The following is a 56,176-nucleotide window of genomic DNA, read 5'->3' as shown; positions in this document are numbered from 1 at the left end:
CTCTACTGCGAGATCGGCCGCATCATGTCGCACATCCTCAATGTGACGACGCAGGCAATGGACGTCGGCGCGCTGACGCCGCCGCTGTGGGGCTTCGTCGAGCGCGAGAAGCTGATGGTGTTCTATGAGCGCGCCTCCGGCTCGCGCATGCACGCCGCCTATTTCCGCCCCGGCGGCGTCCACCAGGACCTGCCGCGCCAGCTTGTCGAGGACATCGGCAAGTGGATCGACCCGTTCCTGAAATCGATCGACGACCTCGATCGTCTGCTGACCGGCAACCGCATCTTCAAGCAGCGCAATGTCGACATCGGCACGGTCTCGCTGGCCGATGCCTGGGCCTGGGGTTTTTCGGGCGTCATGGTGCGCGGTTCGGGCGTGGCCTGGGACCTGCGCAAGTCGCAGCCCTATGAATGCTATTCGGAAATGGACTTCGACATTCCGATCGGCAAGAACGGCGACTGCTACGACCGTTACCTCGTGCGCATGGAAGAAATGCGCCAGTCGGCGCGGATCATGCGGCAATGCGTCGATCTCTTGCTCGGCAAAGAAAGCACCGGCCCAGTGTCGAACCTCGACGGCAAGGTCGTGCCGCCCAAGCGCGCGGCGATGAAGCGCTCGATGGAAGCGCTGATCCATCACTTCAAGCTCTACACCGAGGGCTATCGCGTGCCGGCCGGCGAGGTCTATGCGGCCGTCGAGGCGCCGAAGGGCGAGTTCGGTGTCTATCTCGTTTCCGACGGCACCAACAAGCCGTACCGTTGCAAGCTGCGCGCGCCCGGTTTCGCGCATCTTCAGGCCATGGATTTCCTCTGCCGCGGCCACATGCTGGCCGACGTCACCGCCGTTCTCGGCTCCCTCGACATCGTGTTTGGTGAGGTCGATCGCTAAATGTCAGTCCGCCGTCTCGCAGAAGCCAGCGTCCAGCCAGCATCCTTCGCCTTCAACCGGGCGAATGCGGCAGCGGCGAAGCAATGGATCAAGAAGTACCCGAAGGGCCGCGAGCAGTCGGCGATCATTCCGCTGCTGATGCTCGCGCAGGAGCAGGAAGGCTGGGTCACCAAGGCGGCGATCGAGACGATTTCGGACATGCTCGGCATGCCCAGGATTCGCGGGCTCGAGGTCGCGACCTTCTACACTCAGTACCAGCTAAATCCCGTTGGCACCCGCGCGCACATCCAGGTCTGCGGCACCACGCCGTGCATGCTGCGCGGCTCGGAAGCGCTGATGGATGTGTGCCGTTCAAAGATTCATCACGACCAGTTCCACACCAACGACAAGGGCACCTTGTCGTGGGAAGAGGTCGAGTGCCTCGGCGCCTGCGTCAACGCGCCGATGGTGATGATCTTCAAGGATACGTTCGAGGACCTGACGCCGGAACGGCTGGCCGAAATCATCGATCTCTACGATGCGGGCAAGGGCGCTTCGGTGGCGCCGGGGCCGCAGAACGGACGCACCGGCTCGGAGCCCGCCTCCGGCCTGACGACGCTGAAGAACGAAAAGGCGATCCTCAAGTCGACCCGCGACCGGGAGGCCAGGGAAGCAGCCAAGGCCGCCAAGGCGGCACCCGACGCGATCATCGCCGCGCCCGTTCCGGCGCCCGCTGCCGCTCCCGTCGCACCATCCAATGCCAGCAAGCCAAAGACCGACGCGCCTGAGACCAGCCCGGCGTTGAAGACACCCTCAAAGACCAAGGTGGCGCCGGCGGCGGAGAAGGCGGCGAGCGTTTCGGCGCCGCTGCATTCGGCCGCCAATGCCAATAAGGCAGCGCCGGAAGTCGAGAAGGTCTCAAAACAGCGCAGTGGTCCGAAGGCCAAGGCCGAGCCGGCGGCTGCTTTCAAGGCGCCGGAAGTCAAGATACCAGCCGCCAAGCCAGCAAAACCGTCGCTGGAAGACAAGAACCGCCCGGCCGGGATCGACAGGCCGGCCGCGGTCGACGATCTCAAGCTGATCTCCGGCGTCGGCCCGAAGATCGAGGGTGTCCTGCATACGCTGGGCATCTTCACCTTCGCGCAGGTCGCTTCGTGGAAGAAGGCCGAGCGCGAGTGGGTGGACGGCTATCTCTCCTTCCAGGGCCGTATCGAGCGCGACGACTGGGTCAAGCAGGCCAAGGCGCTCGCCAAGGGCGGCGTTGCCGAATACATCCGCGTCTTCGGCAAGAAGCCGGTCTGAGGGACGAAAAATGCTTCAGGATAAAGACCGCATCTTCACCAACATCTACGGCCTCTTCGACAAGTCGCTGGCCGGCGCAATGGCGCGCGGCGCCTGGGACAACACGCCCGGCATCGTCGCCAAGGGCCGCGAATGGATCGTCAACGAGATGAAGGCGTCCGGCCTGCGCGGTCGCGGCGGCGCCGGCTTCCCGACGGGCCTCAAATGGTCGTTCATGCCCAAGCAGAGCGATGGCCGGCCAAGCTACCTCGTCATCAATGCAGACGAATCCGAGCCCGGCACCTGCAAGGACCGCGACATCCTGCGCAACGATCCGCACACGCTGGTCGAAGGTGCGCTGCTCGCCGGCTTCGCCATGGGCGCGGTTGCCGCCTACATCTATGTGCGTGGCGAGTTCATCCGCGAGCGCGAGGCGCTGCAGCGCGCCATTGACGAGGCCTATGAGGCCAAGCTGATCGGCAAGGGCAACACGTCCGGCTATGATTTCGACGTCTACATGCATCACGGCGCCGGCGCCTATATCTGCGGCGAAGAGACGGCGCTGCTGGAAAGCCTGGAAGGCAAGAAGGGCCAACCCAGGCTGAAGCCGCCATTCCCGGCCAATGTCGGCCTCTATGGCTGCCCGACCACGGTCAACAATGTCGAATCGATCGCGGTTGCGCCGACCATCCTGCGCCGTGGGGCGGCCTGGTTCTCGTCCTTCGGCCGGCCCAACAATGTCGGCACCAAGCTGTTCTGCGTCTCCGGCCACGTCAACAATCCCTGCACCGTCGAGGAGGCGATGTCGATCCCGTTCCGCGAGCTGATCGAGACGCATTGCGGCGGCATTCGCGGCGGCTGGGACAATCTGCTGGCGGTCATCCCGGGCGGCGCCTCGGTGCCGCTGGTGCCGGCCGAGCAGATCATCGACGCGCCGATGGATTTCGACGCGCTGCGCGACCTCAAATCCGGCCTGGGCACGGCCGCCGTCATTGTCATGGACAAGTCGACCGATATCGTGAAGGCGATCGCGCGGCTGTCCTACTTCTACAAGCATGAGAGCTGCGGCCAATGCACGCCGTGCCGTGAAGGCACCGGCTGGATGTGGCGGGTGATGGAGCGGCTGGTGCGCGGCGAGGCGCAGAAGCGCGAGATCGACATGCTGCTCGACGTCACCAAGCAGGTAGAGGGCCACACGATCTGCGCGCTGGGCGACGCGGCGGCATGGCCGATCCAGGGCCTGATGCGGCATTTCCGCGGCGAGGTGGAGCGGCGCATCGACGAGTTTTCGCGCAACGCGCACCGCGCCGAACCGGTGATGGTGGCAGCGGAATAGACGATTTTTGAATGCGGGAATGACGGGACGGGGCGAACGAGGAAACGACCGGGAGAACTCTATGGCGCCGTATTCGACACCCTACCCATTGATGCCCAATTTGGACCAGATCGAGAAGATGAACCAGGACCTGACCAGGATGATGCCGAAGGAGATGGCCAGCGCCATCAACCTTTTCGTGCACCCTGTCGCGGGTGCGGCGGCGATGTCGGCGCTTGGCATGGGGTTTGCCAATCATGCGTTCGGCGTCTGGCTGGGCGCGCTTTCGGGCGCCGCCGAGGCATCACAGCGCCTCATGCAGCCGCTGATCGAGGATTTCGAGGCACGCGTCGAGCAATTCGAGGACGCGAGTTCGTCGTCCATCAGGGCGCGGGCGACGGCTAAGACCATGATTGCCGAGGCGCAGTCCTTCGCGCAGGAGGTCACCGACATCGCCGCCAAGGAAGCCGCGACCACGGCGCCGGCGGTGAATGTCGCTCCGGCGGCCGGCGAGACCGCCGATGTGCTGCTGCCCGAGGATTTCAGGCAGCCCAAGGCGATCGACAAGCCGGCGAAACCGTCCGACCTCAAGGCGATATCGGGCATCGGCCCGAAGCTGGAAAAGGTGCTGAACGGGCTCGGCATCTGGACCTATGCACAGATCGCCGCCTGGTCGCCGCAGGAGATCGCCTGGGTCGACGACTATCTGTCGTTCAACGGCCGAATCGGCCGTGACGACTGGACTGCGCAGGCGGCTGTACTGGCCGCGAAGAAGTGAATGAAATGCCGGGCGCCGCGTCTGCCGCGCTCGGGAAATGAGATTGCGGGAAATCCGCAGGGGTTTGAAGCGAATGGCAAAGCTCAAGGTCGACGGGAAAGAGATCACTGTACCCGACCACTACACGCTGCTGCAGGCGGCGGAAGACGCGGGCGCGGAAGTGCCGCGCTTCTGCTTCCATGAGCGGCTGTCGATCGCCGGCAATTGCCGTATGTGCCTGATCGAGGTGAAGGGCGGGCCGCCCAAGCCGCAGGCGTCCTGCGCCATGGGCGTGCGCGATTTGCGCCCCGGACCCAATGGCGAGCCGCCGGAAATCTTCACCAACACGCCGATGGTCAAGAAGGCCCGGGAAGGCGTGATGGAGTTCCTGCTGATCAACCATCCGCTGGATTGCCCGATCTGCGACCAGGGCGGCGAATGCGACCTGCAGGACCAGGCCATGGCCTTCGGCGTCGATTCCTCGCGCTATCATGAGAACAAGCGCGCCGTCGAAGACAAGTATATCGGGCCGCTGGTCAAGACGGTGATGAACCGCTGCATCCATTGCACACGCTGCGTCCGCTTCACCACGGAAGTCGCCGGCATTTCCGAACTCGGCCTGATCGGCCGCGGCGAGGACGCCGAGATTACCACCTATCTCGAACAGGCGATGACCTCGGAACTGCAGGGCAATGTCATCGATCTGTGCCCGGTCGGCGCGCTGACCTCCAAGCCCTTCGCCTTCCAGGCGCGGCCGTGGGAACTGACCAAGACCGAATCCATCGACGTGATGGATGCGGTCGGCTCGGCGATCCGCATCGACAGCCGTGGCCGCGAAGTGATGCGCATCCTGCCGCGCGTCAACGAGCAGGTGAACGAGGAGTGGATTTCCGACAAGACCCGCTTCATCTGGGACGGATTGCGCACGCAGCGCCTCGACCGCCCCTATGTGCGCAAGGATGGCAGACTGGTTGCGGCAAGCTGGGCCGAAGCCTTCGCGACGATCAAGGATGCGGTGTCGAAGACGACGCCCGAGAAGATCGGCGCCATTGCAGGCGATCTCGCTGCCGTCGAGGAAATCTACGCACTCAAGTTGCTGATGGCTTCGCTTGGTTCCAAGAATGTCGACTGCCGCCAGGATGGCGCCGCGCTTGATCCGGCGCTCGGACGTGCCAGCTACATTTTCAACCCGACCATCGAAGGCATCGAGCAGGCCGATGCGGTGCTGATCATCGGCGCCAATCCGCGTTTCGAAGCCTCGGTGCTCAATGCCCGCATCCGCAAGCGCTGGCGGGTCGGCAATCTGCCGGTCGGCGTCATCGGCGATATCGGCGACACGCGCTACGAGTATGAATTGCTCGGCGCCGGGCCGGATTCGCTGAAGGATCTGGCCGACGGCAATGGCAAGTTCTTCCAGACGCTGAAGAAGGCGACGCATCCGCTGATCATTGTCGGCCAGGGCGCGCTGGCGCGGGCCGACGGCGCGGCCGTGCTCGGCCAGGCGGCGAAGCTCGCCGCTGCCGTCAATGCCGCTCGCGCCGACTGGAACGGCTTTGCCGTGCTGCACAATGCGGCGGCGCGCGTCGGCGGCCTCGATCTCGGTTTCGTGCCGGGTGAGGGCGGCAAGGACGTCGCCGGCATGCTGGGCGAAACGGACGTGCTGTTCCTGCTCGGCGCCGACGAGATCGACATGGGCAAGACCGGCGGCGCCTTCGTCGTCTATATCGGCACGCATGGCGACCACGGCGCGCACCGCGCCAATGTCATCCTGCCAGCGGCCGCCTACACGGAAAAGTCGGGCACCTACGTCAACACCGAAGGGCGTGTGCAGCAGACCAACCGCGCCGGCTTCGCGCCTGGCGATGCGCGCGAGGACTGGGCGATCCTCAGGGCCCTGTCCGACGTGCTGGACAAGAAACTGCCATTCGATTCGCTGCCGCAGTTGCGCGCCAAACTCTATGGCGAGTACCCGCATCTGGCTCGCATCGATCAGGTCGCGGCCGGCAGTGCCGGGGACATCGCCGGCGTGGCGAAGCTCGGCGGACGGCTGAACAAGGGCACCTTCACCTCGCCGGTCAAGGATTTCTACCTGACCAACCCGATCGCGCGGGCATCGGCCGTGATGGCGGAATGCTCGGCATTGGCCAAGAGCGGCTTCAAGCAGGCGGCGGAATAAGCATGGACACCTTCTTCTCCTTCTACGTGCTGCCGGCGCTGCTGATCCTTCTGAAGTCGGTCGTGCTGATCGTGGTGCTGCTGATCTTCGTGGCCTACATCCTCTACGCCGACCGCAAGATCTGGGCGGCGGTGCAGTTGCGCCGCGGCCCGAACGTCGTCGGCCCCTGGGGCACGCTGCAAGCCTTCGCCGATCTGTTGAAATTCGTCTTCAAGGAGCCGGTCATCCCGTCCGGCGCCAACAAGGGCGTGTTCCTTTTGGCGCCGCTGGTGTCGGCCGTGCTGGCGATCTCGGCCTGGGCGGTCATTCCGGTCAACCAGGGCTGGGCGATCGCCAACGTCAATGTCGGCGTCCTCTATGTCTTCGCCATCTCCTCGCTCGAGGTCTACGGCGTGATCATGGGCGGCTGGGCGTCCAACTCGAAATATCCGTTCCTCGGCGCGCTGCGTTCGGCGGCGCAGATGGTGTCCTACGAAGTCTCGATCGGCTTCGTCATCGTCACCGTGCTGCTCACCGCAGGCTCGCTCAACCTCAGCGACATCGTGGTGTCGCAGCAGGGTGGGCTTGGCACCAGGCTTGGCCTGCCCAACACCTTCCTCGACTGGAACTGGCTGGCGCTGTTCCCGATGTTCATCATCTTCTTCATCTCGGCGCTGGCCGAAACGAACCGGCCGCCTTTCGACCTGGTCGAAGCCGAATCGGAGCTGGTCGCCGGCCACATGGTCGAATATTCGTCGACGCCGTTCCTGCTGTTCTTCCTCGGCGAGTATGTCGCCATCGTCCTGATGTGCGCGCTGGCCACCATCCTGTTCCTTGGCGGCTGGCTGCCGCCCTTCGACTTCGCGCCCTTCACCTGGGTGCCGGGCGTCATCTGGTTCGTGCTGAAGGTCTGCTTCGTGTTCTTCGGCATATCGATGGTGAAGGCATTCGTGCCGCGCTATCGCTACGACCAGCTGATGCGGCTGGGCTGGAAAGTGTTCCTGCCGATCTCGCTGTTCATGGTGGTCGCCACCGCAGCCTTCCTCAAGATCACGGGGTTTGCGTGATGTCCGTTTTGTCCCAAGCCGCAAAATCGCTGCTGCTGCAGGATTTCGTCAGCGCGTTCTTCCTGTCGATGCGCCAGTTCTTCGCGCCGAAGGAGACGATCAACTACCCGCACGAGAAGGGGCCGGTCAGCCCGCGCTTCCGGGGCGAGCATGCGCTGCGCCGCTATCCCAATGGCGAGGAACGCTGCATCGCCTGCAAATTGTGCGAGGCCATCTGCCCGGCGCAGGCCATCACCATCGAGGCCGGCCCGCGTCGCAATGACGGCACGCGCCGCACGGTGCGTTACGACATCGACATGGTGAAGTGCATCTACTGTGGCTTCTGCCAGGAAGCCTGCCCGGTCGATGCCATCGTCGAGGGGCCGAATTTCGAATTCGCGACAGAAACGCGCGAGGAGCTCTACTACGACAAGGACAAGCTGTTGGCGAATGGCGACCGGTGGGAGCGCGAACTCGCGCGCAACATCTCATTGGATGCGCCGTACCGCTGATATTTGACGCATGGACGAGGCGAGGGCCCTCGTCTAAGGACACAACGAAACTTGCCGGCCGGAGGCGGTCGCAAAAATCAAACAGGACGAACGTGCTGTTTGGGATAGGAACCCGGGGGAACCCCAATGCTGAGTGGACTAGAGGCGGCCTTTTTCTACCTCTTCGCCTTTGTCGCCGTGGCGTCGGCGTTCATGGTCATTTCATCGCGCAACCCCGTGCATTCGGTGCTGTTCCTGATCCTGACCTTCTTCAACGCCGCCGGCCTGTTCATGCTGACCGGCGCCGAGTTCCTGGCGATGATCCTGCTCGTCGTCTATGTCGGCGCGGTCATGGTGCTGTTCCTGTTCGTCGTCATGATGCTCGACGTCGACTTCGCTGAAATGAAAGAGGGCGCGCTGCAATACGCGCCGATCGGCGCGCTGGTCGGGCTGATCCTGGCGGCGGAGCTGATTGTCGTGCTTGGCGGCTACACATTCGCGCCGAAGCTGGCCGCGACGGTGTCGAAGCCCATTCCCGATCTCGCCACGCGCTCGAACACGGCCGCGCTCGGCGACATCCTCTATACCGACTACCTCTACTACTTCCAGATTTCGGGCCTCATCCTGCTGGTTGCCATGATCGGCGCCATCGTGCTGACGCTGCGCCATAAGGAAGGGATCAAGCGGCAGTCGATCGCAGCCCAGGTCGGCCGCACGCCGGCCACCGGCATGGAAATCCGCAAGGTCAAGTCGGGCGAAGGAGTCTGAGATGGTCGTCGGCATCGCACATTATCTGACCGTATCGGCTGTTCTGTTCACGCTCGGCGTGTTCGGCATCTTCCTGAACCGCAAGAACGTCATCGTCATCCTGATGTCGGTCGAGCTGATCCTGCTTGCGGTCAACATCAACTTCGTCGCTTTTTCGGCGGCGCTCGGCGATCTGGTCGGCCAGGTGTTCGCGCTGTTCGTGCTGACGGTCGCGGCGGCTGAAGCGGCTATCGGACTTGCCATTCTCGTCGTCTTCTTCCGCAACCGCGGCTCGATCGCGGTCGAAGACGTGAACATGATGAAGGGTTGACGGAACCACCATGTATCAGGCCATCGTCTTCCTTCCCCTGCTCGGCTTCCTGATCGTCGGCCTGTTCGGCACGTCGCTCGGTGCCAAGGCATCCGAATACATCACCTCAGGCTTCCTGGTGATTTCGGCGGTACTGTCGTGGGTCGCCTTCTTCACCGTCGGCTTCGGCCACGGCGAGGTGTTCACCGTGCCGGTGCTGCGCTGGATCCAGTCGGGCGGTCTCGAAGCGTCGTGGGCGCTGCGCATCGACACGCTGACGGTTGTGATGCTGGTGGTGGTCAACACGGTGTCGGCGCTGGTCCACATCTACTCGATCGGCTACATGCACCACGATCCGAACCGGCCGCGCTTCTTCGCCTATTTGTCGCTGTTCACCTTCGCTATGCTGATGCTGGTGACCGCCGACAACCTGGTGCAGATGTTCTTCGGCTGGGAAGGCGTGGGTCTCGCGTCCTACCTGCTGATCGGTTTCTGGTACAAGAAGCCGTCAGCCAATGCCGCGGCCATCAAGGCCTTCGTCGTCAACCGCGTCGGCGATTTCGGCTTCGCGCTCGGCATTTTCGGCTTGTTCGTGCTGTTCGGCTCGGTCAATCTCGGCACCATCTTCGCCAATGCGGCGACGTTCGTTCCGGCCGAGGGCGCGCCGCAAGGTGCTGCCGTGCTGACCTTCCTCGGCCATGCGCTGGACAAGCAGTCGGCCATGACCGTCGTCTGCCTGCTGCTGTTCATGGGTGCCATGGGCAAGTCGGCGCAGGTGCCGCTGCACACCTGGCTGCCGGACGCCATGGAAGGCCCGACGCCGGTCTCGGCACTGATCCATGCCGCAACCATGGTGACCGCCGGCGTGTTCATGCTGGCGCGGCTGTCGCCGCTGTTCGAATTGTCACATTCGGCGCTGACGGTCGTGACCTTCATCGGCGCCTTTACCGCCTTTTTCGCCGCGACGGTCGGTCTCGTCCAGAACGACATCAAGCGCGTCATCGCCTATTCGACCTGCTCGCAGCTCGGCTACATGTTCGTGGCGCTCGGCGTCGGCGCCTATGGTGCGGCGATCTTCCATTTGTTCACGCATGCTTTCTTCAAGGCGCTGCTGTTCCTCGGCTCGGGATCGGTCATCCATGCCGTCTCCGACGAGCAGGACATGCGCAAGATGGGCGGCCTGAGGTCGTTGATCCCGACCACCTACTGGATGATGGTGATCGGCACGCTGGCGCTGACCGGCGTTGGCATTCCCGTGACTGTCATCGGCACCGCAGGCTTCTTCTCCAAGGACGCCATCATCGAAAGCGCCTTTGCCAGCCACAATTCGGTTGCCGGCCTCGCCTTCGTGCTGCTGGTCATCGCCGCCTGCTTCACCTCCTTCTACTCCTGGCGGTTGATCTTCATGACCTTCCACGGCAAGCCGCGGGCGAGCCATGAGGTGATGCACCATGTGCATGAATCGCCGCCGGTGATGCTGGTGCCGCTGTTCGTGCTGGCCGCCGGCGCGCTGTTCGCCGGCATCATCTTCCACAATTCCTTCATCGGCGAAGGCTATGCCGAGTTCTGGAAGACGTCGTTGTTCACCCTGCCGGACAATCACATCCTGCACGAAATCCACGAACTGCCGCTGTGGGTCGAACTGTCGCCCTTCATCGCCATGCTGATCGGCTTCGCGGTGGCCTGGAAGTTCTACATCCGCTCACCGGAATTGCCCCCGAGCGTCGCCGCGAACCATCGCTTGCTCTACGCTTTCCTGCTCAACAAGTGGTATTTCGACGAGCTCTACGACTTCCTGTTCGTGCGGCCCGCCAAGCGTCTCGGCCATTTCCTGTGGAAGACCGGTGACGGCACCGTCATCGACGGTCTCGGGCCGGATGGCATTTCGGCGCGCGTCGTTGATGTCACCAACCGCGTCGTCAAGCTGCAGACCGGCTACCTGTACCATTATGCCTTCGCCATGCTGATCGGCGTTGCCGCACTCGTCACCTGGATGATGCTCTGATGACCGCTTGGCCAATCCTCTCGCTGGTCACCTTCCTGCCGCTGGTTGGTGCGCTGCTGATCCTGTTCATCAGGGATGACAGCGAAAACGCGCGCCGCAACATCCGCGCCATCGCGCTGTTGACGACGACGTTCACCTTCATCATCTCGCTGTTCATCTGGACCGGCTTCGACAATTCGCAGGCCGGCTTCCAGTTCGTCGAAAAATTCGCCTGGCTCGACTCCGGCATTTCCTACCATATGGGCGTCGACGGCATTTCCATGCTGTTCGTCATCCTGACGACGTTCCTGATGCCGCTCTGCATCCTGGCGTCGTGGGAGGCGATCGACAAGCGCGTCAAGGCCTACATGGTCGCCTTCCTGCTGCTCGAGACGCTGATGATCGGCGTGTTCTGCGCGCTGGATATCGTGCTGTTCTACGTCTTCTTCGAAGCCGGCCTGATCCCGATGTTCATCATCATCGGCGTGTGGGGCGGCAAGCGGCGCGTCTATGCCTCGTTCAAGTTCTTCCTCTATACGCTCGCCGGTTCGGTGCTGATGCTGCTCGCCATCATGGCGATGTTCTTCCAGTCCGGCACGACCGACATTCCGACGCTGCTGACGCACAGCTTCCCGGCCAACATGCAGACCTGGCTATGGCTCGCCTTCTTCGCATCCTTCGCGGTGAAGATGCCGATGTGGCCGGTGCACACCTGGCTGCCCGACGCGCACGTCGAGGCGCCGACGGCGGGCTCGGTGATTCTGGCCGCAATTCTGCTTAAGATGGGTGGGTACGGCTTCCTGCGCTTCTCCTTGCCGATGTTCCCTCTGGCGTCGGAAATGTTCGCGCCGCTGGTGTTCACGCTGTCGGTTGTCGCCATCATCTACACCTCGCTGGTGGCGCTGATGCAGGAGGACATGAAGAAGCTGATCGCCTATTCCTCCGTCGCCCATATGGGCTTCGTCACCATGGGCATCTTCGCCATGAACCAGGAAGGCGTGCAGGGCGCGATCTTCCAGATGCTCAGCCACGGCCTCGTGTCGGGCGCGCTGTTCCTGTGCGTCGGCGTCATCTACGACCGCATGCACACGCGTGAGATCGCCGCCTATGGCGGCCTGGTCAACAACATGCCGAAATATGCAACCGTGTTCATGGTCTTCACCATGGCCAATGTCGGACTGCCCGGCACCAGTGGCTTCGTCGGCGAGTTCCTGACCATGCTCGGCGTGTTCCGGGTCAACACCTGGGTGGCGTTCTTCGCCGCCACCGGCGTCATCCTGTCGGCGGCCTACGCGCTCTGGCTCTACCGCAGGGTGATCTTCGGCGCGCTGACCAAGGACAGCCTGAAAGGGCTGCTCGACCTGTCGCTGCGCGAGAAGGTGATCATCTACCCGCTGGTCGCGCTGGTCATCTTCTTCGGCGTTTATCCTGCTCCCGTCTTCGACGCGACGGCCCAGTCGGTCAAATCGCTCGTCACCAATGTCACCGCATCCATCGGCGCCGCGCAGACCGCGGCGGCGAACTGACCCAGGGGGTTTGCGAACCATGACGCCGGACCTTCTCTCCAGCCTGTCGCTCTCGACGCCCGAGCTGATCCTTGCCTTTGGCGCGCTCGCGCTGCTGATGGTAGGAGCCTATTCGCGCGCCAACACCGCCAATACCGTGACCGGGCTTGCCGTCGCGGTGCTGGTGATCGCCGGCGCCTGGCTGATCCTTTCCACGGGGCAGGGCAGCGCCTATGGCAACGCCTTCATCCAGGATCCCTTCTCCCGTTTCATGAAGGTGCTGGCGCTGGTTGGCTCGGCGGTGACGCTCGTCATGTCGATGCGCTTCGCCAAGGCGGAGCGTTTCGACAAGTTCGAATATCCGGTGCTGATCCTGCTGTGCACGCTCGGCATGATGCTGATGATTTCGGCCAACGGCATGATCGGGCTCTATCTCGGCCTCGAACTGCAATCGTTGGCGATCTACGTGCTGGCGGCGATCAACCGCGACAATCTGCGTTCGACCGAGGCGGGGCTGAAATACTTCGTCCTCGGCGCGCTGTCGTCGGGCATGCTGCTCTACGGCATCAGCCTGGTCTACGGCTACACCGGCAACACCGGCTTCCAGGAAATTGCCTCGGCGCTCGGCAGCGGCGAGCGGCAGCTCGGCCTCGTTTTCGGCCTGGTCTTCGTGCTGGCCGGCCTCGCCTTCAAGATCTCGGCGGTGCCGTTCCATATGTGGACGCCCGACGTCTATGAAGGCGCGCCGACGCCGGTGACGGCCTTCCTGGCGGCGGCCCCCAAGATGGCGGCGATGGCGCTGATCGTGCGCGTCACCATGGGCGCGTTCAAGCCGATCGCTTCCGACTGGCAGCAGATCATCGTCTTCATCTCGATCGCCTCGATGGCGCTCGGTGCCTTTGCCGCCATCGGCCAGACCAACATCAAGCGCCTGATGGCCTATTCCTCGATCGGCCATATGGGCTACGCGCTGGTCGGCCTTGCCGCCAACAGCCAGGCCGGCGTGCGCGGTGTCGCCATCTATATGCTGATCTATCTGATGATGACGCTCGGCACCTTCGCCTTCATCCTCGCCATGCGGCGCAAGGAGGGCAATGTCGAGCAGATCAGCGACCTGGCCGGGCTCTCCTCGACCAACCCGATCATGGCGACCATCCTCACCATCCTGATGTTCTCGCTGGCCGGCATTCCGCCGCTCGCCGGCTTCTGGGGGAAGTGGTACGTCTTCCTCGCTGCCATCAACGCCAACCTCTACGCGCTGGCGATCATCGGCGTGCTGGCCTCGGTGGTGGGCGCCTATTACTATCTGCGCATCATCAAGATCATGTGGTTCGACGAACCGGTCGGCGGCTTCGTGCCGATGGCCAGCGAATTGCGTGTCGTGCTTGGCGTCTGCGGCGCCTTCGTGCTGTTCTATGTGCTGATCGGCGGACCGATCGGCACCTATGCCGAAGCCGCCGCCAAGACATTTTTCTGACGGGATGGCATTTCGGCTGGCCCCAACCTCGGCGTCGGAAGGGTTCCGGCTCGAGGCCCATGACAGCGTCGGCTCCACCAACACGGTGGCGCTGGATCACGCCCGGGCAGGTGACCCGGGCAGGCTGTGGGTCGTTTCCAAGAAGCAGGAAAGCGGGCGTGGCCGGCGCGGCCGCGCCTGGGTGTCGCCCGATGGCAATCTGGCGGCGACCTTGCTCGTCATTACCGGTGGTGAACTACGCCTTGCCGCGACGCTGGGTTTCGTCGCCGGCCTGTCGCTTGCCGACGCACTCGACGCCGTGGTTCCGAAGGGTCGCATCGCCGTGGGACTCGATGGCGCGGGCCAGGGACAAAAACGTTTCGAGTTGAAATGGCCGAACGATGTGCTTGCTTCGGGCGCGAAGCTCGCCGGCATTCTGCTGGAGTCGGCGATACTGGAGGGTGGCCGCTTCGCGGTGGCGGTCGGCATCGGCGTCAATGTCGTGGCGCACCCCGGGGATTTGCCTTATCCCGCGACATCGCTGCAAGCTTTGGGCGCGACATGCGATGCGGAAACGCTGTTCCTGGCGCTATCCGATGCCTGGAGCGAGAATGCCCGGCTGTGGGATGAAGGCCGCGGCCTCGCCGCCGTCAGGCGGCGCTGGCTGGCGCGCGCGGCGGGGCTTGGCGGCGAGGTAGCCGTCAGAATTGACGGTAATGTGGTGCGTGGGGTGTTCGAGACCATTGACGAGGACTGCCGTTTCGTGATCCGCGACGATGAGGGGTCGGTGCTGACGATCGCGGCTGGCGACGTGCATTTCGGCGCGGTCGCGTCGGCTCAAGTATAGTTTGTTTCTGCGCAATTCCGGACGGAAAACCGTTAGACACTTTTCCTGGAATTGCTTTAACGGCTTGGCCTGAGGGCCAGGAAGGGAAAAATCATGGCGAAAGCGGAAAACGCCGAACTCGTCTTCGTGCCGCTCGGCGGCGTCGGCGAGATCGGCATGAACTTCGCCCTCTACGGCTACGGCCCGCCGAGCGCGCGCGAATGGATCGTCATCGATGTCGGCGTCACCTTTCCCGATGCGGCGCATCCGGGCGTCGACCTGATCCTGCCCGACACGCGCTTCATCGAGGAAAACCTCGCCAATCTGCGCGGCATCATCATCACCCACGCGCATGAGGACCATTATGGCGCGCTGCTCGACATCTGGCCGAGGCTGAGGGCCCCGGTGTGGATGACGCCGTTCAGCGCCGGGCTGCTGGAAGCCAAGCGGCAGGGCGAGCAGGGGGCGCCGAAGATTCCGCTGACGATCTACCGGGCCGGCGAGAAATTCACCGTCGGCCCCTTCGAGATCGAAGCCATCCCGGTGGCGCACTCGATCCCCGAGCCGATGTCGCTGGCCATCACCACGCCGGCCGGCACCGTCATCCACACCGGCGACTGGAAGATCGATCCGGAACCGACGATCGGGCCGAAGACCGACGAGGCGCGCTTCCGTGCCTATGGCGACAGGGGCGTGCTGGCGCTGATCTGCGATTCGACCAATGCGCTGCGGGAAGGGGAATCGCCGTCGGAAGTGGCGGTTGGCGAGGGGCTCAAGGGCGTCATCCAGAGTGCCGTCGGCCGGGTCGCCGTGACGACCTTCTCCTCCAATGTCGGGCGTATCGTCTCCATCGCCAAGGCGGCGCGCGATGCCGGCCGCCAGTGCCTGGTGCTCGGCCGCTCGCTGAAGCGCGTCATCGATGTGGCGGACGAGCTTGGCTATATGGACGGCCTGCCGGAATTCATTGCCGAGGAGGATTTCGGCTTCATCCCGCGCGAAAACCTGGTCATCATCTGCACCGGCAGCCAGGGCGAGCCGCTGGCGGCGCTGGCGAAACTGTCGCGCGACGAGATGAAATCGGTGTCGCTGACGGCGGGCGATACGGTGGTGTTCTCCTCGCGCACCATCCCTGGCAATGAGAAGGCGATCCTCGAGATCAAGAACCGCCTGATCGACCTCGGCATCAAGATCATCGAGGACGGCGACGCGCTGGTGCATGTCTCCGGCCATCCCCGGCGCAGCGAGTTGCGCAAGATGTATGAATGGGTGCGCCCGCGGATCGGCGTTCCCGTGCATGGCGAGGCGGCGCATCTGGTGGCGCAGGGCTCGCTGATGTCGACCTCCGGCATCGGCCAGGTGGCGCAGGTGCGCGACGGCGACATGCTGCGGCTCGCTCCCGGCCCCGCCACCATTATCGACCAGGTGCCGTTCGGCCGCATCTACAAGGACGGCAATCTGATCGGCACCGACCAGGCAATGGGCATTCGCGACCGGCGCAAACTGTCCTTTGCCGGCCATGTCGCGGTCAATGTCGTGCTCGACGACAAATACGAACTGGCCGGCGATCCGGATCTGGTCGCCATCGGCGTCGCCGAGGCCGACGCCAGCGGCGAGACGCTGGAGGATTTGATGATCGATGCGGCCGTGGGTGCGGTGGATTCGATTCCCCGCCAGCGGCGCAAGGATCTCGACCTGGTTCAGGAAGCGGTGCGGCGCGCCGTGCGTGGCGCCGCCAATGAAGCCTGGGGCAAGAAGCCGCTGGTGACGGTGTTTGTCACCAGATGAGGGGTGTAGGGCAGTAGAGCAGTAGGCATGCGATCACTCTAATCCGTCTTCCCCTGTTGCCGTACTGCCTTATTGCCATACTGCCCTGATACGGAGCATTCCATGCTTGGACGCCTCAACCATGTCGCGCTTGCGGTGCCGGATCTGGCCGCCGCCGTTGCCGCCTACCGCAACACGCTTGGCGCCGAAGTGACGGAGCCGCACGCTTTGCCGGAGCATGGCGTCACGGTGGTGTTCGTCAATGTCGGCAACACCAAGATCGAATTGCTGGAACCGCTGGGCGAGGGCTCGCCCATCGCCACGTTCCTGGTGAAGAACCCGTCAGGCGGCATGCATCATCTCTGCTACGAGGTCGACGACATCCTGGTCGCGCGCGACCAGCTCAAGGCCGCCGGCGCGCGCGTGCTGGGCGACGGCAATCCGAAAACCGGCGCGCATGGCAAGCCGGTGCTGTTCCTGCATCCGAAGGATTTCTTCGGCACGCTGATCGAACTGGAGCAATCATGAGCTGGGTTTCGTTCACCGCCCTGTTTTTCGCGACCTGGTGGGTGGTGCTGTTCGCCGTACTGCCGTTCAGCGTCAGGACGCAGGACGACGATCATGACGTGACGCTGGGCACGGTTCCAAGCGCGCCGCGCGGGCCGCACATGCTGCGCGCGGTGATCCGCACCACCATCGCCACGGCGATCCTCATGGGCATTTTCTATGGGCTGACGCACGGGCTCGGCTACAGCCTCAACGACATCCCGCATATCGTGCCGGATTTCGGCCAGACCCCGGCGAAATAGATCGCCCGGCAAGAGTGCCGCGACGACGCCGATGCGCCACTGGCGCGAGATGCCGCCATATTTCACAGCTGACCGCTTGCTGACGCTGGGTCATGAGACCTTGCAGCACGCCGCGCTAGCCAGATCATTGCACAAAAAAAATGCAAGGCACGAGGCCTTGCAATTAAACGCGTCCGATCTGTTTCCGGTTTCCGGCGGCAGCGAGTAACCGCGCCTAGATCGCATCCTCCCAAGACTTTGACCGCGTAGGAGAGCAGATTTTTCTCCGCCCTCTCGGTTATCGCGAGACACTAGCCTAAGCCGAATGAAAATGTCACGAAGAATTTTGCCTCGAAACAGGCATTTTCGTGCTGCACTGCACAATAGTATGGCATGCTTTGCTTGGGAAACGACCAGCAAGGCTCGACGGAGCCTTTGCGGCATGTTCCGGATTGACGCGCGCAAAGAATTGATGGCCAAAACCGAAGAGGTTCGGCACGCCCAACGCCGGCACGGCCTGGTCCGGAAACCGGAGGATTCCGGGCCGTAGCGCGCTGGTGTGCCGTCATGCCCGGGTTTCCATTCCGTCATGAAATGGCTATGAAGCCGGGGCAAGCAAGCCTGCGTCGCGCCGATTCTGGCGTGGCCGTTCTCATTCACGGACCAGTCCATGCGTTTGTCGCGCTATTTCCTGCCTATCCTCAAAGAAAATCCGCGTGAGGCCGAGATCGTCTCGCACCGGCTGATGCTGCGTGCCGGCATGATCCGCCAGCAGGGGCAGGGCAGTTTTTCCTGGCTGCCGCTCGGCAAGCGGGTGTTGGACAAGGTCTGCCAGATCATCCGCGAGGAGCAGAACCGCGCCGGCGCGCTGGAGATCCTGATGCCGACCATCCAGTCGGCCGATCTGTGGCGCGAAAGCGGCCGCTACAATGACTATGGCAAGGAGATGCTGCGCATCAAGGACCGCCAGGACCGCGACATGCTCTACGGCCCGACCAACGAGGAAATGGTCACCGAGATTTTCCGCGCCTATGTGAAGTCCTACAAGGATTTGCCGCTCAACCTCTACCACATCCAGTGGAAATTCCGCGACGAGGTGCGGCCGCGCTTCGGCGTCATGCGTTCGCGCGAGTTCCTGATGAAGGACGCCTATTCCTTCGACCTCGACTTCGAGGGCGCGAGGGCTGCCTATAACAGGATGTTCGTCTCCTACCTCAGGACGTTTACGCGCATGGGCCTGCAGGCGATTCCGATGCGCGCCGACACCGGGCCGATCGGCGGCGACCTCAGCCATGAATTCATCATCCTGGCGGATACCGGCGAAAGCCAGGTTTTCTGCCATCGCGACTATCTTTCGCTTGCCGTGCCAGGCGCCGACACCGATTTCGCCAATGACGGCGAGATATCAGACATCGTCAAGACGTGGACGACGCCCTACGCCGCCACCGACGAGATGCATGACGAAGCCGCCTGGAAAAAGGTCCCCGAGAGCGACAAGGTTTCGGCACGCGGCATCGAGGTCGGCCACATCTTCCATTTCGGCGAAAAGTATTCCAAGCCGATGGGCGCCAAGGTGACCGGCCCGGACGGCAAGGACCATTTCGCTTCCGGCGGCTCCTACGGCATCGGCCCGTCGCGGCTGGTCGCGGCGATCATCGAAGCCAGCCATGACGAGAACGGCATCATCTGGCCCGACGCCGTGGCGCCGTTCGACATCGGCCTGATCAACATGAAGGTGGGCGACGCGGACTGCGACCGTGTCAGCGAAGAGCTGAATGCCGCCTTCACCGCCGCCGGCAAGGATGTGCTCTACGACGACACGGACCAGCGGCCGGGCGGCAAGTTCGCCACCGCGGACCTGATCGGTCTGCCCTGGCAGGTGATCGTCGGACCGCGCGGCGTGGCCGCCGGCGAGGTCGAGATCAAGAATCGCAGGACCGGCGAGCGCGAGACGCTGCCGATCGCCGATGCGAAAAAACGCTTCGGTGTCGCCGCATGAGCGAGGCGGCGGCGGCAAGATCGGCGGGCGCCGGCCCGTTCTCCTTCTTCGAGCGCACGGTTGCCTGGCGCTATTTGCGCTCGCGGCGCAAGGAGACGGTGATCTCGGTCATCGCCTCGATCTCCTTCCTCGGCATCATGCTGGGGGTGGCGACGTTGATCGTCGTCATGGCCGTGATGAACGGATTCCGCGCCGAACTCCTGACGCGCATCCTTGGCGTCAACGGCCATCTGATCGTGCAGCCGCTCGATTCGCCGCTTGAGGACTACGCCCAGGTCGCCGGCCGCATCAACGGCGTGCCCGGCGTCAAATACGCCATTCCGCTGATCGACGGCCAGGTGCTGGCGCAAGGCAATGTCGGCGGCGGCACCGGCGCGCTGGTGCGCGGCATACGCGGCGAAGATCTCGGCAAGATCGCCATTGTCGCCAACAACATCAAGCAGGGTTCGCTCGCCGGTTTCGATTCGGGCGAGGGCGTTGCCATCGGCAAGCGCATGGCCGAGAATCTCGGCCTGACGCTGGGCGACACCATTACGCTCATCTCGCCCGACGGCGACGTGACGCCGATCGGCACGACGCCGCGCATGAAAGGCTACAAGATCGCGGCGATCTTCGAAGTCGGCATGTCGGAATATGACACGTCCATCGTCTACATGCCTTTCTCCGAAGCGCAGCTCTATTTCAACATGGATGGCCGCGCGCAGACAATCGAGATCTATGTCGACAATCCCGACAATGTCGACGCGCTGAAACCGAAGGTCGAAGAGGCGGCGCAACGGCCCATCGAGATGGTTGACTGGCGCCAGCGCAACGAGACCTTCTTTTCCGCCCTGCAGGTCGAGCGCAACGTCATGTTCATGATCCTGACGCTGATCGTGCTGGTGGCGGCGCTCAACATCATTTCGGGACTTATCATGCTGGTGAAAGACAAGGGGCATGACATTGCCATCCTGCGCACCATGGGCGCCACGCGCGGCGCCATCCTGCGCATCTTCCTGATGACGGGGGCGGCGATCGGCGTCACCGGCACGCTCGCCGGCGTGCTGCTCGGCGTCGTCATCTGCACCAACATCGAATCGATCCGCCAGTTCTTCTCCTGGATGACGGGCAAGGTGCTGTTCAACCCGGAACTCTATTTCCTCAGCCAACTGCCGGCGAAGATGGATCCACGCGAGACGACCTATGTCATCATCATGGCGCTTGGGCTGTCCTTCCTGGCAACCGTGTTTCCGGCATGGCGGGCGGCTCGCCTCGATCCGGTCGAAGCCTTGAGGTACGAGTAGTGGCCGAGGTCATTATCGAGCTGAAGAGCGTCGAGCGGCACTATGTCCAGGGGCCGCGCAAGCTCACCATTTTGAACGGCGCCGATTTCTCGCTGAAGCGCGGCGAGATGGTGGCGCTGGTTGCTCCCTCGGGCACCGGCAAGTCGACGCTGCTGCACACGGCCGGCCTGCTGGAACGCCCCGATGCCGGCGATGTGATCCTGGCCGGCCGCGCCTGCGGGCGGCTCTCCGACGACGAACGCACAGCGATCCGCCGCAACGATGTCGGCTTCGTCTACCAGTTCCATCATCTGCTGCCGGAGTTTTCCGCGCTGGAAAACATCATGATGCCGCAACTGATCAAGGGTCTGCCACGCAAGGAAGCGGCCGAGCGCGCCGCGCAACTGCTCGACTATATGCAGATCGGCAAGCGCGCCTCGCACCGGCCGTCCGAACTCTCGGGCGGCGAACAGCAGCGCGTCGCCATTGCCCGCGCCGTCGCCAACGCCCCGCTGGTGCTGCTGGCTGACGAGCCGACCGGCAATCTCGACCCGGTCACCGCCTCCTATGTCTTCGAAGCGCTGGGCGCGCTGGTCAAGCAATCGGGCCTTGCTGCACTGATCGCCACCCACAATCACGAGCTGGCATCGCGCATGGATCGGCGCGTCACGCTCGCCGACGGCAAGGTCGTGCCGCTTTAAGGCTGTGCCGACATTCAGGTGAACGGACCAGAACATCGACAGATCTAGCGGCGATTCAGCGAAGATAGGTTCGACCGAATTTCATCAGGTTTTTCGAACCCAGCCGAGGGCCTGTCGTCACGCATTGTCGTGGCCTGTTGATAAGCGCCGCGCCGTCAACCTTTCCTTAACCCTGCCAATCTGATCGCCCGGAGATTCTGGGCGAGGCCGGATTCTGCGCGTTGACATTGAAACAAAATTAGAACAAATTGCGAACATATCAACAACAGGAGAGAGTTATGACCGATCTGGTTCAGGATGTCATCTCACTGGTTTGCATGAGCACTTTCCTCATTTCCATGGCGATCTGGATCGGCGCCATGTGATGTGGCGGCTTTCGCCGCCGACGTTCCTGGCGGGGGAAAACCCGCTTCCCCGTTAAGCCTTTCTTGCCGCCGCCGCGCTAAGGTGCGCCACTCAGGCAGGGAGCAACATTCAGGTGTCGCCCATCGTCACGGCCATTCTGGTGGCCAGCAATCTCGGGCTGATCTTTCTCTTGATGACCGTGCCGCTTGGTTCGCGCACGGTCAGGGTCAGCCGCGTGATTGCGATGGACCGCCAGAGCCTGTGGCAGGCGCTGTGGCCGCTTGGCAGCGATGCCGGCTGGTCCGGCGAGATCCTGTCGGCCGAGCCGCTGGACGCGGAAGGTGTGTCCCGCATCATGCTGTCGTGGGAAGGCCGCGACGGCGAGCCGATCGAGCGCAGGGCGCGGTTTGACGATGTCGTCGAGGGCAGCCGCTTCTCGATGCGCGTGCTCGAGGATACCGCGCTCGATGCCTCGTTCTGGAAAGACTATCGCGAAACGGTAGAGCTGGTTTCCGAAGGCAGCGGCACGAAGGTGACGCTTGGCCGGACGGATCGTTACCGCGGCGTTGCCTTTCTGGTGTTCCGCTACTTCGCCATGCGCCGCGAACTGAACAAGCTGCAACGTTGGGCGATGACCGGACAGTACCGCAAGGGCGGCTGGTTCGAGCATCCGCTGAGCCAGGTCGGCTTTGCCGTGCTGTCGGCACTGATCCTGTGGCCGTTCTTCGGCCTCCATCTCGGCGGGCTGGCGCTGGCCGCCATCCTGACGTCCGTCGTGGCCCTGCACGAACTCGGCCACATGGCGGCATTCCGGCTGATGGGCCACCGCAAGGCGCGGATGATCTTCATCCCGCTGCTCGGCGGCATCGCCATTGGCGGCCGGCCCTACAACAGCCGTTTCGAAGTGGCCTTCGTGGCGCTGATGGGGGCGGGTTTTTCCGCCTTCCTGGTGCCGATCGTCATCGCCGCCAGTGCGCTGGCCGGCGGCGAGGGGCATAAGGGCGCGGCAGCGCTGCTGGCGGCGCTGGCAGGCTGTGCGGCCCTGTTCAACATCGCCAATCTGGTGCCGGTGTGGAAGTTCGACGGCGGCCAGGTCCTGCGCCAGATCTGCCCGGGGCCGGTCGCGCTGGCGCTGGCCTCGTTCTTCCTGCTCTCGGCGTTCCTGGTGGTGGGCTGGCAGGCCGGCTTTTCCTCCGGCTTCCTGCTGGCGACCGGAGCGGTCTTTTCAATCCTCAGCCTGCTGACGATGGGCAGCGGGGTAAAGCCGCGTTACGAGCTGAAGCCTATCCGTACCGTCGACCGCTTCGCCATCGCCGGCGCGCTGCTGGCGGTGTTCGTCATCCATGGCTGCGGCGTTCTGTGGGCGTCGGCGCAGTTGCTCTGAACTGGTTGGGCCCGAAAGGGTCAACCCGCCTTGCGGGCAGCCTCGGCCGGCAAAGCCGCCACGGGACCAAAAACATCCTCGAAGGCTGATTTCAGCGCCAGATCCAGATCGGCCATGCCGACGGGCAGGCCGAGGTCGACGAGGCTGGTGACCCCGTGGTCCTGAACCCCGCACGGCACGATGCCGCCGAAATGCTCGAGCTCCGGTTCGACATTGATGGCGATGCCGTGAAAGCTCACCCAGCGCCGCAGCCTTATGCCGATTGCCGCGATCTTGTCCTCCGCCGGCGACCCGTCCGGCAGGGCAGGGCGATCGGGCCGCACGACCCAGACGCCAACCCGGTCCTCTCGTCGTTCGCCGCGCACGTTGAAGGCGGCGAGCGTGCCGATGATCCACTGTTCGAGCGCGGCAACGAAAGCGCGCACATCCTCGCGCCGCCGTTTCAGGTCGAGCATGACATAGGCGACCCGCTGGCCTGGCCCATGATAGGTATATTCGCCGCCACGCCCGGCGGCAAAGACCGGAAAGCGATCGGGCTCGATCAGGTCCTCGATGCGGGCGCTGGTGCCTGCGGTGTAGAGCGGCGGATGCTCGACCAGCCAGACCATTTCGCCGGCGGCGCCGCTGCGGATCGCCTCGGCCCGCGCTTCCATGAAGGCCAGCGCATCGGGGTAGACGGTAAGGCCGGGCTCGATGCGCCACTCGACCGGCGCCGAACCGGGAAGCGGCAGGAACGACGTGGCGATCTGGCTGCGTTCTGTCATGGGGTCTTCGTTTTTGTTCACGCATGCGATCCCAAAACCGCCTCGCACTTTTGGGCAACATGCATCCGCCTTCCATATGGCGATATCGGGCGCAAACGTCCAGTTCCGCATGCTCATTCTGATCCGGTGGACCGATATGCCAATCGGTTGAGATTATTGCGCATCGCGCACTTGTTTCGCCGGAAACGATTTGCTACACGCCGCGAGCCGGTCGGTTCCGGCTCCTACCACGTGCGGTCGTGGCGGAATTGGTAGACGCGCAGCGTTGAGGTCGCTGTGGGGCAACCCGTGGAAGTTCGAGTCTTCTCGACCGCACCAAAATTTCCTGAAGCAAGCCTTCGGACGCCTTAAGATACCTTCGGCAATCCGGGATCATTAGACCCTGAGTAGGGCGCCGTCCCTCCTATAAGGGCCGGACCTCGGGCCCATTCGGCAGATCAGAAGCCTGTCCGGCCCGGAATAGGAAACCGAAAACCCGACGTCGGAGAATTCGGCGCAGACGGTCTGCAGCACGCTGGCTATGTCGGCCCGCTGCAGCGTTTCCGTCGAGACGTCGTTGCGCAGGCAGGTCAGGGTCTCGTCGATCAGATCTTCGATGTGCCGGACGTCGGACAATATGGCGGTTCGAACGGGGCCGTCATCCATGCGCTCGGCGCGAAGCCGCAGCCGCGTCAACGGCGTGCGCAGATCATGACTGACGCTGCGCAGCATGCGGGTGCGGTTTTCGATCATCGTGCGGATGCGCGTTCGTCGCTCGCAATCTTGATGCGAAAATCACAACCTTGCTACGCGAATGCGCAAACTAAGCTCATGGTGACGCTTCAGGCGGCAGGTTAGTCCCACGCGTTTGGCCATGCCATAGCATCGGCGCTGCTGCCGCTGGGGCTTGGCACGCCCGGCACAGCGCTGGAGGTTTCAAATTCTCGGAGAGCGGCGCCCGGCAAGGATGATCGCCGACTCTCCCTATGGCCCGGAGGCTCGCGCTAGCGTATGTGAGGGCGGCCTGCGTGGAGAGGCGCGGCTCTCACGCCGCCTTCTTCATCCGTGCCAGCGTATCCGCCACCACCTCGCCAAACGATGAGGGCGTCGGTACGATAATGACGCCTGCCTCCTTCAGGATCTCGACCTTCTCCTGCGCCGACTCGCCGAAGGCCGAGATGATGGCGCCGGCGTGGCCCATGCGGCGGCCTTTCGGGGCGGAGAGGCCGGCGATGTAGGCGATCAGGGGCTTGCGCATGTTGTCGCGCGCCCAAATCGCGGCTTCCGCCTCTTGCGGTCCGCCGATCTCGCCGATCATCACCACGGCGTCGGTCTCCTCGTCCTGCTCGAACAGTTTCAGCATGTCCTTGAAGGAGGAGCCGTTGATCGGGTCGCCGCCGATGCCGACGCTGGTCGACACGCCGATGCCGAGCGCCTTCATCTGCGAGGCCGCCTCGTAGCCGAGCGTGCCGGAGCGGCCGACAATGCCGACGCGGCCGGGCAGGTAGATGTTGCCGGGCATGATGCCCATCAGCGCCTGTCCAGGGGTAATCATGCCGGCGCAGTTCGGGCCGATCAGCCGCATGCGGTCCTCGTAGCGGTAGCGGCGCATGTAGCGCTTGACCTGCATCATGTCCTGCGAGGGGATGCCGTCGGTGATGCAGACGCAGAGTTTTATGCCGGCATCCGCGGCTTCCATGATCGAATCGGCGGCGAAGGGCGGCGGCACGAAGACGATGCTCGCCTCCGCGCGGGTCTCGCGCACCGCGCCCTTGACCGTGTTGAAGACGGGCAGGCCGAGATGCGTCTGGCCGCCCTTGCCGGGGGTGACGCCGCCGACCAGCTTGGTGCCGTAGCGTTTCATGTCCTCGGCATGGAAGCTGCCGATCTTGCCGGTGAAACCCTGGACGATGACGCGGGTGCTGCGGTTGAGCAGGATTGCCATTTTCTCGACCTCCCTCAGGCTGCTTTTTTCTTGGCGGCCGCGCGCCAGGCGGCGACGGCTTTTTCGGCGGCTTCGGCCAGCGTGTCGGCGACGATCACCGCCTCGCCGGAATCGGCCAGGATGCGGCGCCCTTCCTCGGCCTTGGTGCCGGAGAGCCGCACCACCAGCGGCACGGTGACGCCGACCTCGCGGATCGCCTTGACGACGCCTTCGGCGACCCAGTCGCAGCGGTTGATGCCGGCGAAGATGTTGACCAGGATGGTCTCGACATTCTTGTCGCCGAGCACGGCCCGGAACGATTTCGCCACCCGCTCGGGCGAGGCGCCGCCACCAATGTCGAGGAAGTTGGCCGGCTCGCCGCCGGCGATCTTGATCATGTCCATCGTCGCCATGGCGAGACCGGCGCCGTTGATGATGCAGCCTATATTGCCGTCCAGGCCGACATAGGAGAGGCCACGGTCACTGGCGAAGGTTTCGCGCGGGTCTTCCTGGCTCTTGTCGCGCAGTTCGGAGATTTCCGGCCGCCGGAACAGGGCGTTCTCGTCGAACGACATCTTGGCGTCGAGCGCCACCAGATTGCCGTCGCGGGTCACCACCAGCGGATTGATCTCGAGCATCGAGGCGTCGTAGTCGCGGAACACCTGGTAGCAGCTGAAGATGGTCTCGGTGGCCTTGCCGATCAGGTCGTGGTCGAGGCCGAGCCCAAAGGCGATCTCGCGGGCCTGGAAACGCTGCATGCCGACGCCGGGATCGACCGTGGTGCGCAGGATGGAATCGGGGGCCTTCTCGACGATGTCCTCGATCTCCATGCCGCCGGCGGCCGAGGCCACGATCATGACGCGCTCTTCCTTGCGATCGAGCACGAAGCCGACATAGAGCTCCTGCGCGATATCGACGGCCTCCTCGAGGTAGAGCCTGGAGATCAGCTTGCCGCGCGGGCCGGTCTGCTGCGTCACCAGCTTGCGCCCGAGCATGGCTTCGGCGGCGCTGGAGATTTCCTCGTCATTGGCGCACAGCTTGATGCCGCCGGCCTTGCCGCGGGCGCCGGAATGAACCTGCGCCTTCAAGACCCATTTGCCGCCGCCGATCTCGCGCGCCCTGTAGGTCGCCTGCTCGGGGCTGTAGGCCAGCCCGCCGCGCGGCACATGCACGCCGTGCCGGGCAAGCAGTTCCTTGGCCTGATATTCGTGGATATCCATTGTTGTCCTCCCGTAACTTTCAATGCGTGGCGACGCGGATCTGGCCGGCGCGTTCGATGGCTTCGTTGACCACCAGAACGTTCCTCGCCATGCGCTCCGACGCGGCGTCGATCATCTTGCCGTCGAGGGCGGCGGCGCCTTTGCCCAGGGCCTCGGCTTCCTTGAGCACCTCAAGGATGCGCCTGGCCCGCGCGACCTCCTTTTCCGGCGGCGAGAAGACGTCGTTGGCGAGCGCGATCTGCGAGGGGTGGATCGCCCATTTGCCTTCGATGCCCAGCGCCGCGGCGCGTTTGGCCCCGGCGATGTAGCCCTCGGGATCGGAGAAATCGCCGAACGGCCCGTCAATGGCGCGCAGGCCGTAGGCGCGGCAGGCAACCGTCATGCGCGACAGCGCGAAATGCCACTGGTCGCCGGGATAGTCGGGGTTGAGGCCGCCAATGTTGACGGTGCGCGCCTTGCAGCTTGCGGCATAGTCGGCGACGCCGAAATGCATGGCTTCCAGCCGGCCGGGCGACGCGGCAATCGCCTCGACATTGGCCATGCCGAGCGCCGTCTCGATCAGCGCTTCGAGGCCGACGCGGGTCTTGAAACCCTTGGCCATCTCGATCTGGTTGACCATGGCCTCGACCATGTAGAGATCGGCCGGCACGCCGACCTTCGGGACCAGAATAGTGTCCAGCCGGTCGCCGGCCTGTTCCATGACGTCGACCACGTCGCGGTACATGTAGTGCGTATCCAGCCCGTTGATGCGCACCGAGACGGTCTTGCCCTTGGCGCGCCAGTCGATGTCGTTCAGCGCCTGGATGATGTTCTTGCGGGCGCGTTCCTTGTCGGGCGGGGCGACCGCGTCCTCGATGTCGAGGAAGACGAAATCAGCAGCGCTGTTGGCCGCCTTGTCGATCATTTCCGGGCTGGAGCCGGGAACCGCCAGCTCGCTGCGCTGCAGCCGCAATTTTTTCAAATGGTTGATGGTGTGGCTCATCGTCGGCTCCTTCAGGCGGCTTCGGCGACCGGCACGGCGGCCGAGGCGCGGAAATGCTGGATGGCGGCGCCGACGCCGGAGCCCGGCGCCAGCCTGACGCTGCAATCGAGCAGCGCCATTTCGGCCGCCGACAGCGAGGCGAGCACCATCACCTCGTTCAGCCAGCCGAGATGGCCGATGCGGAAGACCTTGCCCATCACCTTGTTGAGGCCACCGCCGAGCGACGTTTGGTAGGTACGGTAGGCGCGCTTGACGATGTCGGCGCTGTCGATGCCTTCCGGCACCAGAATGGCGCTGACCGTATCGGAGTGCCATTTCGGCGCCTTGGCGCAGAGTTTCAGCCCCCAGGCGTCGACCGCCCTGCGCACGCCTTCGGCGAGGCGATGATGGCGGGCGAAGATGTTGTCCAGCCCTTCCTCGGCGATCAGGTCGAGCGAGGCGCGCAGGCCGCGCAACAGCTGCGTCGCCGGCGTATAGGGGAAATAGCCGGCATCGTTGGCGCGGATCATGTCCTCGAAGGAGAAGAAGCAGCGCCGGTGGGTGGCGGTTCGCGAAGCAACAAGCGCCTTCTTGCTGACGGAGAGGAAACCGAGGCCGGCGGGCAGCATGAAACCTTTCTGCGAGCCGCTGACGGCGCAGTCGACGCCCCATTCCTCCTGGCGGAAATCGATCGAGCCGATCGACGACACGCCGTCGACGAAGAGCAGGGCAGGGTGGTTGGCATCGTCGAGCGCGGCGCGGCAGCCGGCAACATCGCTGGTCACGCCGGTCGCCGTCTCGTTCTGCGTGCAGAAGACGGCCTTGATGCGGTGCGCCTTGTCCGCCTTCAGCCGCTCGGCATAGAGCTCGAGCGGCACGCCGGTGCCCCATTCGCAGTCGATGACATCGACCTCGAGGCCGAGGCGCTCGGCCATGTCGACCCATAGATGCGAGAACTGGCCGAAGCGCGACATCAGCACGCGGTCGCCGGGACTGAGCACATTGGTCATCGCCGCTTCCCAGGCGCCGGTGCCCGAGGACGGGTAGATGAAGACGCGGCCGGTCTCGTTCTTGAAGACTGTCTTGATGTCCTCGAACAGCGGCAAAGTGAGATCCGGGAAGGACGCGGCACGCATGTCCTCCATCGGCAGGTTCATCGCCTGCCGGACCTGTTCGGGGATGTTGGTCGGTCCGGGAATGAAGAGATGGGTGAAACCGGCCATGGTGCGAACTCCTCCTGATCCAGCAAAGCGGTGGGGGGGAGTTTCGTTTCGACGGCTAAAGCCGACAACACCTTGGCGGGTAAGATCTCGCCGCGCGCGGGTGGGGCGGGCCTACCCGGTTGGCCTACCCGAAAGGCTGCTTCTGGGTGCGCCTCTCGCGCGCATAGAGCGCGACGGCCATCGCCCGGTTGCGGACGTCGAGCTTGTCGTAGAGATTCTTCAGGTGGTACTTCACCGTGTTCTCGGAAATGCCGGTGCGCGTGGCGATCTGCAGGTTGGTCCAGCCGTCGGAAAGCACCGCCAGCAGCTCGCGCTCACGCACCGTGAGCTGCGCGAGCGGCGTGTCGTTGACCTTGTTGATGTCGATATAGGGGATGCAGATGCGGCCGTGCGCCACTGCCAGGATCGTGTCGAAGATGATGGCCGGATCGTCGAACTGGAAACAATAGCCCTGCGCCCCCAGCCGTACGCATTGCTTCAGGATGCCGATGTCATGGTCGTTGGAAAAGACGGTGATGCGCACGTCGAGCTTGCGGCTCTGGACCTCGGCCAGCACATCCGCGCCGTCCATGTCGGCGAGCTTCCAGCCGATGATTGCGACGTCGAATCCACCCTTCGCCGCCAGATCCAGGAATTGCTTGCCGCTCTGCACGCTGCCCAACAAGTCGAACCGGCCATCGCATTCGAGCATCTCGCGCAGCGCCGATATGACGAATGGATTGCGTTCGGCGACGACAATGCGCATGCGCCGGTCGCCAATTGCCTTGCTCGTTTTCCCGGGCTTGCTGTTCAAGGGCCGTTTTTGTCCTGAGGTGGTTGTGCCGAAACTCCGAGGTCAGGCTTCAGGCCTGGACCCGTACCATGACAATTCTGCCCCAATCGCGCCGGGGTGCTCTTTCCCCAGCGACATCGGCTGTCGCGCCGTCCGAAGCCGCGATTCGCTGGTTGCCGATGGGGCAGGCACCGCCAGGGCAGACGTCCGGCGATACGCTCACCATGTGGCACGGAACCAGCGTTTCGTTTGATATTCCGTGCCTTAGAGCGATAAGTTCTCAAATCGAATCGCGTCTGCAGGTGAGATGCATAGGATTTCCGCGGAACCGGTTTCCGCTTTAAGGTCCGATGCTCTAGACCTGAGACACGATTTTTCCGGGAATGGCGGGAGGCGCTGTTGGAGGACAAGCAGACGATCTCCGCCAAGGCGTCCGACGACATCCACGCTGATATCTATGGCGAGGACGGTGCGGTCCTTTCGTCCTTCCTTGCCCAGATCGGCGCCGCGATCGCCGACCGTGATACGCCGACCCTCAAGCATGAAGTCGACCATCTCCACCAATCGGAACTCGGCGACCTGATCGAGGCGCTGCATCCCGAACAGCGGCGCGCCCTGGTCGAACTGCTGGGCGCCGATTTCGACTTCTCCGCTCTGACCGAGGTCGACGAGGCGATCCGCATGGAGATCGTCGATCACCTGCCAAATGCGCAGATCGCGCAGGCGGTGCAGGAACTCGATTCCGACGACGCCGTCTACATTCTCGAAGACCTCGAAAAGGAAGACCAGGACGAGATCCTGTCTCAACTGCCGTTCACCGAACGGATCAGGCTGCGCCGTTCGCTGGACTATCCCGAAGAGACCGCCGGGCGGCGCATGCAGACGGAGTTCGTCGCGGTGCCGCCGTTCTGGACCATCGGCCAGACCATCGATTACATGCGTGAGGACAAGAATCTTCCCGACCGTTTCAGCCAGATCTTCGTCATCGATCCGACCTTCAAGCTCGTCGGCGCCATCGATCTCGACCAGATCCTGCGCACCAAGCGCGCGGTCAAGGTCGAGGATGTCATGCATGAGACGCGCCACGCCATTCCGGCGACCATGGATCAGGAAGAGGCGGCGCGCGAATTCGAGCAGTACGACCTCTTGTCGGCCGCCGTCGTCGACGAGAACGAGCGGCTGGTCGGCGTGCTGACCATCGACGATGTCGTCGACGTCATTCAGCAGGAAGCCGAGGAAGATCTGCTGCGCATGGGCGGCGTCGGCGACGAGGAACTCTCCGACACGGTGTTTGCAACCTCGCGTTCCCGGGTTCCCTGGCTGCTCGTCAACCTTGTCACGGCATTCCTGGCGGCATCGGTGATCGGGCTGTTCGACCACACGATCGAGCGGATCGTGGCGCTCGCCGTGCTGATGCCGATCGTGGCCGGCATGGGCGGCAATGCCGGTTCGCAGACCATGACCGTCACCGTGCGGGCGCTGGCGACGAAGGATCTCGACATCTACAACGCCGCCCGAATCATCCGCCGCGAAGTGGGGGTGGGCTTCATCAACGGCGTTGTCTTTGCCGTTTTGATCGGCATCGTCGCCGCCCTGTGGTTTCGTGATCCCAATCTGGGCGGGATCATCGGCGCGGCGATGATCATCAACATGTTCGCGGCCGCCCTTGCCGGTATCCTGATCCCGCTCATGCTCGACCGATTCAATATCGATCCGGCCGTGGCGTCGGCGGTTTTCGTCACCACCGTCACCGACTGCGTCGGCTTTTTCGCCTTCCTCGGCCTCGCAAGCTGGTGGTTCGGCGTCAGGTAGCCTCAATTGACTTTTACGTAAATGCCGTGCGAGGCTCGCGCGGGGGCCATGTCGATTCCGGCGGGCAAGGGTTTGGTTCGGGACGGGAGGCAGCGCCGCGTGGCGTTGCCCAGGGTTCGGACATGGAGCGACGATGCGGGAATATTACTCGATCACCGAACTGACCCGCGAATTCGACGTGTCGACGCGGACGCTGCGTTTCTACGAGGACGAGGGGCTGGTGCAGCCGGTGCGGCGCGGCCGCACGCGGCTGTTTCGCCCGTCCGATCGCCATCTCATCCGGCAGATCATGCGCGGAAAGCGACTCGGTTTCTCGATCAACGAGATCCGCGAAATCATCCAGATGTACAAGGAGCCGCCGGGCGAGGTCGGGCAACTGAAGCTGATGATCAAGCGCATCGAGGAAAAGCGCGAGGATCTGCGCCAGAAGCGCCGCGATCTCGAGGAGACGCTGGCCGAGCTCGACCAGGCCGAGGAATCCTGCGTCGAGCGGCTGGCGGAGCTCGGCGTCAATACGTAACGCCGCTCAGATCCAGCGCCGCACCCTTTTGGCGTAATCGCGGTATTTCTTGCCGAACTTCGCCGCCAGCATCTTTTCCTCACGCTCGATGGCGAGCTTCTGCGTGGCGAAGGCCGCGATAAACGCCAGCGGCAGGAACCAGACGATCCCCGTGACAAAGGCGACGCCGATCAAAAGCAGCGTGTTGGCGAGATACATCGGGTTGCGGGTGACGCCGAATGGGCCTGTGGTGACGAGGTGGTCCGGCATCGCATTGGGGTTGAGCGTCGTTCTGGCCCGGACCATGGTGCGGATGGCGGTGAACCAGAGCGCCGCGACGGCGAACAGCGCCACCCAACCGGCCGCGAACAGCAAATCGCCCAGCAGATCGCCGATCCAGGGCAGCGGATAGAGCAGTCCGAGAATGACGCTGATGGCGATTGCCGCGACGTAGATCACCGGAGGCCACGGTATCACACCGGGCTTCGGCTGGGTTTCGGTCATTGCGTTCCTCCCTCGTTCATCTTGTCCTCGGTCTGGCCCGTGCAGCTGGCGGCCAGATCGCCCAGATGCGCTCGGAATTCCGTAGTCTGGTCGTTGTTCTCGAGCCGATCAAGCGCGGCCTCGCTCTCGAGTCTCGTCAGCATGCAACTGCAATAGCTCGAACAGAAGGTCGCGTTGCGCGTCTGCTCGCAAGAGCGCTGGCAGGTTTTCAGGAAATTGACCTGCACGGTTTCGACCCGGGCCGGCATGACTTGCGAGAACAGCCAGACGCAGCCGATCAGCAGCGGCTGGTGGATCAGGTAGAAAGCCAGGCTGTGGCGGCCGATGAAGACCAGCGGATTGGCCCAGCGGCCCGGCATGAGGCTCGCCAGGCGGGCTCGCAAGCCGGAGGCTGAGGCGAGTTTCGCCACCCCGATGCCGACAAGCACCGCGCCGAACCACGGAAACAGCGGCACATAGTCGTTGGAGCGTGGATTGATCGCCGACAGGCCGATCCACCACAGCCAGGGATGGTCCAGGGCTTCGAAGCGCAGATAGACGGGCGCGGCGATGACCAGCGCGGCAACGACAAGGGTCAGCAGGGCGGGCAGCCGCAGGAAGGCGAGGCCGAGCAGGCTGGCGAGCGCGATCTCGTGCAGGATGCCGAAGAAGATGAACCCATCCGGCGTCGCGATACGGGTGACCGCCGAAATGGCGATCGCCGCTCCGGCGACCATGGCGAAACGCTTCCAGAAACCGTTCCAGCGAATTTGCTGGCCGTGCGCGAGGTAGAGGCTGATGCCAACCAGGAACAGGAAGGTCGAGGCGATGCAGCGTGCGTAGACCTTCCACCAGCCGAAGGCGGTGAGGCCTGGATCGGTATAGCCGAAGAATTCCAGGTCCCAGGTGAAATGGTAGCTCGCCATGGCCAGCAGCGCGATGCCGCGCACGATGTCTATGGCGACGATGCGCCTGGATGGCTCCGGAGCGGGTGCGGTCGGCGTATGGATGGTCATGGTCTCGCGATCTGATTCAGCCCCGCCTGAGAACTATCACGGTTGGACCGGATAGAAGAAGGCCGGGGCGTTGGATCAAGCGACGCTTTAGGCCAGCGCCGGGAAGTCGTTGACCGGCTTCGCTTTTCACGGCCTATGCGTCGGTTTCCTCTTAATCGTCCGGGAACGGCCAAGGCAGATTTGGCCGGTGATTCTGCTTTGGGGAAGCAATGTCCACCCATGTGCGCCATCCGATCTGGCTCCCGGCCCTCAGGGCCGCGGATGCGCGCACCTTCGCCTCGCTCTATGCGGTCGAATCCTTCGCCCGCGCCACGGTGTCGAGCGTCATCCCGATCCAGGCCTACGAGATCCTGCACAATGAGCAGATCGTCTCGATCCTCTACACCATCGTGGCGCTGCTCGGCCTCTCGGTGACCTTGTTCATGCCGATGCTGATCCGCCGCTTTGCCCGGCGCTGGGTCTATACCGCCGGCGCCTGCCTGCTCGCCATCGGCTCGCTGTTCTTCGTCACCCACACGCTGGCCGGGCAATTGGCAGGCATGCTGTGCCGTGTCATGGGCGCCAGTGCGCTTTCGATCACGCTCAACCTCTACATCATGGACCACATCCGCAAGACCGACTTCATGCAGGCCGAATCGCTGCGCATGGCGTGGTCGATGTTTGCCTGGACCGGTGGGCCGACGCTCGGCATCTTCCTCTACACGCGCTTCGGCATCTACGCCGCGCATGGCGCGGTGGCGGTGTTCGCGCTGGCGCTTTTGGCGCTGTTCTGGACGTATCGACTGGGCGACAACCCATCAATCCGGCCCGGCAAGACACGGCCGGCCAATCCGCTCGCCAATATCGGCCGCTTCGTCGCGCAGCCCAGATTGAGGCTTGCCTGGCTGATCGCCTTCGGCCGTTCCTGCTTCTGGACGACGTTCTTTGTCTATGGGCCGCTGTTCATGGTGATCACCGGCGAGGGCAAGCTGGCCGGCGGCTTGCTGGTCTCGGCGGGCAACGCGCTGCTCTTCATGGCGATCTTCTGGGGCAAGGCCGGAAAACGCTTTGGCGGCCGGCGCACCATGACTTTCGCTTATTTCGCCATGTCGGCGATGCTTTTGGCGGCAGGCACGGTCGGAGAGAGCGTGCCGCTGCTCACCGGCGCCTTCCTGCTGTGCGGCGCCTTCTTCACCATAGCGCTCGACGCGCTGGGCTCGACCGCCTTCATGCGTTCCGTGCGCTCCTATGAACGGGCGCAGATGGCGGCGGTCTACCGCACCTATCTCGATTTTTCCGAACTGACGCCGCCGCTTGTCTATTCGGTGGTGCTGGCCTTCTTCGGGCTGGGCTCGGTGTTCGTCACGCTTGGTCTGCTCGCAGCGGTTTGCGGTTTTGTCACGTGGCGATACCTGCCCAGGTCTCTGTGAGGATCATGGCTTCGGTGCAAGCGCCGCATGGCGTTCGCGCACCCAGTTGTGGAAACGGTGCAGGTCATACTCCTCGGGCATGAGCACGCCGGCCTGGTGGCGCATCGAGCGCAGGCCCCTCTGGTTGACTTCGCAGATGGCGGCGTCCTCTTCCAAAACCTGTGTGCCGAAGGCGACGATGTTGTCGATGTCGGTCGCGGCCAGCGCCTCGGGCGCGAACAGCCATTCGGCGATAAGCTCCGTCTGTTCGGGACCGAGCGGCACCAGGCGTACAGTCCTGACATAGTCGACATGACTGACGATGAACATCGAGGGCAGGCTGGTGGCGTAGGTCTGGCCGGCGGCGCGTTCGGCCGGCGTCAACCCGGAAAAGACCGGCCCATGCGTCTTGCCGTCGCGCGACCACGTCTCGGCGCCGGTACGCAGGCCTCCGGAAAACTCCGGCGCGTCATTGTCGGCGTGGCGCGTCCATTCGGGATCGTCGTGCCGGCTCATCAGGCCGCGGCCATAGATCGGTACCAGCCGCGACAGGTCCTTGTGGACGCCCGGGCAGTGCAGGCACTCGTTGAAGTTCTCCCAAAAGATCTTCCAGTTGCAGTGCATCACCTTGCGCAGCACATGGGCCGATACCAGAGTTTCCAGCGGCCAGTTGTCGAGATTGCCGGAGGCCGCATCGAAGGATGCCTGCGCCGAGCCCGCCGCACCCTCCTGCAGATTGATGAACACGAAGCCGCGCCACACCGAGAGCGCGACGCGGTAGAGCGGATGGTCGGCCTTGTCGAAGCCGTCCGGCAGCGATTTCGACGGCACGCGCACGAGGTCGCCGCGCAGCGAATAGGACCAGGCATGATAAGGGCAAGTGATCAGCCGGGCCTTCAGCCGGCCCTCGCTCTCCTGGCAAAGCTGCGAACCGCGATGGCGGCAGGTGTTGTGGAAGGCGCGCAAGGCGCCGGTTTCGTCGCGCAGCACGAGGATGTCCTGCGTGCCGACGCGGAACCGGCGGAAGGCCAGCGGCTGGGCCAGATCGGCCTCGCGGCAGACGAGCAGCCAGTTTTTGTACCAGATGGCGTCGAGGTCGCGCTGGTAGCTCTCACCGTCCCAATAGGCCGATGAGGGCAGGGTCGGTTCGGCCTGGGTCAGGCCATTGTAAGGGGCGCGCTCGCCGGCAATGGGCTGCATGGCTGGCTTCCTGTGAAGCGGCCAGCCGACACCCGACCAGGAGAAATGTCAATTGGCGTGCCCGGAGACGGCATGGCGCAATCGCGCTGTTTGCCGGCGGAATTTGGTTTGCCGCGTGTCGTGATTTTCCCTATAGTCATGCAGTCGTCGGTTCCGTTTTGGAGCCAAGAGGGAATGCGGTGCGGGCGAAATTCTTGCCCAATGCCGTGGCTGCCCCCGCAACTGTATGCGGTAGTCCTCTCCATATGCCACTGAAGATTCGTCTTCGGGAAGGTGGGGAAGGGCGCTGATCCGTGAGCCAGGAGACCTGCCGACGACGGCAAAACTGACAGGCCCTCGGGTGGAGGGTGAAAGGACAAGATATGAATACCGCTTCCGTCTCCCTCGGCACCTCCGTCTCCTCGCAGTCGCGCTTCATGCAGCTGGCGCTCGCCGCGTTGCTCGGCACGTTCATCATCGGCTTTGTCGGCTTCTCGCATATCGATGCGGTCCACAATGCAGGTCATGACAACCGGCATTCGATGGCTTTTCCCTGCCACTGACGAGGATCTGACGTCATGAATCTGTTTCGCAACGTCGTGTTCATCGCGGCGATCGCAGGGCTCGTGGCCGGCGTCGTCCTCGCCTGCATGCAGGCCTATGCCACCGTGCCGCTGATCCTCAAGGCGGAAGTCTACGAGCAGGCCGAAGGCGGCCATAGCCATGACCATGCCGCCGCACCGGCGGCGCCAACTGAGGCCGCCGGGGGCAACGCCACGAGCTCCGCCGCACCGGCGGCATCGAACGCCATGAGCGCCGCCACCCCGGTGCCGGCCGCAGCCGCCGCTCCGGCCGAAGACGAAGGCTGGGCACCGGCCGACGGCTTCGAGCGCTTTGCCTTCAACGTCGTGTCCAATGTCGTCACCGGCATCGGCTTTGCGCTGATCCTGGTCGCGGTTTCGGAATTCGCCGGCGGCATCGGCAATTGGCGCCAGGGCGTGTTCTGGGGTCTTGCCGGCTTTGCCATCTTCACACTGGCGCCAGGTCTCGGTCTGCCGCCGGAACTGCCGGCCATGCCGGCGGCCGACCTCACCCAGCGCCAGATCTGGTGGGTGGCGACGGTGATCGCGACCGCCATAGGGCTCGGCCTGATCGCGTTCCGCAAGTCGCTGCCGCTGGCCATCCTTGCCGTGGCGCTGATCGTTGCTCCGCACATTGTCGGTGCGCCGCAGCCCGACAGCTTCGAGACGCCGATCCCGGAAGGCCTGCACCACCAGTTCGTGGTTGCGGTGACGTTGACCAATCTGGTGTTCTGGCTGGTGCTCGGCGCCGTCGTCGGCGTCGTGCGCGGACGCTTCACCGGCACCGCGACCAGCCTGCGCGACAGCTTTGCCTGACCGCAACAAGCTGACCTTCATCATTGGCGGCGCGCGCTCCGGCAAGAGCGCGCATGCCGAAATCCTGGCGACGGCGTTGCCGTCACCGTGGACCTATATCGCCACCGCGCAAGCCTATGACGACGAAATGCGTGAGCGCATCGCGCTGCACCGCTCGCGGCGCGGCGAAGGCTGGACGACCATCGACGCGCCGCTCGACCTTGCCGGCACCCTCGATGCCTTGCCCGACAACCAGCCGGTGCTGGTCGATTGCCTGACGCTGTGGCTGACCAATCACATGCTGGCCGATCGCGACGTCGGCGCCGAGTGCCGGCGGCTGGCGGATGTGCTGTCGCGGCCGCGCGGCACATGGTTCGTGGTCTCCAACGAAGTCGGGCAAGGTATCGTGCCGGACAATGCCCTGGCGCGCCGTTTTCGCGATGACGCCGGCCGGCTCAACCAGCAGGTCGCGGCGATCGCCGATATTGTTCTGCTGATGGTGGCGGGGCTGCCGCTGAAGGTGAAGTGACATGACCGACATCGACAACAAGGACGAAGAGCGCCATCGCGCCAAGATGGCCAAGCGCAAGGCGGTGCAGGACGCCGAGGTGGCGAGCAAGACGGTCGAAAAGGGCCTGCTGATCGTCAACACCGGTCCGGGCAAGGGCAAGACCACGGCCGCCTTCGGCCTGGCACTGCGGATGCTTGGCTACGGCAAGCGCGTCGGCGTCGTGCAGTTCATCAAGGGCAAATGGCACACTGGCGAGAAGGATGCGTTTGCCGCTTTCGGCGACCGCGTCGTCTGGCACGCAATGGGCGAGGGCTTTACCTGGGAGACGCAGGATCTGAAGCGCGATATCACGGCCGCGGAGGCCGCCTGGACCAAGGCGCTGGAGTTGATCGCCGATCCCTCGATCAGCCTTGTCGTACTCGACGAACTCAACATCGCGCTGCGCTATGATTATCTCGATCTCGACAAGGTGGTTGCGGCGCTGAAGGCGCGGCGCGAGGGTCTACATGTCGTCGTCACCGGCCGCAACGCCAAGCCGGCGCTGGTCGAGGCGGCCGATCTGGTCACCGAGATGGGCGTGACCAAGCATCACTTTTCGGCAGGCGTGAAGGCGCAGCAGGGGATCGAGTTCTAGAACGCAAGAACGGCGATGACCGAAACCACGGCGAACAACGCGATCAGCAAATAATCGGCGATGCGGTAGAGTTTCAGCGCCCGCCTGATGTCGCCGCTGTCGACGTCGCGGCAGCCGCCTTCGCCCATGAAGACGTCATCGACCACGATGCCGCCATAGCTGCGTGGCCCGGCAAGCGCCAGGCCAAGCGCGCCGGCCATGGCCGCTTCCGGCCAGCCGGCATTGGGCGAGCGGTGCTTTTTCGCATCGCGCCATACCGCCTGCCAGGCACTGCGGGGATCGGCGTCCTTGACCAGGAAAGCCGCCAGCACGACCAGCAGCGCCGTCAGCCTCGAGGCAGGCAGGTTGATCCAGTCGTCGAAGCGCGCCGCCGCCCAGCCGAAAGCCTCGTGGCGCGGGGTGCGGTGGCCGATCATCGAATCGGCGGTGTTGGCCGCCTTGTAGGCAGCGCCGCCGGCCAGTCCGCCAACACCGGTCCAGAAGGCGGGGGCGACGATGCCATCGGAAAAATTCTCGGCCAGGCTCTCGATCGCCGCGCGACAGACGGCGGCGCGGTCGAGCGCTTCGGGATCGCGGCCGACTATGCGCGAGACGGCGACCCGGCCCATGGCGAGGCCGCCCGATTCGAGCGAGTCGGCCACGGCCTCGACGTGATCGTAGAGGCTCTTCTGCGATAGCAGCGATGTCGCCAGAAGGGCGGCAATGAAAAACCCCAGCGGAACGAACCAGAGCAGGACAAGCTGCACGCAAAGGCCGATCACCGCCGGCACCAGCACGATGACCAGCAGCGCCTGGACGCCACGTTGGCGACGCAACGCGTCGGGATCAGTGGCGCGGTTGAGCCTCAAGTCGAGAAAGGATATCAGCCTGCCGAACCACGTCACCGGATGGCCGATGGCGCGGAAGAGCCAGTCCGGGTAACCCAGGACGAATTCGACGGCCAAAGACAGGAAAGCGATCAGGACTGACATGAAGCTTCTTGATGGAGGGGTGGACCATGGTGGGAGTCTTGGCCGGGCGAGGGCGCTTTTCCCCAACGCTCCTCTGCCGTTCGTCGACCTTTCGACCGGTATCAACCCGCACTCCTACCCGCTTTTCGACCTGCCCGCCACCTCGCTGTCGCGATTGCCGGAAGCGGGGCGGACCCGGGAGTTGACGGAGATCGCGGCCAGTACCTATGGCTCACCGTCGCCGGCCAATGTCGTCGCGGCGCCCGGCACGCAGATCCTGCTGCCGCGCGTGGCCTCGCTGGTGAGACCCGGCAAGGCATTGGTGCTGGGGCCGACCTATGCCGAGCATGCGCGCGCCGCGGCGATCGCCGGGCACCAGGTGAGCGAAGTCAGCGATTTTGCCGCGCTGGCGGATGCCGACCTTGCGATCATCGTCAATCCGAACAACCCGGATGGGCGCGTCATCGAGCGCGACCGGTTGCTGGCGCTGGCCGCCGGGCTGCGCGCCAGAGGCGGGCTGCTGGTCGTCGACGAGGCCTTCATGGATGTCGGCCCGCGTCAGCACAGCCTCGCCGGCGACGTCGATCAAGGCGGGCTTGTCGTGCTGCGTTCCTTCGGCAAGTTCTTTGGGCTGGCCGGCCTGCGGCTTGGCTTCGCGCTTTCCGATCGCCCAACGGTGGAATTGCTGGAAAGGCAATTCGGGCCGTGGGCAGTGGCCGGTCCAGCGCTGGACTATGGCATTCGCGCGCTTGCCGATATTGGCTGGCAGGACGCGATGCGGGCATCGCTCGCCGAGGCAGCCGCGCGGCTGGACGCATTGTTCGGCCGTTTCGGCGTGCCGGTCGTGGGCGGCACCACGCTGTTCCGCTATATCAGTCTTCCGGATGTCGCCGGCCTGTTTTCGGCGCTTGGCGAGAGGGGCATTCTGCTTCGCCACTTCAACGATCGGCCATTGGTGTTGCGGGCCGGCCTGCCGGGGAGCGAGTTGGAATGGCAGCGGCTCGAATCCGCCCTTGCCGAATGGGCGGCGCGGCGCGAGGATCAATCGAAGGGCTCGAAGCAATGATCCATGTCTGCTCGCTGGCAAAGGTCGAGGAAACGGTGGCAAGGACCGGCGCCGACCGCATGCTGTCGCTGCTCGCCGCCGGAACCGAGGTGGTGCGACCGGCCTCGATTGTCCGGGAAAACCATCTGCATCTGGTCATGCACGACATAGCGGTGGCGCAGGAAGGCATGACCATGCCTGGCGAGGAGCATGTCCGCGACGTGCTCGATTTCGCGCGCCGCTGGGACCGGGCGAAGCCCATGGTCGTGCATTGCTATGCCGGCATCAGCCGCTCGACCGCTTCGGCCTACATCATCGCCGCCGCTCTGGCGCCGACACGCGACGAGGCCGAACTGGCCTGGACGCTGCGGGCGCTGTCGCCCTCGGCGACACCCAATCCACGGCTCATTGCCGTGGCCGACGCGCTGCTGGATCGCAACGGCCGGATGATCGAGGCGATCCAGTCGATCGGGCGCGGCGCCGACGCCTTCGAAGGCACGCCGTTCGCGCTTGATATAGACGGCTGGAGCGTTTCACCGTTTCATGGAAACGGCGAACCACTCTAACGCTTTGTTCTGACGCAATTCCCAAGGGAAAGCGCTACGCGCTTTTCCCGGGAAAACCGCTCACTTTTCCTGGAATTGCTCTAGTTACTTCAGCCAGTCGGCGAGCTTCGCCTTGCGCACATCCCTGAGCAGGCTGATGAAACCGTCGGCCTGATGCTCTGCCGTCAGCCTGCCTTTTTCCGATGTCGCGATGCTGGCGTCGCCAACCACGCCATTGGGGTTAAGGTCACTGGCGATCCAGGCAAAGGCATGGGTGCCGGTGTGGCGCAGCAGCGAAAACTCCTTCTCCGCCACGGCGACGTTGGAAACGAAATTATCGGCCTTGCCCATGTCGACGAGGTCGGGCCGGAAATGCAGCATCAAAGAGGTCTCGACATCGCCGCCATGGATGCCGTGGCGGTCCTCGAGTTCGGTGTACATGCCGGCCGGACGGCCAAAACGCTGCCAGCTCGTCTTCACCGCCAGCATCTTTTCGCGCACACGCAATTCACGCGTGATGATGCCCATGATCTCTTCATTGCCGCCATGCGAATTGACGACGATGAGTTTGCGCACCCCGGCGCGGGCGATTGACACGCCAAGCTCGGTCCAGGCCTCGACCAGCGTCGTTGCCGGCAAGGTGAGCGTGCCCGGCGCATGCAGGTGCTCGTTCGACTTGCCTACCGCCTGGACCGGCAGGATGCGGATGTCGAGATCGTCGGGCAGGCGGGCGATCACCGTGTCGAGCATGCCGTTCATGATCGAAGTGTCGGTCGAGACAGGCAGATGCGGTCCATGCTGCTCGATCGCCGCCACCGGCAGAACGGCGATCGTCGCCTCCGGATCGATCGAGGCGTATTCCGTGGTCCGGTAGTCGCCCCAGCAGACGCGTCTTTTTGCAGCGGTCATGTCATGCCTCTTCGATGAACGGTGAGACCTAGCGCGGCACAGGCCTGCTGTCGATCACCCAGCCGCGATGACCTCGACCTCGACCTTGAATTCGGGGCGGGCAAAGCCGGAAACGATCATCAGCGTCGAGGCCGGCGCGGGGCTCGAAAACAGCCTGTCGCGGACATCCATATAGGGCCGAAGATGCGCGCGGTCGGTGACATAGGCGTTGATGCGCACGATGTCCCCGAGCCCCAGCCCAGCCTCGCCGAGGATTGCCTCGATGTTGCGGAAGCAGAGTTCGGCCTGGGCGCCGGCGTCCTCGGGAATCTGGTCGTCCGCCGTGATCGCCACCTGACCCGAGCACAGCACCAGCCGCTTGCCCGCCGGCACTTCGACGCCGTGGCTATAGCGGGCGAAGGGCGGCTTGATCGACTTCGGGGTGAGGAATCTGAACATGGCAATCTCCTGGATGCCGTCAGCCTAAGGCGGGACGCATCACAGCTTCAAGATGGCGGTGCATGTTGCCGGTGCGATTGTGGACAGGCGTTCAAAAAATAGGCACGATGCCTTCGGTGCAGCACGACCTTTCCGGCTTTCGCAGATGGCTGTGGTGCAGGCGGGCGGGTTCCGGCGCGTGACGCCGGTGGCATGTGTCTTGCTTCTTGAATCTTCGGTGTCGAGCCTGGCGCGTGGCGCCGGAGCAAACAAAGGGTGGTTGTCGATGTACGCAAAACAGAAGATCTCGGTAGCGGTGGTGGCCTTGCTTGCCGCCAGCACGCTGGGTGCCGCGGCGAATGAAAAAGTTACCTTCGGCACCAACTGGCTGGCCGAGCCGGAACATGGCGGTTACTATCAGGCCGTGGCGGACGGCACCTATGCTGCCTGCGGCCTCGACGTCACCATCATGCAGGGCGGTCCGCAGGTCAGCGGCCGGCCGATGCTTTTGGCCGGCAAGATCGATTTCTACATGGGCGGCAATCTGCTGTCGGCCTTCGATGCCGTCCAGCAAGGCATTCCGATGCGCGTGGTGGCGGCCGATTTCCAGAAAGATCCGCAGGTCATCATGTCCCATCCCGGCGAGGGGCTGGACAAGTGGGAAGACCTGAAGAACGCCGACCAATACATACTGGGTGACGAAGGCGTGCAGACCTTCTTCCAGTGGATGGTCACCGCACTCGGCTTCGACGCCGCCAAGCGCGCGCCCTACACCTACAACACCGCTCCCTTCCTCGCCAACAAGAAGTCGATCCAGCAGGGTTACGTCACCTCGGAGCCGTTCGCGGTCAAGAAGGAAGGCGGCTTCGTGCCGAACCAGTTCCTGCTCGCCGACTATGGCTGGGACACCTACTCGACGACGATCGAGGTGATGCAGGACACGATCGACAAGAAGCCGGAGGTGGTCCAGTGCTTCGTCGATGGCTCGGCCAAGGGCTGGTACAAGTACCTCTACGGCGACAATAAGGCCGCCAACGACATGATCAAGAAAGACAATCCTGACATGAGCGACGAGCAGATCGCTTTCTCGATCGGGCAGATGAAGAAGTTCGGCCTTGCCGATTCCGGCGACACCGAGAAACTCGGCATCGGCGCCATGACCGACGCGCGCATCAAGAGTTTCTATGACAAGATGGTCAAGGCCAAGGTCACGCCTGAAGGCATCGACATTTCGAAGGCCTACACGCTGGCCTTCGTCAACAAGAGCGTCGGGCTCGACCTGAAGAAATAGGCCAGCCTGAGCATGATAGGGGAAAAGGTGGCGCGAGCGCCGGCATCGGACGTCGCTCCGACCTTGCTGGCGCTGCGCGGCGTCGGCAAGGTGTTTTCCAACGGCGTGACGGCGCTGAGCGACGTCGACCTGACGATCAGGGAAGGCGATTTCCTCAGCCTGCTCGGGCCGTCCGGTTGCGGCAAGTCGACGGCGCTGCGGCTGATCGCCGGCCTGTCGACGCCGACCTCCGGCCTGCTTGACTGGCGCGGCGGCGGTTCGCTCGACCGCGCCAACATCGGCTTCGTCTTCCAGGAGCCGACGCTGTTGCCCTGGGCCAGCGTCTTCGACAATGTCTGGCTGCCGCTCAGGCTGAAAGGCATTTCCCGCGCCAAGGCCGCCCCGGCGATCACGCAAATGCTGGCGCGGGTGCACCTGACCGGTTTCGAGGACGCCGTGCCTCGGGAACTGTCCGGCGGCATGAAGATGCGCGTCTCGATCGCGCGCGCCATGGTGACCAAGCCGCGTGTGCTGCTGATGGACGAACCGTTCGCAGCACTGGACGAGATCACCCGTTTCAAGCTCAACAACGATCTGCTGGAGCTTTGGCAGGACGAACGCTTCACCGTCGTCTTCGTCACCCACAGCGTCTTCGAAAGTGTGTTTTTATCCAACCGGGTCGTCGTCATGGCGGCGCGGCCGGGCAGGGTGTTCGACGAACTCGCCATCGAGGCGGCCTATCCGCGCGACGAAGCATTTCGCACCTCGCCCGACTATGCAGCCCTTTGCCGTCAGGCATCCGACGTGCTGGTCAATGCCATCAATTCAACAGCGGGCCCGCATCATGACGGTCATTGACGGCACGTTGAAACTCGACCCCGAGGAAGCGCGCCGCGTGCGCCAGGAGCGGCTCGAGCGGGTCGGCCGCTGGGTGCTGCCGCTGGCGATCATGATCCTGGCGATCTGGCTGTGGGACCGCATCTGCGTGTGGAACGAGATCCCGCAATATATCCTGCCGCGCCCCGGCGTGGTGCTGCAGACGCTCCACAACGATGCCGGCCTGCTGTTCTCCTCGCTGCTGGTCACCTTGCGCATCACCTTCCTCAGCCTGGCCTTGGCCGTCATCGGCGGCGTCGGGCTGTCGGTGCTGTTCGCGCAATCGAAATGGGTGGAGATGTCGTTCTTCCCGTTCGCCATCGTGCTGCAGGTGACGCCGATCGTGGCGATCTTTCCGCTGATTAACATCTACGTGAACAACCAGACGACCAAGCTTCTGCTGTGCGCCTGGATCGTCGCCTTCTTCCCGATCCTGTCCAACACCACGCTCGGCCTGAATTCGGTCGACCGCAATCTGCGCGACCTGTTCAAGCTCAATGGCGCGACGCGCTGGCAGCAGTTGCGCTATCTCAGGCTGCCGGCGGCGATGCCGTATTTTCTCGGTGGGCTGAAGATCGCTGGCGGCCTGTCGCTGATCGGCGCCGTGGTAGCCGAGTTCGTTGCCGGCGCCACCGGCCAGTCGTCGGGGCTCGCCTCGCGCATCATCGAGGCCGGCTACCGGCTCAACGCGCCAAGGCTGTTCGCGGCGCTCTTCCTGATCTCGCTGACCGGCATCCTGATCTTTCTCGTGCTGTCGCTGATTTCGCATCTTATCCTCAGGCGCTGGCACGAAAGCGCACTGAAGCAGGAGCGGTAAGGCCTTGATTCCGAACTCAGCTTCATACCAGCTCGCCAACGCCCGCCTTCATCGATCACTGACGTCGGGCCTTGTCGCAACCTACGACAATGACGGTTTCACGCTGGCCGACGTTGCTATTGCAGACGGCAAGATCTCCAGCATTGCGGTGCATGGCAAAGCGAAGGCGCCGACGGAGGCTATCGACCTTGCCGGTCGCATCGTCTTGCCGTGCTTCGTCGACTGCCATACCCATATCGACAAGGGCCACATCTGGCCGCGAAAGCCCAATCCCGACGGCACCTTCATGGGCGCGCTCAACGCCGCCGGCGCCGACCGCGTCTCGCGCTGGAGCGCCGAGGACCTGGCAAAGCGCATGGATTTCTCGCTGCGCTCGGCCTATGCGCATGGTACCAAAGCGCTGCGCACCCATCTCGACAGCGTCGCGCCGCAGGAGGAAATCTCCTGGCCGGTGTTCGAGACGATGCGCGAGGCATGGCGCGGCCGCATCGAGTTGCAGGGCGCCTGCCTGCTCGGCATAGAGGGCGTGCGCGACAAGAAATGGTTCGACAGGCTGGCGAAACGGGTCGCAGCCGCCAAGGGAGTACTGGGCGTCGTCACCTATATGGTGCCGGATCTGGAGGAACTGCTTGACCATGTCTTCGCGCAAGCGATCAAGCATGGGCTCGATCTCGATTTCCATGCCGATGAGACCGACGACATCGCGGCGATCTCGCTGAAGAAGATCGCCGAGGCCGCACTTTGGAACGGTTTCGAGGGCAAGATCCTCGTCGGCCATTGCTGCTCGCTGGCGCGGCAGCTCGACCTCGAGGTTCTGGACACGCTGGACAAGGTGGCGAAGGCCGGGCTGGCGGTGGTGTCGCTGCCGATGTGCAATCTCTATCTGCAGGATCGGCGCGGGGACCAGACCACGCCGCGCTGGCGAGGGGTGACGCTGCTGCACGAGATGAAGGCGAGGGGCATTCCTGTCGCCGTCGCTTCCGATAACACGCGCGACCCCTTCTATGCCTATGGCGATCTCGACATGCTGGAGGTCTACCGCATAGCGACGCGCATCCTGCATTTCGATCATCCGGTCGCCGACTGGCCGCAAGCGGTCGCCGCGACGCCGGCCAAGGTGATGCGGCTTGATGGGCTTGGCACGCTTGCCGCCGGCGGCGATGCCGATTTCATCCTGTTCAAAGGTCGAAGCTGGACGGAATTGCTGTCACGCCCCGAATCGGATCGCATCGTCGTGCGCGGCGGCCGTGCGATCGAGCGGCAGTTGCCCGACTATGCCGAACTCGACGAACTGATGGTGGAATGATGGACGTTTCGGCGCTCAAACGCGATCTCGACGGGCTGAAACTCGACGACAATCCGGCCATCGTCCAGCAGAAGAGCCGTGACTTCTACTGGTACAGCCCTGTGTTGAAACAGCAGCTCGACCATGTCACCGGCGACCTGATCGTGACGCCGAAGACCGAGGCCGAGCTGATCCGTGTGCTCGCCGCCTGTCACCGGCATGGCGTGCCGGTGACGCCGCGCGGCAGCGGCACGGGCAATTACGGCCAGGCGATGCCATTGTCGGGCGGCGTGGTGCTCAATCTTGCCGAGATGAACGAGATAAAGTCGATCGCGCCGGGGCGCGTGGTGACCGGGCCGGGCGCGGTGCTGGCCGATATCGACAAGGCCACGCGCGCGCATTCCGGGCAGGAGCTGCGGCTCTCGCCCTCGACCTACAACACTGCCTCGATCGGCGGTTTCATTGCCGGCGGCTCGGGCGGCGTCGGTTCGATCAATTTCGGCGGGTTGCGCGATTTCGGCAATGTGCTGCGCCTGCGCGTGGTGACGATGGAGGCCGAGCCAAAGGCGCTCGAACTCACCGGCGAGGACTTGCATAAGGTGACCCACGCTTACGGCACCAACGGCATCATCACGGAAGTCGAGATGCCGCTGACCGCGGCCTATGAGTGGGTCGACGTCATTGTCGGCTTCGATGCCTTCATGGACGCGGCACGCTACGGCAATGCGCTGGCCTGCCAGGACGGCATCCTGACCAAGCTGATCACGCCGATCGCCGCACCGGTGCCGCAGCTCTATTTCAAGCGGCACCAGAAGTTTTTCAGGGAAGGGCAAAGCATCTGCGTCGTCATGGTGGCGCAGCATGGGCTGGATGCATTCCTCGCCTTCACCCGGCGCCCCGGCGGCGAGGTGATCTTCAACGCCGCGACGGCGACGCCGGAGGAGAAAAAGGGCCTGCCGCCGGCCTATGAGCTGGCCTGGAACCACACCACGCTGAGGGCACTGCGCGTCGATCCCGACATCACCTATCTGCAGTCGCTCTATCCTTTTCCCAATCAGCTGGCGTTGGTCGAGAAGATGGATGCGATGTTTCCGGGCGAAGTGTTCTCGCATCTCGAATTCGTGCGGCTGGACGGCAACATCACCTGTTTCGGCCTGCCGCTGGTAAAATTCACCACCGAGGCGCGGCTCGACGAGATCGTGCGCCTGCACGAGGACAATGGCTGCCCGATCTTCAACCCGCACCGCTACACGCTGGAGGAGGGCGGCATGAAGCAGACGGATGCCGTGCAGCTCGCTTTCAAGCGCGAGACCGACCCGCAAGGCCTGCTCAACCCCGGCAAGATGATCGCCTGGGAAAATCCGGACTATGACTATCGATCCGGAAGGACCTTCCTGTTCAAGGGGCTGCAGAGGGTGGGATGAGGAGAGGTTTGCGCGCGTCCACCCCCCTCTGGCCTGCCGGCCATCTCCCCTTCAAGGGGGGAGATCAGCTGTTTCGACGCCTCGAATCCACTCCAGCATTGGTGATTGGCGAAAGTCGAAGCGATGGCCAATCTCCTCCCTTGAAGGGGAGAAGCCCGGCAGGGCAGAGGGGGGTGCCTCGCGCTGACCTGCGGGATGTTGTCCCGTGAACATCCTCGTGCTCTACGCCCACCCGGTCGAGACCAGCTTCAATGCCGGCCTGCACCGGTTGATCGTCGAGCGGCTGATGGAGGCGGGCCATAATGTCGATGACTGCGACCTCTATGCCGAGGATTTCGACCCGCGGCTAGTGCGCCAGGAGCGGCTGGATTATCACAACCAGCGCGGCCCCGAGGATCCGGCAGCGCCTTATGTCGGGCGCTTGCTGCGGGCCGAGGCGCTGGTGCTCTCCTATCCGGTCTGGAATTACGGCTTCCCCGCAATCCTGAAAGGCTTCTTCGACCGTGTCTTTCTGCCCGGCGTGTCGTTCAAGCTGGTCGACGGCAAGGTGCAACCGTCGCTGCACAATATCAGGAAGGTCGCGGCGGTCACCACCTATGGCGGCAGCCGGTTCCGCGCCATTGTGATGGGCGATCCGCCGCGCAAGCTGATCAAGCGCATGCTGCGCGCCACAGTAAAGCCCGGCGCGCCGGTGACTTACCTCGCGCATTACGCGATGAACCTGTCGACCGACCAAACACGAAAATCCTTCATGACGAAGGTGGCGGCGAGCATGGATGCATTCTGATGCGGGTCCTCGTGGTCTATTGCCATCCGGTGCCGGAAAGTTTTTGCGCCGCAATCCGCGACACCGCTCTGGATGTGCTCAAGGCAAGGGGCTGGGAGGTGCGGCTGCTCGACCTCTATGCCGAGAAATTCGATCCCGTGATGGGCTGCGACGAGCGGCGCACTTACAACAATCAGGCGCCGCAGGACCCGGCGCTAAAGCCGCATTTCGGGCTGCTCGCCTGGGCCGAGGCGATCCTGTTCGTCTATCCGACCTGGTGGTACGGGCTGCCGGCGATGCTGAAGGGCTGGCTCGACCGGGTCTGGGCGACGGACGTCGCCTTCAAACTGCCGGCGGGCAAGGGGCGGATCACATCGCTGATGACGCATGTCAGCAAGGTCGGTGTCATCACCACCTGCGGCGCGCCGACCTGGTGGAGCGTCGTCGTCGGCCAGCCCGGACGCAAGACCTTGCTGCGCGGCATGCGGGCGCTGTGCGCGAGACGGTGCAGGACGTTCTTCCTGGCGCATTATCTGATGGACGCCTCGACGCCAAAGACGCGGGCGGCGTTTCTGGCGAAGGTACGGATGAAGCTGGAGCGGTTTTGAGGGACTTACCCTCCCCCTTGTGGGGAGGGTCGCGCAGCAAATGCCGCAAAGCGGCTTTTGCGAAGCGGGGTGGGGTCCTCGTAGGGCGCACCCCCGCCCCGGCTCGCAATCCTCGCTTCGCTCCGACCGCGAGCCGACCCTCCACAAGGGGGAGGGTAAGAACGCTACATCCTCGTCCGCTCCGCTTTCGGATCATACATCGGCTTCAGCGAGGCTTCCGCCGCGAACCGCTCGCCGGCGATCTCAATCTTATAGGATGAGGCCAGTACATCCGCCTCGCTCTCGCCCTGGCAGGGCACATAGCCCAACCCAATCGCAGCGCCGAGATGGTGGCCGTAATTGCCCGAGGTGATCGGGCCGACGATCTTGCCGTCGCGCAGGATCGCTTCGTTGTGGAAGAGCAGCGGCTGCGGGTCTTTCAGCCGGAACTGGACCAGCCGGCGGTTCAATCCGGCTTCCTTCTTCTTCAAGACCGCATCGCGGCCGATGAACTCGCCCTTTGCGGTCTTCACCGCGAAGCCGAGGCCGGCTTCCAGCACATTGTCCTCGTCGGTGATGTCGTGGCCGAAATGCCGAAAGGCTTTTTCGATGCGGCAGGAATCCAGCGTGTGCAGGCCGCAGAGTTTCAGACCGACATCCGCACCCGCCTCGTCGATCGCCTCGAAGACATGGGCGGCCTGGTCGGTCGAGACATAGAGTTCCCAGCCGAGTTCGCCGACATAGGTGACGCGGTGGGCGCGGGCCAGCCCCATGCCGATCTCGATCTCCTGGAACGTGCCGAACGGGTTGTTCTCGTTGGAGAAGTCGTTGGGGCTGACTTTCTGGATCAGCTTTCGCGCATCCGGACCCATCAGGCAGAGCACGCTTTCGGCCGCCGTGACATCGGTGATGACCACGAACTCGTCCGCTACGTGTCGGCGCAGCCAGGCGAGGTCGCGCTGCAACGTGGCGCCCGGCACGACGAGGAAGTAGGCCGTATCCGAGAGCCTGGACACGGTGAGGTCGCTCTCGATGCCGCCGCGCTGGTTGAGCATCTGGGTATAGACGATCTTGCCCGGCGCCACGTCCATATCGTTGGCGCACAGCCTTTGCAGGAAAGCGCAGGCATCGCGGCCCTCGACGCGGATCTTGCCGAACGAGGTCATGTCGAACAGGCCAACCTTGTTGCGGACCGCCAGATGCTCCTCGCGCTGGTTGTGGAACCAATTCTGCCGCTTCCAGGAATAGCGGTATTCGCGCTCCTGCCCCTCGCGGGCGAACCAGTTGGCGCGCTCCCAGCCGGCGACCTCGCCGAACACGGCGCCGCGCGCCCTCAGGTGTTCATGCAGGGGCGAGCGGCGCACACCGCGCGATGTCGCCATCTGCCGATAGGGGAAATGGTCGGCGTAAAGCAGGCCGAGCGTTTCGGAGACGCGCTGCCTGAGATAGCGGCGGTTCTTCTGGAACGGCTGGGCGCGGCGGATGTCGACTTCCCAGAGGTCGAACGGCGCTTCGCCGTCATTGATCCACTGCGCCAGCGCCATGCCGGCGCCGCCCGAGGAGACGATGCCAATCGAATTGTAGCCGGTCGCCATCCAGTAGCCCCGCAATTCCGGCGCCTCGCCGAGATAATAGCGGTCGTCAGGCGTGAAGCTTTCGGGGCCGTTGAAGAAGGTATGGATGCCGGCGGTGGCCAGCATCGGCATGCGGTTGACACCCATTTCGAGGATCGGCTCGAAATGGTCCATGTCCTCGGGCAATTGGTCGAAGCAGAAATCCTCACGAATGCCGTCCATGCCCCAGGGCTTGGCCACCGGCTCGAAGGCGCCGAGCATCATCTTGCCGGCGTCTTCCTTGTAGTAGGCGCACTCATCCGGAACGCGCAGCACCGGTAGGCGTGAGAGGCCGGGGATCGGCTCGGTGACGAGATAGAAATGCTCGCATGCGTGCAGCGGAATGGTGACGCCGTTCTGGGCACCGAGTTCGCGGGCCCACATGCCGGCGCAATTGACGACGATGTCGGCCTCGATCATGCCTTGTTCGTCACCCTGCGCCCACGACACGCCGGTAACGCGGCCATTTCTGGTATGGACTTTGGTGACCTTCACATTCTCGACGATGGCGGCGCCGCGCTGGCGCGCGCCCTTGGCCAGCGCCATGGCGATGTTGGCGGGATCGCACTGGCCGTCGAGCGGCAGATGCACGGCGCCGACGACGTCCGAGACGTTGAGATGTGGATACATCTGCTTGACTTCGCTCGGCGAAATCTCGCGCACGTCGACGTCGAAGGCACGCGCCAGCGATGCCTGCCGATAGATCTCGTGCTTGCGCTCCTCGGTCAGCGCAACGGTGATCGAACCGACCTGGCGCATGCCGGTGCCAACCTCGGTCTCGGCTTCCAGCTTGACGTAGAGGTCGGCCGAATATTTCGCCAGCCGTGTCATGTTCTGCGAACCGCGCAACTGGCCGATCAGGCCGGCGGCGTGCCAGGTCGTGCCCGAGGTCAGTTGCTTGCGTTCCAGGAGCACGATGTCGGTCCAGCCGAGCTTGGCCAGGTGATAGGCGACAGAACAACCGGAAACGCCGCCGCCGATGATGACCGCGCGAGCCTTGGTCGGGACGGTCTTGGTCATGCGGCCTCGCGGCGATAGGTGGAAGCAAAACGGCGCAGTCGGGCGGCCGCTTCCTGCAGTACGGGCTCGGGCTGGCAGAGGCTGATGCGGATGTGGCCGGCGGCGGCTTCGCCGAAGCTCGATCCGGGCATCACGCCGACCTTCTCCTGGTCGAGAAGGGCCCAGGCGAATTTTTCGTCGTCGGGTTCGACATCCGATATGTCGAGCATGACATACATGCCGCCTTCGGAACCGCGCACACTGACATTGTTCATGCCGCGCACGGCATCCAGCAGGACGGTCCGGCGCGCCGCGTATCGCTCGGCGATCTCCTTGACGCCGTAACGGTTCTCCAGCGCCTCGGCGCAGGCGATCGAGATGAAGGCCGGCAGGCCGTAGGTCGTCACCAGATTGAGGTTGATGAGCAGCGTGATCATATCCTGCGGACCGGTCAGCCAGCCCATGCGCCAGCCGGTCATGCCATGGCTCTTGGACATGGAATTGATGACCAGCGTGCGCTCGGCCATGCCGGGCAGCGAGCGCGGCGAGACATGCTCGCCGCCGCCCAGCGTCCAGTAGACCTCGTCCGACAGCAGCCAGAGATCGTGCTCCCTGCAGATTTCGGCCAACTGTTCCAGCCGCTCGCGCGAATAGACCGCACCCGTCGGATTGTTCGGCGTGTTGATCAGGATGGCGCGCGTGTTGGGCTTGAGGGCCGCGCGGATCATGTCGGCGCGGGGTTGAAACCCATCCTCGGCCGGCGTCTCGACGACGGTGAAACTGGCGCCGGCGGCGCTGAACGTGTTGGGATAGGTGGCATAATAGGGTGCCACCACGATGGCGTGATCGCCCTGGTCGAGAACGGCCTGCACGGCCGCATAGAGGGCGGCCTGGCCGCCCGGCGTGGCGATGACTTGATCAGGCGTCGTCTCGACGCCGGTGCAGGCGCTGGAGGCGGCCGCCATCGCCTGGCGCAGGCGCGGCAGGCCGGGAAGCGGGGTGTAGTGGTGGTTGCTGCCGCGAACCGCGGTCACGCAGGCCTCGATCGTTTGCGAAGGCGTGTCGAAATCGTGGTCGCCGACCGACAGCATGATGATGTCTTCGCCGGCTTCCTTGCGGGTCCAGGCGGCGAAATGAACCTCCCAGCCATCCTTGCCCGAAGGCACGATGCCGGAAATGCGAGACGATGGTCTGGGCATCATTGAACTCCCGAGATCTGGTAGCCGGCCTGTTCGAGCCCGCCGCGCAGTGCGGCGATATGGGCGGGGCCGACTTCGCAGCAGCCGCCGACGATGTCGGCACCTGCCTGCACCCAACCGATCGCTTGCTCGGCATAGGCGTCCGGGCCGAGGTCGTGGCGGGCGTGCAGCACATCGACGGTACCGCCGTGCTTCAGCGCCTCCGTGGAGGTGAAGCCATTGGCATAGGCGCCGACCGGGCCGCCGAGGTCGATCAGTTCAGGCAAGGCGGCGGCGATCGCTTCCGGCCGGCAGCAGTTGAGCAGCCGCGCCGCTATCGGCAGGCCATCGAGCGCGCTTGCCGCGGCGGCTATTGTTTCACCGCTGCGCAGCCGCGGCGCGCCGTGATCGGCGAGCGTCCACGACACCCAGACCGGCTTGCCGCTTTCCGATGCCGCGGTGACGGCCGCGCGCGCCTCATCGGCAGAGGCCATGGTTTCGCAGAGGAACAGATCGACGCCATCCGCCTGCTCGGCGACGATGCGGCGGTAGATGTCGAGCGTCTCCTGGTAGGAGATGGTCAGCGCCGGCGCGTAGCTGCCGAAAAGCGGCGACAGGCAGCCGGCGATCGCTGCCTCGCCGGCTTCGTCACAAGCCTGCCTGGCCAATTCGATGCCGCGCTTCTGCAACGGCTTGAACAGGTCCTCGGCCCCCTCGCGCGCCAGGCGTTCAGGTGTCGCGGAATAAGTGTTGATGGTGATGACGCGCGCGCCAGCGCGGATGAATTCGGCATGCAGGTCGCGCACCAGATCGGGTTCGTCGATCAGGACCCTGGCCGACCACAACGGCGTCGGCTCGGATCTGCTGCGCCGGACCAGTTCCTGGCCCATGCCGCCATCGGTGAGGATTACATTCTTCATGCGCGCAGCCTCTCGTTTCTGGGATCCCAGAGCGGCTCGTCCTTCTGCACGACCGCCTGGAAACGATCGCCGAAGATTTCGACCTCGACGGAGGTGCCGGGCTCGGTCAAATCCATCCGCAGCATGCCGAGCGCGATCGACTTGTCGATGCGATGGCCCCAGCCGCCTGACGTGGTCTCGCCGACGATCTCGCCGCCATGCCACAGCGTCGACATGTAGGGCGCGTCGCAATCGCCGGGGTTTTCGACGACCAGCGTGACGAAGCGCTTCTTCACGCCTTGCTGCTTCTCGTTCTGAAGCGCGGCCTTGCCCCGGAAATCGGGCTTCTCCCATTTCACGAAGCGCTCGAGCCCGCCCTGCAGGATGGAATAGTCGGTCGACAGATCGCCCTTCCAGGTGCGGTAGCCCTTCTCCAGCCTGAGCGAATCCAGCGCGTACATGCCGAACGGTTTCAGCCCGTGCTTCTGCCCGGCGGCCCAGATGGCGTCGAAGATGGCGGCGGTGTCGCCGGTCTTGGTGTGGATTTCCCAGCCGAGTTCACCGGCGAAGGAGACGCGAACGAGCTTGGCCCAGCGGCCGGCTATCTCAGTTTCCTGATGTGTCAGCCACGGCAGAGTGAGATCGGCGTCGCAGACATCGGCCAGGATTTTCCGCGAATTGGGGCCGGCCAGGATCTGGGTGGAATAGTCCTCGGTCCGGTCGGTCAGGGTGAAGGCCGCATCCCCGGGCATGCGCGATTTCAGCCATTCGAAATCATGCCATTGCGCGACCGCCGCGGTGATCAGCGTCATCTCGTCATCGCCGTGGCGAACGACCGACATTTCGGTGACGATGCGGCCCTTGTCGTCGGCGAAATAGACAAGGCCGATGCGGCCGGGCTTCGGCACCAGGCCGGTGACCTGCAGGCTCAGCCATTCGGCGGCGCCTGGGCCTTCGAGGTTGAAGCGCGAGAAGCCGGGCAGGTCGAGGATGCCGGCGGCGTCGCGCACGGCCAGGCATTCTTCGCGCACGCGCTCTTGCCAGGGTCCGTCGCGACGGAAGGTCAGTGTTGCTTCCTCGGAAATGTCGTCGCCGGGTTGCGCGTACCAGGTGGCGCGTTCCCAGCCATTATAGGCGTCGAAGCGACCGCCGAGCGCCTTTGCGCGATCGTGGATCGGCGAAAGCTTGCGGTCGCGCCCTTCCGGCCAGGCATGGCGCGGGAACTGGATGGCGTATTCATTGCCGTAGATTTCCATACCTTTGGCGACGCAATAGTCCGGCGCCGAGGCGAAAGATGTGAAACGGCGCGGATCGCAGGACCACATATCCCATTCGGTCTGGCCCTGGGTGATCCATTCGGCCAGCACCTTGCCGGCGCCGCCGCCCTGGGCGATGCCGAAGGTGAAGACGCAGGCCTCGAAGGCGTTGGGCACGCCGGGCATGGGGCCGATCAGCGGATTGCCGTCCGGCGCATAGGGGATCGGTCCGTTGATGACCTTGGACAGGCCGGCCGTACCCAGGATCGGCACGCGGGCGACGGCGTCTGCCAGGTAATGTTCCAGCCGGTCGAGATCGTCGGGGAAGAGCTGGAAGGAAAAATCCTCCGGCATCGGATCGTTGCGATCAGCCCAATGCGCGCGGCAATTGCGCTCATAGGGGCCGAGATTCATGCCGGCCTTTTCCTGGCGAAGGTAATAGGACGTATCGACATCGCGCAGCAGTGGCAGTTTCTTGCCCTGTTCCTTCGACCAGGCGGCGAGTTCGGGGATTTCCTCGAACAATATGTACTGATGGCTCATAACCATCATCGGCACTTCGCGACCGAACATCCGGCCGACTTCGGCGGCACGGTAACCGGCGGCGTTGACAACG

General features: G+C 64.0%; 52 protein-coding genes, 1 tRNA gene, 1 pseudogene and 1 riboswitch (2 of these 55 cut by a window edge). Of the genes and pseudogenes, 37 read left to right on the top strand and 17 right to left on the bottom strand.

The features are described from left to right. The 20 genes from FJ546_RS11130 to FJ546_RS11035 form a co-directional block, all read left to right on the top strand. Positions 1 to 888: the 3' portion of an NADH-quinone oxidoreductase subunit D gene (locus tag FJ546_RS11130; protein WP_140889374.1), read on the top strand. It extends 303 nt beyond the left edge of the window; the window shows 888 of its 1,191 coding nt (coding positions 304-1,191); its start codon lies off the left edge, out of view; its stop codon occupies positions 886 to 888. Next, complete coding sequence (locus FJ546_RS11125; protein WP_140889373.1) at positions 889 to 2,169, top strand: NADH-quinone oxidoreductase subunit E; 1,281 nt, start codon at positions 889 to 891, stop codon at positions 2,167 to 2,169. Between the two features lie 10 nt (positions 2,170 to 2,179). After that, a complete protein-coding gene (gene nuoF, locus FJ546_RS11120) occupies positions 2,180 to 3,484 on the top strand; it encodes an NADH-quinone oxidoreductase subunit NuoF (protein WP_140889372.1) in 1,305 nt (434 codons plus the stop codon). A gap of 61 nt (positions 3,485 to 3,545) precedes the next feature. Then, positions 3,546 to 4,241: an NADH-ubiquinone dehydrogenase gene (locus FJ546_RS11115; protein WP_140889371.1), complete on the top strand. Its 696-nt coding sequence runs from the start codon at positions 3,546 to 3,548 to the stop codon at positions 4,239 to 4,241. Positions 4,242 to 4,314: 73 nt separating this feature from the next. After that, on the top strand, positions 4,315 to 6,396 hold the full coding sequence (gene nuoG, locus FJ546_RS11110; protein WP_140889370.1) for an NADH-quinone oxidoreductase subunit NuoG: 2,082 nt from the start codon (positions 4,315 to 4,317) through the stop codon (positions 6,394 to 6,396). 2 nt (positions 6,397 to 6,398) lie between these two features. Then, the gene (nuoH, locus tag FJ546_RS11105) at positions 6,399 to 7,442 is read left to right on the top strand and encodes an NADH-quinone oxidoreductase subunit NuoH (RefSeq protein WP_140889369.1); all 1,044 of its coding nucleotides are present in this window, start codon (positions 6,399 to 6,401) and stop codon (positions 7,440 to 7,442) included. After that, positions 7,442 to 7,933 (top strand): NADH-quinone oxidoreductase subunit NuoI, encoded by a 492-nt coding sequence (gene nuoI, locus FJ546_RS11100; protein WP_135901350.1) that lies wholly within the window; start codon positions 7,442 to 7,444, stop codon positions 7,931 to 7,933. Before nuoH ends, nuoI begins: the two co-directional genes overlap by 1 nt. Positions 7,934 to 8,059: 126 nt before the next feature. Further along, complete coding sequence (locus FJ546_RS11095) at positions 8,060 to 8,680, top strand: NADH-quinone oxidoreductase subunit J (protein ID WP_019858932.1); 621 nt, start codon at positions 8,060 to 8,062, stop codon at positions 8,678 to 8,680. Between the two features lies 1 nt (position 8,681). Further along, positions 8,682 to 8,990 (top strand): NADH-quinone oxidoreductase subunit NuoK, encoded by a 309-nt coding sequence (gene nuoK / locus FJ546_RS11090; protein ID WP_010910101.1) that lies wholly within the window; start codon positions 8,682 to 8,684, stop codon positions 8,988 to 8,990. A 10-nt stretch (positions 8,991 to 9,000) separates the two neighbouring features. Beyond that, entirely contained in the window at positions 9,001 to 10,974 is a 1,974-nt protein-coding gene (nuoL, locus tag FJ546_RS11085) for an NADH-quinone oxidoreductase subunit L (protein ID WP_140889368.1), read from the top strand. After that, positions 10,974 to 12,479: an NADH-quinone oxidoreductase subunit M gene (locus tag FJ546_RS11080; RefSeq protein WP_140889367.1), complete on the top strand. Its 1,506-nt coding sequence runs from the start codon at positions 10,974 to 10,976 to the stop codon at positions 12,477 to 12,479. Before nuoL ends, FJ546_RS11080 begins: the two co-directional genes overlap by 1 nt. A gap of 19 nt (positions 12,480 to 12,498) precedes the next feature. Continuing rightward, positions 12,499 to 13,935 carry an NADH-quinone oxidoreductase subunit NuoN gene (gene nuoN, locus FJ546_RS11075; RefSeq protein ID WP_140889366.1) on the top strand — a complete coding sequence of 479 codons (1,437 nt, stop codon included), beginning with the start codon at positions 12,499 to 12,501 and terminating at the stop codon, positions 13,933 to 13,935. Between the two features lie 4 nt (positions 13,936 to 13,939). Further along, on the top strand, positions 13,940 to 14,761 hold the full coding sequence (locus FJ546_RS11070; protein ID WP_140889561.1) for a biotin--[acetyl-CoA-carboxylase] ligase: 822 nt from the start codon (positions 13,940 to 13,942) through the stop codon (positions 14,759 to 14,761). Positions 14,762 to 14,854: 93 nt separating this feature from the next. Beyond that, a complete protein-coding gene (locus tag FJ546_RS11065) occupies positions 14,855 to 16,525 on the top strand; it encodes a ribonuclease J (protein ID WP_140889365.1) in 1,671 nt (556 codons plus the stop codon). 102 nt (positions 16,526 to 16,627) lie between these two features. Further along, positions 16,628 to 17,032 carry a methylmalonyl-CoA epimerase gene (gene mce / locus FJ546_RS11060; RefSeq protein WP_140889364.1) on the top strand — a complete coding sequence of 135 codons (405 nt, stop codon included), beginning with the start codon at positions 16,628 to 16,630 and terminating at the stop codon, positions 17,030 to 17,032. Then, positions 17,029 to 17,313, top strand: coding sequence for a DUF1467 family protein (locus FJ546_RS11055; protein WP_010910093.1), 285 nt, complete (start codon positions 17,029 to 17,031; stop codon positions 17,311 to 17,313). Before mce ends, FJ546_RS11055 begins: the two co-directional genes overlap by 4 nt. A 649-nt stretch (positions 17,314 to 17,962) precedes the next feature. Then, positions 17,963 to 19,291, top strand: a complete 1,329-nt coding sequence (gene proS, locus FJ546_RS11050; RefSeq protein ID WP_140889363.1) for a proline--tRNA ligase — start codon at positions 17,963 to 17,965, stop codon at positions 19,289 to 19,291. Next, complete coding sequence (locus FJ546_RS11045) at positions 19,288 to 20,574, top strand: lipoprotein-releasing ABC transporter permease subunit (protein ID WP_140889362.1); 1,287 nt, start codon at positions 19,288 to 19,290, stop codon at positions 20,572 to 20,574. Before proS ends, FJ546_RS11045 begins: the two co-directional genes overlap by 4 nt. After that, positions 20,526 to 21,254, top strand: coding sequence for an ABC transporter ATP-binding protein (locus tag FJ546_RS11040; protein ID WP_010910090.1), 729 nt, complete (start codon positions 20,526 to 20,528; stop codon positions 21,252 to 21,254). Before FJ546_RS11045 ends, FJ546_RS11040 begins: the two co-directional genes overlap by 49 nt. 478 nt (positions 21,255 to 21,732) lie before the next feature. Further along, positions 21,733 to 22,983, top strand: coding sequence for a site-2 protease family protein (locus FJ546_RS11035; protein ID WP_140889361.1), 1,251 nt, complete (start codon positions 21,733 to 21,735; stop codon positions 22,981 to 22,983). A 20-nt stretch (positions 22,984 to 23,003) separates the two neighbouring features. Here FJ546_RS11035 and lipB read toward each other — a convergent pair whose 3' ends face one another. After that, positions 23,004 to 23,747, bottom strand: coding sequence for a lipoyl(octanoyl) transferase LipB (gene lipB, locus FJ546_RS11030; protein ID WP_140889360.1), 744 nt, complete (start codon positions 23,745 to 23,747; stop codon positions 23,004 to 23,006). 233 nt (positions 23,748 to 23,980) lie between these two features. On the opposite strand from lipB, the gene FJ546_RS11025 reads away from it, so the two are divergent. After that, a tRNA-Leu gene (locus FJ546_RS11025) sits at positions 23,981 to 24,065 on the top strand. A 120-nt stretch (positions 24,066 to 24,185) separates the two neighbouring features. Here the strand turns inward: FJ546_RS11025 and FJ546_RS11020 are convergent. The 6 genes and pseudogenes from FJ546_RS11020 to FJ546_RS10995 form a co-directional block, all read right to left on the bottom strand. Further along, positions 24,186 to 24,497, bottom strand: a pseudogene (locus FJ546_RS11020) (histidine kinase dimerization/phospho-acceptor domain-containing protein); the annotation flags it as partial. Positions 24,498 to 24,771: 274 nt separating this feature from the next. Continuing rightward, the gene (gene sucD, locus FJ546_RS11015; RefSeq protein WP_140889359.1) at positions 24,772 to 25,671 is read right to left on the bottom strand and encodes a succinate--CoA ligase subunit alpha; all 900 of its coding nucleotides are present in this window, start codon (positions 25,669 to 25,671) and stop codon (positions 24,772 to 24,774) included. Positions 25,672 to 25,685: 14 nt separating this feature from the next. After that, the gene (locus FJ546_RS11010; protein ID WP_095773004.1) at positions 25,686 to 26,870 is read right to left on the bottom strand and encodes a malate--CoA ligase subunit beta; all 1,185 of its coding nucleotides are present in this window, start codon (positions 26,868 to 26,870) and stop codon (positions 25,686 to 25,688) included. Positions 26,871 to 26,889: 19 nt separating this feature from the next. Continuing rightward, positions 26,890 to 27,852, bottom strand: coding sequence for a CoA ester lyase (locus FJ546_RS11005; RefSeq protein WP_140889358.1), 963 nt, complete (start codon positions 27,850 to 27,852; stop codon positions 26,890 to 26,892). An 11-nt stretch (positions 27,853 to 27,863) separates the two neighbouring features. Next, positions 27,864 to 29,054, bottom strand: coding sequence for an aminotransferase class V-fold PLP-dependent enzyme (locus tag FJ546_RS11000; protein WP_140889357.1), 1,191 nt, complete (start codon positions 29,052 to 29,054; stop codon positions 27,864 to 27,866). Positions 29,055 to 29,178: 124 nt separating this feature from the next. Further along, entirely contained in the window at positions 29,179 to 29,799 is a 621-nt protein-coding gene (locus FJ546_RS10995; RefSeq protein ID WP_095773001.1) for a response regulator transcription factor, read from the bottom strand. A 426-nt stretch (positions 29,800 to 30,225) separates the two neighbouring features. Here FJ546_RS10995 and mgtE point away from each other — a divergent pair, with 426 nt between their 5' ends. Then, positions 30,226 to 31,638, top strand: coding sequence for a magnesium transporter (mgtE, locus tag FJ546_RS10990; RefSeq protein WP_140889356.1), 1,413 nt, complete (start codon positions 30,226 to 30,228; stop codon positions 31,636 to 31,638). Positions 31,639 to 31,771: 133 nt separating this feature from the next. Then, a complete protein-coding gene (locus tag FJ546_RS10985) occupies positions 31,772 to 32,158 on the top strand; it encodes a MerR family DNA-binding transcriptional regulator (protein ID WP_127853732.1) in 387 nt (128 codons plus the stop codon). Between the two features lie 6 nt (positions 32,159 to 32,164). Here FJ546_RS10985 and FJ546_RS10980 read toward each other — a convergent pair whose 3' ends face one another. After that, positions 32,165 to 32,641 carry an isoprenylcysteine carboxylmethyltransferase family protein gene (locus FJ546_RS10980; protein ID WP_140889355.1) on the bottom strand — a complete coding sequence of 159 codons (477 nt, stop codon included), beginning with the start codon at positions 32,639 to 32,641 and terminating at the stop codon, positions 32,165 to 32,167. Beyond that, complete coding sequence (locus FJ546_RS10975; RefSeq protein ID WP_140889354.1) at positions 32,638 to 33,636, bottom strand: DUF1624 domain-containing protein; 999 nt, start codon at positions 33,634 to 33,636, stop codon at positions 32,638 to 32,640. Before FJ546_RS10975 ends, FJ546_RS10980 begins: the two co-directional genes overlap by 4 nt. Before the next feature lie 209 nt (positions 33,637 to 33,845). On the opposite strand from FJ546_RS10975, the gene FJ546_RS10970 reads away from it, so the two are divergent. Continuing rightward, positions 33,846 to 35,045: an MFS transporter gene (locus FJ546_RS10970; protein ID WP_140889353.1), complete on the top strand. Its 1,200-nt coding sequence runs from the start codon at positions 33,846 to 33,848 to the stop codon at positions 35,043 to 35,045. A gap of 3 nt (positions 35,046 to 35,048) precedes the next feature. Here the strand turns inward: FJ546_RS10970 and FJ546_RS10965 are convergent, their stop codons facing one another. Further along, positions 35,049 to 36,224 (bottom strand): aromatic ring-hydroxylating dioxygenase subunit alpha, encoded by a 1,176-nt coding sequence (locus FJ546_RS10965; protein ID WP_140889352.1) that lies wholly within the window; start codon positions 36,222 to 36,224, stop codon positions 35,049 to 35,051. Between the two features lie 131 nt (positions 36,225 to 36,355). Further along, positions 36,356 to 36,554: riboswitch (cobalamin riboswitch) on the top strand. A 32-nt stretch (positions 36,555 to 36,586) separates the two neighbouring features. On the opposite strand from FJ546_RS10965, the gene FJ546_RS10960 reads away from it, so the two are divergent. Genes FJ546_RS10960 through cobO form a run of 4 tightly spaced genes read left to right on the top strand, consistent with a single transcriptional unit; the run spans position 36,587 to position 38,724 of the window. Continuing rightward, complete coding sequence (locus tag FJ546_RS10960; RefSeq protein WP_140889351.1) at positions 36,587 to 36,766, top strand: CbtB domain-containing protein; 180 nt, start codon at positions 36,587 to 36,589, stop codon at positions 36,764 to 36,766. Positions 36,767 to 36,781: 15 nt separating this feature from the next. Then, positions 36,782 to 37,600, top strand: coding sequence for a CbtA family protein (locus FJ546_RS10955; RefSeq protein ID WP_140889350.1), 819 nt, complete (start codon positions 36,782 to 36,784; stop codon positions 37,598 to 37,600). Further along, entirely contained in the window at positions 37,593 to 38,108 is a 516-nt protein-coding gene (cobU, locus tag FJ546_RS10950; RefSeq protein ID WP_140889349.1) for a bifunctional adenosylcobinamide kinase/adenosylcobinamide-phosphate guanylyltransferase, read from the top strand. Before FJ546_RS10955 ends, cobU begins: the two co-directional genes overlap by 8 nt. A gap of 1 nt (position 38,109) precedes the next feature. Beyond that, positions 38,110 to 38,724, top strand: coding sequence for a cob(I)yrinic acid a,c-diamide adenosyltransferase (gene cobO / locus FJ546_RS10945; RefSeq protein WP_140889348.1), 615 nt, complete (start codon positions 38,110 to 38,112; stop codon positions 38,722 to 38,724). Here cobO and cbiB read toward each other — a convergent pair. After that, a complete protein-coding gene (gene cbiB, locus FJ546_RS10940; RefSeq protein ID WP_140889347.1) occupies positions 38,721 to 39,695 on the bottom strand; it encodes an adenosylcobinamide-phosphate synthase CbiB in 975 nt (324 codons plus the stop codon). The genes cobO and cbiB overlap by 4 nt on opposite strands. Between cbiB and cobD the strand changes: the two genes are divergently transcribed. Then, positions 39,694 to 40,740 (top strand): threonine-phosphate decarboxylase CobD, encoded by a 1,047-nt coding sequence (gene cobD, locus FJ546_RS10935; protein WP_140889346.1) that lies wholly within the window; start codon positions 39,694 to 39,696, stop codon positions 40,738 to 40,740. The two genes, cbiB and cobD, sit on opposite strands and share 2 nt — an antisense overlap. Further along, entirely contained in the window at positions 40,737 to 41,285 is a 549-nt protein-coding gene (locus tag FJ546_RS10930) for a tyrosine phosphatase family protein (RefSeq protein WP_140889345.1), read from the top strand. Before cobD ends, FJ546_RS10930 begins: the two co-directional genes overlap by 4 nt. Positions 41,286 to 41,369: 84 nt before the next feature. Here the strand turns inward: FJ546_RS10930 and FJ546_RS10925 are convergent, their stop codons facing one another. Together FJ546_RS10925 and FJ546_RS10920 are read right to left on the bottom strand one after the other, a co-directional pair. Continuing rightward, positions 41,370 to 42,173 carry a creatininase family protein gene (locus tag FJ546_RS10925; RefSeq protein ID WP_140889344.1) on the bottom strand — a complete coding sequence of 268 codons (804 nt, stop codon included), beginning with the start codon at positions 42,171 to 42,173 and terminating at the stop codon, positions 41,370 to 41,372. A gap of 54 nt (positions 42,174 to 42,227) precedes the next feature. Continuing rightward, a complete protein-coding gene (locus tag FJ546_RS10920) occupies positions 42,228 to 42,611 on the bottom strand; it encodes a RidA family protein (RefSeq protein ID WP_140889343.1) in 384 nt (127 codons plus the stop codon). 265 nt (positions 42,612 to 42,876) lie between these two features. Between FJ546_RS10920 and FJ546_RS10915 the strand changes: the two genes are divergently transcribed. From FJ546_RS10915 to FJ546_RS10880, 7 genes are all read left to right on the top strand, one after another. Then, complete coding sequence (locus tag FJ546_RS10915; protein ID WP_140889342.1) at positions 42,877 to 43,881, top strand: ABC transporter substrate-binding protein; 1,005 nt, start codon at positions 42,877 to 42,879, stop codon at positions 43,879 to 43,881. Positions 43,882 to 43,893: 12 nt separating this feature from the next. Beyond that, a complete protein-coding gene (locus FJ546_RS10910) occupies positions 43,894 to 44,718 on the top strand; it encodes an ABC transporter ATP-binding protein (protein ID WP_140889341.1) in 825 nt (274 codons plus the stop codon). After that, the gene (locus tag FJ546_RS10905; RefSeq protein WP_140889340.1) at positions 44,705 to 45,553 is read left to right on the top strand and encodes an ABC transporter permease; all 849 of its coding nucleotides are present in this window, start codon (positions 44,705 to 44,707) and stop codon (positions 45,551 to 45,553) included. The genes FJ546_RS10910 and FJ546_RS10905 overlap by 14 nt, the downstream gene beginning before the upstream one ends. 4 nt (positions 45,554 to 45,557) lie before the next feature. Beyond that, the gene (locus tag FJ546_RS10900; protein WP_140889339.1) at positions 45,558 to 46,859 is read left to right on the top strand and encodes a cytosine deaminase; all 1,302 of its coding nucleotides are present in this window, start codon (positions 45,558 to 45,560) and stop codon (positions 46,857 to 46,859) included. Beyond that, positions 46,859 to 48,262 carry an FAD-binding oxidoreductase gene (locus tag FJ546_RS10895; protein WP_140889560.1) on the top strand — a complete coding sequence of 468 codons (1,404 nt, stop codon included), beginning with the start codon at positions 46,859 to 46,861 and terminating at the stop codon, positions 48,260 to 48,262. Before FJ546_RS10900 ends, FJ546_RS10895 begins: the two co-directional genes overlap by 1 nt. A gap of 205 nt (positions 48,263 to 48,467) precedes the next feature. After that, on the top strand, positions 48,468 to 49,049 hold the full coding sequence (locus tag FJ546_RS10885) for an NAD(P)H-dependent oxidoreductase (RefSeq protein ID WP_140889338.1): 582 nt from the start codon (positions 48,468 to 48,470) through the stop codon (positions 49,047 to 49,049). Continuing rightward, positions 49,049 to 49,636 carry an NAD(P)H-dependent oxidoreductase gene (locus FJ546_RS10880; RefSeq protein ID WP_140889337.1) on the top strand — a complete coding sequence of 196 codons (588 nt, stop codon included), beginning with the start codon at positions 49,049 to 49,051 and terminating at the stop codon, positions 49,634 to 49,636. The genes FJ546_RS10885 and FJ546_RS10880 overlap by 1 nt, the downstream gene beginning before the upstream one ends. A 164-nt stretch (positions 49,637 to 49,800) precedes the next feature. On the opposite strand, the gene FJ546_RS10875 is transcribed toward FJ546_RS10880, so the two are convergent. The 4 genes in view from FJ546_RS10875 to FJ546_RS10860 are tightly spaced (each overlapping or abutting the next) and all read right to left on the bottom strand, a layout consistent with a single transcriptional unit that may run on beyond the window. Continuing rightward, complete coding sequence (locus FJ546_RS10875) at positions 49,801 to 52,248, bottom strand: FAD-dependent oxidoreductase (protein WP_140889336.1); 2,448 nt, start codon at positions 52,246 to 52,248, stop codon at positions 49,801 to 49,803. Continuing rightward, positions 52,245 to 53,426, bottom strand: coding sequence for a pyridoxal phosphate-dependent aminotransferase (locus FJ546_RS10870; RefSeq protein ID WP_140889335.1), 1,182 nt, complete (start codon positions 53,424 to 53,426; stop codon positions 52,245 to 52,247). The genes FJ546_RS10875 and FJ546_RS10870 overlap by 4 nt, the downstream gene beginning before the upstream one ends. Beyond that, on the bottom strand, positions 53,426 to 54,325 hold the full coding sequence (locus FJ546_RS10865; RefSeq protein WP_140889334.1) for a homocysteine S-methyltransferase family protein: 900 nt from the start codon (positions 54,323 to 54,325) through the stop codon (positions 53,426 to 53,428). The genes FJ546_RS10870 and FJ546_RS10865 overlap by 1 nt, the downstream gene beginning before the upstream one ends. Continuing rightward, positions 54,322 to 56,176, bottom strand: the 3' portion of a protein-coding gene (locus FJ546_RS10860; RefSeq protein ID WP_140889333.1) for an FAD-dependent oxidoreductase. The gene runs 599 nt beyond the window's last position; only the last 1,855 of its 2,454 coding nucleotides appear in the window; the start codon falls outside the window, past its right edge; it ends in the stop codon at positions 54,322 to 54,324. The genes FJ546_RS10865 and FJ546_RS10860 overlap by 4 nt, the downstream gene beginning before the upstream one ends.

It is taken from the genome of Mesorhizobium sp. B2-4-19, assembly GCF_006441315.1.
In the GTDB taxonomy this organism is placed as follows: domain Bacteria; phylum Pseudomonadota; class Alphaproteobacteria; order Rhizobiales; family Rhizobiaceae; genus Mesorhizobium.
The sequence above is the reverse complement of the archived record's forward strand: the minus strand, read 5'-3'. Positions and strand labels throughout refer to the sequence as shown.

Excerpts from the sequence above, each read along its gene's own strand:
- FJ546_RS10920 (WP_140889343.1), bottom strand. The coding sequence starts at position 42,611 with ATGTTCAGATTCCTCACCCCGAAGTCGATCAAGCCGCCCTTCGCCCGC.
- FJ546_RS11115 (WP_140889371.1), top strand. The coding sequence starts at position 3,546 with ATGGCGCCGTATTCGACACCCTACCCATTGATGCCCAATTTGGACCAG.
- mce (WP_140889364.1), top strand. The coding sequence starts at position 16,628 with ATGCTTGGACGCCTCAACCATGTCGCGCTTGCGGTGCCGGATCTGGCC.
- FJ546_RS11095 (WP_019858932.1), top strand. The coding sequence starts at position 8,060 with ATGCTGAGTGGACTAGAGGCGGCCTTTTTCTACCTCTTCGCCTTTGTC.
- cobD (WP_140889346.1), top strand. The coding sequence starts at position 39,694 with ATGAAGCTTCTTGATGGAGGGGTGGACCATGGTGGGAGTCTTGGCCGG.
- FJ546_RS11065 (WP_140889365.1), top strand. The coding sequence starts at position 14,855 with ATGGCGAAAGCGGAAAACGCCGAACTCGTCTTCGTGCCGCTCGGCGGC.
- FJ546_RS10870 (WP_140889335.1), bottom strand. The coding sequence starts at position 53,426 with ATGCCCAGACCATCGTCTCGCATTTCCGGCATCGTGCCTTCGGGCAAG.
- proS (WP_140889363.1), top strand. The coding sequence starts at position 17,963 with ATGCGTTTGTCGCGCTATTTCCTGCCTATCCTCAAAGAAAATCCGCGT.
- FJ546_RS11005 (WP_140889358.1), bottom strand. The coding sequence starts at position 27,852 with ATGAGCCACACCATCAACCATTTGAAAAAATTGCGGCTGCAGCGCAGC.
- nuoL (WP_140889368.1), top strand. The coding sequence starts at position 9,001 with ATGTATCAGGCCATCGTCTTCCTTCCCCTGCTCGGCTTCCTGATCGTC.
- FJ546_RS11010 (WP_095773004.1), bottom strand. The coding sequence starts at position 26,870 with ATGGATATCCACGAATATCAGGCCAAGGAACTGCTTGCCCGGCACGGC.
- FJ546_RS10925 (WP_140889344.1), bottom strand. The coding sequence starts at position 42,173 with ATGACCGCTGCAAAAAGACGCGTCTGCTGGGGCGACTACCGGACCACG.
- FJ546_RS10970 (WP_140889353.1), top strand. The coding sequence starts at position 33,846 with ATGTCCACCCATGTGCGCCATCCGATCTGGCTCCCGGCCCTCAGGGCC.
- FJ546_RS10995 (WP_095773001.1), bottom strand. The coding sequence starts at position 29,799 with ATGCGCATTGTCGTCGCCGAACGCAATCCATTCGTCATATCGGCGCTG.
- nuoN (WP_140889366.1), top strand. The coding sequence starts at position 12,499 with ATGACGCCGGACCTTCTCTCCAGCCTGTCGCTCTCGACGCCCGAGCTG.
- FJ546_RS10975 (WP_140889354.1), bottom strand. The coding sequence starts at position 33,636 with ATGACCATCCATACGCCGACCGCACCCGCTCCGGAGCCATCCAGGCGC.
- FJ546_RS10980 (WP_140889355.1), bottom strand. The coding sequence starts at position 32,641 with ATGACCGAAACCCAGCCGAAGCCCGGTGTGATACCGTGGCCTCCGGTG.
- FJ546_RS11080 (WP_140889367.1), top strand. The coding sequence starts at position 10,974 with ATGACCGCTTGGCCAATCCTCTCGCTGGTCACCTTCCTGCCGCTGGTT.
- FJ546_RS10960 (WP_140889351.1), top strand. The coding sequence starts at position 36,587 with ATGAATACCGCTTCCGTCTCCCTCGGCACCTCCGTCTCCTCGCAGTCG.
- cobO (WP_140889348.1), top strand. The coding sequence starts at position 38,110 with ATGACCGACATCGACAACAAGGACGAAGAGCGCCATCGCGCCAAGATG.
- FJ546_RS10910 (WP_140889341.1), top strand. The coding sequence starts at position 43,894 with ATGATAGGGGAAAAGGTGGCGCGAGCGCCGGCATCGGACGTCGCTCCG.
- FJ546_RS10880 (WP_140889337.1), top strand. The coding sequence starts at position 49,049 with ATGCGGGTCCTCGTGGTCTATTGCCATCCGGTGCCGGAAAGTTTTTGC.
- FJ546_RS10930 (WP_140889345.1), top strand. The coding sequence starts at position 40,737 with ATGATCCATGTCTGCTCGCTGGCAAAGGTCGAGGAAACGGTGGCAAGG.
- FJ546_RS11070 (WP_140889561.1), top strand. The coding sequence starts at position 13,940 with ATGGCATTTCGGCTGGCCCCAACCTCGGCGTCGGAAGGGTTCCGGCTC.
- FJ546_RS10985 (WP_127853732.1), top strand. The coding sequence starts at position 31,772 with ATGCGGGAATATTACTCGATCACCGAACTGACCCGCGAATTCGACGTG.
- FJ546_RS10875 (WP_140889336.1), bottom strand. The coding sequence starts at position 52,248 with ATGACCAAGACCGTCCCGACCAAGGCTCGCGCGGTCATCATCGGCGGC.
- FJ546_RS11125 (WP_140889373.1), top strand. The coding sequence starts at position 889 with ATGTCAGTCCGCCGTCTCGCAGAAGCCAGCGTCCAGCCAGCATCCTTC.
- nuoF (WP_140889372.1), top strand. The coding sequence starts at position 2,180 with ATGCTTCAGGATAAAGACCGCATCTTCACCAACATCTACGGCCTCTTC.
- lipB (WP_140889360.1), bottom strand. The coding sequence starts at position 23,747 with ATGACAGAACGCAGCCAGATCGCCACGTCGTTCCTGCCGCTTCCCGGT.
- FJ546_RS10895 (WP_140889560.1), top strand. The coding sequence starts at position 46,859 with ATGGACGTTTCGGCGCTCAAACGCGATCTCGACGGGCTGAAACTCGAC.
- FJ546_RS10955 (WP_140889350.1), top strand. The coding sequence starts at position 36,782 with ATGAATCTGTTTCGCAACGTCGTGTTCATCGCGGCGATCGCAGGGCTC.
- cbiB (WP_140889347.1), bottom strand. The coding sequence starts at position 39,695 with ATGTCAGTCCTGATCGCTTTCCTGTCTTTGGCCGTCGAATTCGTCCTG.
- sucD (WP_140889359.1), bottom strand. The coding sequence starts at position 25,671 with ATGGCAATCCTGCTCAACCGCAGCACCCGCGTCATCGTCCAGGGTTTC.
- FJ546_RS10865 (WP_140889334.1), bottom strand. The coding sequence starts at position 54,325 with ATGAAGAATGTAATCCTCACCGATGGCGGCATGGGCCAGGAACTGGTC.
- nuoK (WP_010910101.1), top strand. The coding sequence starts at position 8,682 with ATGGTCGTCGGCATCGCACATTATCTGACCGTATCGGCTGTTCTGTTC.
- FJ546_RS11000 (WP_140889357.1), bottom strand. The coding sequence starts at position 29,054 with ATGGCCGGTTTCACCCATCTCTTCATTCCCGGACCGACCAACATCCCC.
- FJ546_RS10905 (WP_140889340.1), top strand. The coding sequence starts at position 44,705 with ATGACGGTCATTGACGGCACGTTGAAACTCGACCCCGAGGAAGCGCGC.
- nuoG (WP_140889370.1), top strand. The coding sequence starts at position 4,315 with ATGGCAAAGCTCAAGGTCGACGGGAAAGAGATCACTGTACCCGACCAC.
- FJ546_RS11040 (WP_010910090.1), top strand. The coding sequence starts at position 20,526 with ATGGCGGGCGGCTCGCCTCGATCCGGTCGAAGCCTTGAGGTACGAGTA.
- FJ546_RS11045 (WP_140889362.1), top strand. The coding sequence starts at position 19,288 with ATGAGCGAGGCGGCGGCGGCAAGATCGGCGGGCGCCGGCCCGTTCTCC.
- nuoH (WP_140889369.1), top strand. The coding sequence starts at position 6,399 with ATGGACACCTTCTTCTCCTTCTACGTGCTGCCGGCGCTGCTGATCCTT.
- FJ546_RS11055 (WP_010910093.1), top strand. The coding sequence starts at position 17,029 with ATGAGCTGGGTTTCGTTCACCGCCCTGTTTTTCGCGACCTGGTGGGTG.
- nuoI (WP_135901350.1), top strand. The coding sequence starts at position 7,442 with ATGTCCGTTTTGTCCCAAGCCGCAAAATCGCTGCTGCTGCAGGATTTC.
- FJ546_RS10965 (WP_140889352.1), bottom strand. The coding sequence starts at position 36,224 with ATGCAGCCCATTGCCGGCGAGCGCGCCCCTTACAATGGCCTGACCCAG.
- FJ546_RS10915 (WP_140889342.1), top strand. The coding sequence starts at position 42,877 with ATGTACGCAAAACAGAAGATCTCGGTAGCGGTGGTGGCCTTGCTTGCC.